Origin of the sequence: Streptomyces sp. NPDC088194, from assembly GCF_040702025.1 — a bacterium.
GTDB lineage: Bacteria > Actinomycetota > Actinomycetes > Streptomycetales > Streptomycetaceae > Actinacidiphila.
Genome location: NZ_JBFBIV010000042.1, coordinates 1 through 56988, shown reverse-complemented (window position 1 = coordinate 56988; position 56988 = coordinate 1). Strand labels below are relative to the sequence as shown.

General features: G+C 72.9%; 51 protein-coding genes and 1 pseudogene (1 of these 52 only partly in view). 28 read left to right on the top strand and 24 right to left on the bottom strand.

Annotated features, from left to right (window positions below; all coding sequences use genetic code 11):
- On the top strand, positions 1-143 hold the 3' end of the coding sequence (locus AB0399_RS23160; protein WP_366412615.1) for an alpha/beta fold hydrolase. The gene continues 964 nt to the left of window position 1, outside the view; only the last 143 of its 1107 coding nucleotides appear in the window; the start codon falls outside the window, past its left edge; the stop codon is at positions 141-143.
- Here the strand turns inward: AB0399_RS23160 and AB0399_RS23155 are convergent.
- The 6 genes and pseudogenes from AB0399_RS23155 to AB0399_RS23130 all read right to left on the bottom strand — a co-directional run bounded on the left by AB0399_RS23155 (position 92) and on the right by AB0399_RS23130 (position 6025).
- Positions 92-703 carry an SRPBCC family protein gene (locus AB0399_RS23155; RefSeq protein WP_366412614.1) on the bottom strand — a complete coding sequence of 204 codons (612 nt, stop codon included), beginning with the start codon at positions 701-703 and terminating at the stop codon, positions 92-94. The genes AB0399_RS23160 and AB0399_RS23155 overlap by 52 nt on opposite strands.
- Positions 704-921: 218 nt before the next feature.
- Positions 922-1221: pseudogene (locus AB0399_RS23150) on the bottom strand (metalloregulator ArsR/SmtB family transcription factor); the annotation flags it as partial.
- A gap of 158 nt (positions 1222-1379) precedes the next feature.
- A complete protein-coding gene (locus AB0399_RS23145) occupies positions 1380-2645 on the bottom strand; it encodes a hypothetical protein (protein WP_366412613.1) in 1266 nt (421 codons plus the stop codon).
- A gap of 968 nt (positions 2646-3613) precedes the next feature.
- Positions 3614-4642 (bottom strand): helix-turn-helix transcriptional regulator, encoded by a 1029-nt coding sequence (locus AB0399_RS23140; protein ID WP_329366142.1) that lies wholly within the window; start codon positions 4640-4642, stop codon positions 3614-3616.
- 18 nt (positions 4643-4660) lie between these two features.
- Positions 4661-5116 (bottom strand): TerB family tellurite resistance protein, encoded by a 456-nt coding sequence (locus AB0399_RS23135; RefSeq protein WP_328467618.1) that lies wholly within the window; start codon positions 5114-5116, stop codon positions 4661-4663.
- 333 nt (positions 5117-5449) lie between these two features.
- The gene (locus tag AB0399_RS23130) at positions 5450-6025 is read right to left on the bottom strand and encodes a TerD family protein (RefSeq protein WP_328467620.1); all 576 of its coding nucleotides are present in this window, start codon (positions 6023-6025) and stop codon (positions 5450-5452) included.
- Between the two features lie 141 nt (positions 6026-6166).
- Between AB0399_RS23130 and arfB the strand changes: the two genes are divergently transcribed.
- The gene (arfB, locus tag AB0399_RS23125; protein WP_328467622.1) at positions 6167-6592 is read left to right on the top strand and encodes an alternative ribosome rescue aminoacyl-tRNA hydrolase ArfB; all 426 of its coding nucleotides are present in this window, start codon (positions 6167-6169) and stop codon (positions 6590-6592) included.
- A 163-nt stretch (positions 6593-6755) separates the two neighbouring features.
- On the opposite strand, the gene AB0399_RS23120 is transcribed toward arfB, so the two are convergent.
- Positions 6756-7268, bottom strand: a complete 513-nt coding sequence (locus tag AB0399_RS23120; RefSeq protein ID WP_328467624.1) for a flavin reductase family protein — start codon at positions 7266-7268, stop codon at positions 6756-6758.
- Between the two features lie 336 nt (positions 7269-7604).
- Here AB0399_RS23120 and cdgB point away from each other — a divergent pair, with 336 nt between their 5' ends.
- The 4 genes from cdgB (at position 7605) to AB0399_RS23100 (ending at position 12788) form a co-directional block, all read left to right on the top strand.
- Positions 7605-9263: a diguanylate cyclase CdgB gene (gene cdgB / locus AB0399_RS23115; RefSeq protein ID WP_329366137.1), complete on the top strand. Its 1659-nt coding sequence runs from the start codon at positions 7605-7607 to the stop codon at positions 9261-9263.
- A 271-nt stretch (positions 9264-9534) separates the two neighbouring features.
- Positions 9535-10737 (top strand): sensor histidine kinase, encoded by a 1203-nt coding sequence (locus AB0399_RS23110; RefSeq protein WP_366412612.1) that lies wholly within the window; start codon positions 9535-9537, stop codon positions 10735-10737.
- A 159-nt stretch (positions 10738-10896) separates the two neighbouring features.
- Positions 10897-11625, top strand: coding sequence for a response regulator transcription factor (locus AB0399_RS23105; protein ID WP_329366135.1), 729 nt, complete (start codon positions 10897-10899; stop codon positions 11623-11625).
- Between the two features lie 185 nt (positions 11626-11810).
- Positions 11811-12788: a zinc-binding dehydrogenase gene (locus AB0399_RS23100; protein WP_329366133.1), complete on the top strand. Its 978-nt coding sequence runs from the start codon at positions 11811-11813 to the stop codon at positions 12786-12788.
- Between the two features lie 139 nt (positions 12789-12927).
- Here the strand turns inward: AB0399_RS23100 and AB0399_RS23095 are convergent, their stop codons facing one another.
- On the bottom strand, positions 12928-14067 hold the full coding sequence (locus AB0399_RS23095; protein ID WP_366412611.1) for a beta-eliminating lyase-related protein: 1140 nt from the start codon (positions 14065-14067) through the stop codon (positions 12928-12930).
- A gap of 163 nt (positions 14068-14230) precedes the next feature.
- Between AB0399_RS23095 and AB0399_RS23090 the strand changes: the two genes are divergently transcribed.
- The 10 genes from AB0399_RS23090 (at position 14231) to AB0399_RS23045 (ending at position 22428) form a co-directional block, all read left to right on the top strand.
- Positions 14231-15130 (top strand): DUF2520 domain-containing protein, encoded by a 900-nt coding sequence (locus AB0399_RS23090; protein WP_366412625.1) that lies wholly within the window; start codon positions 14231-14233, stop codon positions 15128-15130.
- The gene (panC, locus tag AB0399_RS23085) at positions 15127-15999 is read left to right on the top strand and encodes a pantoate--beta-alanine ligase (protein ID WP_366412610.1); all 873 of its coding nucleotides are present in this window, start codon (positions 15127-15129) and stop codon (positions 15997-15999) included. Before AB0399_RS23090 ends, panC begins: the two co-directional genes overlap by 4 nt.
- Positions 15996-17909 carry an L-aspartate oxidase gene (locus AB0399_RS23080; protein WP_366412609.1) on the top strand — a complete coding sequence of 638 codons (1914 nt, stop codon included), beginning with the start codon at positions 15996-15998 and terminating at the stop codon, positions 17907-17909. Before panC ends, AB0399_RS23080 begins: the two co-directional genes overlap by 4 nt.
- 175 nt (positions 17910-18084) lie before the next feature.
- Positions 18085-19077: a carboxylating nicotinate-nucleotide diphosphorylase gene (gene nadC, locus AB0399_RS23075; RefSeq protein ID WP_366412624.1), complete on the top strand. Its 993-nt coding sequence runs from the start codon at positions 18085-18087 to the stop codon at positions 19075-19077.
- 6 nt (positions 19078-19083) lie between these two features.
- Positions 19084-19881: a type III pantothenate kinase gene (locus tag AB0399_RS23070; protein WP_328467641.1), complete on the top strand. Its 798-nt coding sequence runs from the start codon at positions 19084-19086 to the stop codon at positions 19879-19881.
- A 166-nt stretch (positions 19882-20047) separates the two neighbouring features.
- Complete coding sequence (locus AB0399_RS23065) at positions 20048-20707, top strand: hypothetical protein (RefSeq protein ID WP_366412608.1); 660 nt, start codon at positions 20048-20050, stop codon at positions 20705-20707.
- A 29-nt stretch (positions 20708-20736) separates the two neighbouring features.
- A complete protein-coding gene (locus AB0399_RS23060; protein WP_328467645.1) occupies positions 20737-20922 on the top strand; it encodes a hypothetical protein in 186 nt (61 codons plus the stop codon).
- Between the two features lie 123 nt (positions 20923-21045).
- Entirely contained in the window at positions 21046-21441 is a 396-nt protein-coding gene (locus AB0399_RS23055) for a BlaI/MecI/CopY family transcriptional regulator (protein ID WP_328467647.1), read from the top strand.
- 9 nt (positions 21442-21450) lie between these two features.
- Positions 21451-21969, top strand: coding sequence for an amino-acid N-acetyltransferase (locus tag AB0399_RS23050; protein WP_328467649.1), 519 nt, complete (start codon positions 21451-21453; stop codon positions 21967-21969).
- A 120-nt stretch (positions 21970-22089) separates the two neighbouring features.
- Positions 22090-22428 (top strand): Lsr2 family protein, encoded by a 339-nt coding sequence (locus tag AB0399_RS23045; RefSeq protein WP_328467651.1) that lies wholly within the window; start codon positions 22090-22092, stop codon positions 22426-22428.
- Here AB0399_RS23045 and AB0399_RS23040 read toward each other — a convergent pair.
- Positions 22359-22943 carry an SCO3374 family protein gene (locus tag AB0399_RS23040; protein WP_329366119.1) on the bottom strand — a complete coding sequence of 195 codons (585 nt, stop codon included), beginning with the start codon at positions 22941-22943 and terminating at the stop codon, positions 22359-22361. The two genes, AB0399_RS23045 and AB0399_RS23040, sit on opposite strands and share 70 nt — an antisense overlap.
- A gap of 487 nt (positions 22944-23430) precedes the next feature.
- On the opposite strand from AB0399_RS23040, the gene AB0399_RS23035 reads away from it, so the two are divergent.
- Positions 23431-25950 carry an ATP-dependent Clp protease ATP-binding subunit gene (locus AB0399_RS23035; RefSeq protein ID WP_328467655.1) on the top strand — a complete coding sequence of 840 codons (2520 nt, stop codon included), beginning with the start codon at positions 23431-23433 and terminating at the stop codon, positions 25948-25950.
- Positions 25951-26060: 110 nt separating this feature from the next.
- On the opposite strand, the gene AB0399_RS23030 is transcribed toward AB0399_RS23035, so the two are convergent.
- Together AB0399_RS23030 and AB0399_RS23025 are read right to left on the bottom strand one after the other, a co-directional pair.
- Complete coding sequence (locus AB0399_RS23030; RefSeq protein ID WP_366412607.1) at positions 26061-29432, bottom strand: NACHT domain-containing protein; 3372 nt, start codon at positions 29430-29432, stop codon at positions 26061-26063.
- 7 nt (positions 29433-29439) lie between these two features.
- Positions 29440-29802, bottom strand: a complete 363-nt coding sequence (locus AB0399_RS23025; protein ID WP_366412606.1) for a trypco2 family protein — start codon at positions 29800-29802, stop codon at positions 29440-29442.
- 343 nt (positions 29803-30145) lie between these two features.
- Between AB0399_RS23025 and AB0399_RS23020 the strand changes: the two genes are divergently transcribed.
- Entirely contained in the window at positions 30146-30886 is a 741-nt protein-coding gene (locus AB0399_RS23020; protein WP_366412605.1) for a M23 family metallopeptidase, read from the top strand.
- Positions 30887-31038: 152 nt separating this feature from the next.
- Here the strand turns inward: AB0399_RS23020 and AB0399_RS23015 are convergent, their stop codons facing one another.
- A complete protein-coding gene (locus AB0399_RS23015; protein WP_329366110.1) occupies positions 31039-31623 on the bottom strand; it encodes a helix-turn-helix domain-containing protein in 585 nt (194 codons plus the stop codon).
- A 210-nt stretch (positions 31624-31833) separates the two neighbouring features.
- Here AB0399_RS23015 and AB0399_RS23010 point away from each other — a divergent pair, with 210 nt between their 5' ends.
- A complete protein-coding gene (locus AB0399_RS23010) occupies positions 31834-33426 on the top strand; it encodes an MDR family MFS transporter (protein WP_329366109.1) in 1593 nt (530 codons plus the stop codon).
- A 168-nt stretch (positions 33427-33594) separates the two neighbouring features.
- On the opposite strand, the gene AB0399_RS23005 is transcribed toward AB0399_RS23010, so the two are convergent.
- From AB0399_RS23005 to AB0399_RS22985, 5 genes are all read right to left on the bottom strand, one after another.
- Positions 33595-34845 carry a HAMP domain-containing sensor histidine kinase gene (locus AB0399_RS23005; protein WP_329374054.1) on the bottom strand — a complete coding sequence of 417 codons (1251 nt, stop codon included), beginning with the start codon at positions 34843-34845 and terminating at the stop codon, positions 33595-33597.
- A 433-nt stretch (positions 34846-35278) separates the two neighbouring features.
- Complete coding sequence (gene cseB, locus AB0399_RS23000) at positions 35279-35962, bottom strand: two-component system response regulator CseB (RefSeq protein WP_366412604.1); 684 nt, start codon at positions 35960-35962, stop codon at positions 35279-35281.
- A 4-nt stretch (positions 35963-35966) separates the two neighbouring features.
- Positions 35967-36770, bottom strand: a complete 804-nt coding sequence (locus tag AB0399_RS22995) for a hypothetical protein (RefSeq protein WP_366412603.1) — start codon at positions 36768-36770, stop codon at positions 35967-35969.
- Positions 36758-37288: a SigE family RNA polymerase sigma factor gene (locus tag AB0399_RS22990; protein WP_328467668.1), complete on the bottom strand. Its 531-nt coding sequence runs from the start codon at positions 37286-37288 to the stop codon at positions 36758-36760. Before AB0399_RS22990 ends, AB0399_RS22995 begins: the two co-directional genes overlap by 13 nt.
- 528 nt (positions 37289-37816) lie before the next feature.
- Positions 37817-38782, bottom strand: coding sequence for an A/G-specific adenine glycosylase (locus AB0399_RS22985; protein WP_366412623.1), 966 nt, complete (start codon positions 38780-38782; stop codon positions 37817-37819).
- A gap of 394 nt (positions 38783-39176) precedes the next feature.
- On the opposite strand from AB0399_RS22985, the gene AB0399_RS22980 reads away from it, so the two are divergent.
- Positions 39177-39968 carry a hypothetical protein gene (locus AB0399_RS22980; RefSeq protein ID WP_366412602.1) on the top strand — a complete coding sequence of 264 codons (792 nt, stop codon included), beginning with the start codon at positions 39177-39179 and terminating at the stop codon, positions 39966-39968.
- Between the two features lie 79 nt (positions 39969-40047).
- On the opposite strand, the gene disA is transcribed toward AB0399_RS22980, so the two are convergent.
- Both disA and radA read right to left on the bottom strand, forming a co-directional pair.
- Complete coding sequence (disA, locus tag AB0399_RS22975; RefSeq protein ID WP_328474368.1) at positions 40048-41106, bottom strand: DNA integrity scanning diadenylate cyclase DisA; 1059 nt, start codon at positions 41104-41106, stop codon at positions 40048-40050.
- 435 nt (positions 41107-41541) lie between these two features.
- Positions 41542-42918: a DNA repair protein RadA gene (gene radA, locus AB0399_RS22970; RefSeq protein ID WP_328467672.1), complete on the bottom strand. Its 1377-nt coding sequence runs from the start codon at positions 42916-42918 to the stop codon at positions 41542-41544.
- 152 nt (positions 42919-43070) lie between these two features.
- On the opposite strand from radA, the gene AB0399_RS22965 reads away from it, so the two are divergent.
- Positions 43071-44762 carry a hypothetical protein gene (locus AB0399_RS22965; protein ID WP_329366094.1) on the top strand — a complete coding sequence of 564 codons (1692 nt, stop codon included), beginning with the start codon at positions 43071-43073 and terminating at the stop codon, positions 44760-44762.
- A 66-nt stretch (positions 44763-44828) separates the two neighbouring features.
- On the opposite strand, the gene AB0399_RS22960 is transcribed toward AB0399_RS22965, so the two are convergent.
- Complete coding sequence (locus AB0399_RS22960) at positions 44829-45596, bottom strand: hypothetical protein (RefSeq protein WP_366412622.1); 768 nt, start codon at positions 45594-45596, stop codon at positions 44829-44831.
- Positions 45597-45841: 245 nt separating this feature from the next.
- Between AB0399_RS22960 and AB0399_RS22955 the strand changes: the two genes are divergently transcribed.
- From AB0399_RS22955 to ilvD, 3 genes are all read left to right on the top strand, one after another.
- Positions 45842-46876, top strand: a complete 1035-nt coding sequence (locus AB0399_RS22955) for a Ppx/GppA phosphatase family protein (protein WP_329366092.1) — start codon at positions 45842-45844, stop codon at positions 46874-46876.
- A 269-nt stretch (positions 46877-47145) separates the two neighbouring features.
- Positions 47146-47958, top strand: a complete 813-nt coding sequence (locus AB0399_RS22950; protein WP_366412601.1) for a sugar phosphate isomerase/epimerase — start codon at positions 47146-47148, stop codon at positions 47956-47958.
- Between the two features lie 197 nt (positions 47959-48155).
- Positions 48156-50009: a dihydroxy-acid dehydratase gene (gene ilvD, locus AB0399_RS22945; protein WP_329366089.1), complete on the top strand. Its 1854-nt coding sequence runs from the start codon at positions 48156-48158 to the stop codon at positions 50007-50009.
- A gap of 47 nt (positions 50010-50056) precedes the next feature.
- On the opposite strand, the gene AB0399_RS22940 is transcribed toward ilvD, so the two are convergent.
- Positions 50057-50932: a glycosyltransferase gene (locus tag AB0399_RS22940; RefSeq protein WP_329366087.1), complete on the bottom strand. Its 876-nt coding sequence runs from the start codon at positions 50930-50932 to the stop codon at positions 50057-50059.
- A 186-nt stretch (positions 50933-51118) separates the two neighbouring features.
- On the opposite strand from AB0399_RS22940, the gene AB0399_RS22935 reads away from it, so the two are divergent.
- A complete protein-coding gene (locus AB0399_RS22935) occupies positions 51119-51664 on the top strand; it encodes a hypothetical protein (RefSeq protein ID WP_366412600.1) in 546 nt (181 codons plus the stop codon).
- A gap of 99 nt (positions 51665-51763) precedes the next feature.
- On the opposite strand, the gene AB0399_RS22930 is transcribed toward AB0399_RS22935, so the two are convergent.
- Positions 51764-52450: an SDR family oxidoreductase gene (locus AB0399_RS22930; RefSeq protein ID WP_366412599.1), complete on the bottom strand. Its 687-nt coding sequence runs from the start codon at positions 52448-52450 to the stop codon at positions 51764-51766.
- 81 nt (positions 52451-52531) lie between these two features.
- Here AB0399_RS22930 and AB0399_RS22925 point away from each other — a divergent pair, with 81 nt between their 5' ends.
- Complete coding sequence (locus AB0399_RS22925) at positions 52532-53104, top strand: TetR/AcrR family transcriptional regulator (protein WP_366412598.1); 573 nt, start codon at positions 52532-52534, stop codon at positions 53102-53104.
- Positions 53105-53256: 152 nt separating this feature from the next.
- Here AB0399_RS22925 and AB0399_RS22920 read toward each other — a convergent pair whose 3' ends face one another.
- The gene (locus AB0399_RS22920; RefSeq protein ID WP_329366078.1) at positions 53257-53667 is read right to left on the bottom strand and encodes a hypothetical protein; all 411 of its coding nucleotides are present in this window, start codon (positions 53665-53667) and stop codon (positions 53257-53259) included.
- A 183-nt stretch (positions 53668-53850) separates the two neighbouring features.
- On the opposite strand from AB0399_RS22920, the gene AB0399_RS22915 reads away from it, so the two are divergent.
- Entirely contained in the window at positions 53851-54336 is a 486-nt protein-coding gene (locus AB0399_RS22915; RefSeq protein WP_366412597.1) for a tetratricopeptide repeat protein, read from the top strand.
- 121 nt (positions 54337-54457) lie between these two features.
- Positions 54458-55264 carry a pyrroline-5-carboxylate reductase gene (gene proC / locus AB0399_RS22910; protein ID WP_329374048.1) on the top strand — a complete coding sequence of 269 codons (807 nt, stop codon included), beginning with the start codon at positions 54458-54460 and terminating at the stop codon, positions 55262-55264.
- Between the two features lie 106 nt (positions 55265-55370).
- On the opposite strand, the gene trpS is transcribed toward proC, so the two are convergent.
- Positions 55371-56450 (bottom strand): tryptophan--tRNA ligase, encoded by a 1080-nt coding sequence (gene trpS / locus AB0399_RS22905; protein WP_329366074.1) that lies wholly within the window; start codon positions 56448-56450, stop codon positions 55371-55373.
- Between the last annotated feature and the right edge of the window lie 538 nt (positions 56451-56988).

Below are 56988 nucleotides of genomic sequence, written 5' to 3'. Positions count from 1 at the left end.
AACTCGGCGACCTGATTGCGCGGTTCTGCACCGACCGGGCGATCGACCCGCTGCCCTACTGCCACCCGGCGACGTTCGTACCCGCGGCGGGTCAGGAACTGCCGGGGAACGGGGCGCCGTTGGGCATGCCCGCCGCGACGTAGGCGTCGTAGCGCCGCTGCCAGGTGGGCGGCGGGCCGCTGGGCCGCTGCCGCGCGGGCCGCTCGCCGGATCGTCGGTTCGCCGCCGCGCCGGCCGCTTCACCTGCTGCTTCGCCCGCTACCGAACCCCCGGTCTCGCTCGCCGCTCGGGCGTCGAGGGCGGCCAGGCACAGGTCCCAGCCGGCCGCGTTGCGCGCCGCCGCGTCCGGGCTCTCCAGGAAGTCGGTGAGGGTGAGGCGGGTACGGGCGCCGTCCAGCCGGGTCAGTTCGAACCGCAACTCGTCGCCGCCCCAGGTGAAGGCGAACAGGTGCGGCGGGTCGACCGCGGTGACCTCGCCGGTCAGCACCATGTCCGGCATGTTGGGGTCGCCGGCGAAGGTGATCTCGCCGCCCACCGCCAGGTCGACGGTGATCCGGGGGAACGGGAACCAGTGCGCCAGTTCGGTCGGTTCGCTCACCAGCACCCACACCCGGTCGATCGGGTGGTCGTAGACCCGCTCGAAGCGGACCGCGGACCGTCCGCCGTCCAGTTCGAGGTAGCTGCCGGGATCGATGACGTTCATGGCTGCTTCCTGTCTCTCGGTTGCCTCGGTTGCCTCGGTTGCCTCGGTTGCCTCGGCGGTGTCGGGCGTGCCGGTCGCGTCGGTGGCGCGAGCGGAGCCCGCTCCTCGGGATCGGCCGCAGCCAACGCAGCCAACGCAGCCGGCTCGGCTGACGTGGCCGACGCGGCTTGCTCGGACGGCTCGGCCGGCGCGGACCGCTCGACGGAACCCGCGTGCGCCTCGTCCAAGCGGCGGCCGAGCGCGTCCAGGCTCCGGTTCCACAGCCGCCGGTACGGTGCCAGCCACGCGTCCAGCTCCGCCATCGGCGCGGGTTCCAGGGCGTACACCCGGCGCTGCGCGTCGACCTGCACGCGGACCAGTCCCGCCTCGCGCAGCACCCGCAGGTGCTTGGACATGCTGGGCTGGCTCAGCCCGCACCGTTCGGCCAGTTCGCCGACGGGCTGCGGGCCGGTCAGCAGCCGGCCGAGTATCGCCCGCCGGTTCTCGTCGGCGAGCGCGCCCCACACCGCGGTGTCCATACGACCTAATATTCCCCATCGGGAATATAACCGTCAAGGCATACGCGCACCTGGGCGCGCCGCCCGACCGCTGGATCGCCTGACCGCTGGATCACCCGTCCGCGCGCCTGACCGCCCGCCCGGCCAGCCGTCCGCCCGACCGCCCGCCCGGCAGGGCGTTACGGCGCCGCGCAGTCCCTGGTGTCGGTGCCGCCGTTCTTCCCCGGCGTGACCGCCATCGCGGCCAGGTAGGTCCCCTTCTTCGGCAACTGGCCCTTGGGAACCTTGAGCACGTGGCCGTGCCCTGACCAGTGCCGTCCGGCCAGCGGGTCGACCAGGGTGACGGTGGTGGCGGTCGTGGGACCGACCACCGTCAGCCCGCCCGCATCGGTGACGCAGCCGATGGAGACCGCGGGGGCGTAGCGACCGGAAGTGTCGTAGTTCGAGCCGAGGTCGGTGTAGACCGACGCCTTGTCGATGCCGACCTCCAGCAGTCCACTGCGGGAGTCCTCGCCGTAGTCACCGCCGGAGGGATACGAGACCTTCTGCTGGACCACTGCCACCTCACCGTCGGGGGAGGTGGTGCCGTGCCACTCCTGGGTCCACTCGACCTCCGAGGCCGGGGGGTCTCCCTCGTCCATGCCGGACGTCCCGCACAGCAGATCTCCGGCCATCCGCCGGATGTAGGGCTGGTCGAGCGGCGCCGGCCCGGCGGGTCCGGGCAGATCGGCGTTGGACGGCGCGTATGTGAGGCTGACCGCGTACGGCCAGCCCGGGGCGTAGACGAAGGTGACCTTGCGGGGCTTGCCCAACGACGTGTCATCGGCCTGGATCAGCGCACCGATCCCGCAGTCGCTGTGCATGTCGACGATGTGCTGGCCCCCGACGGTGGTCGACCGGTAGCCGAACGGGGGGACAGGGGCGCTGAGTCCGTCGGTGACCTTCAGGGGCCGCCAGCCGAGATCCTTGCCGTCGAAGCCCTCGACCTGGACGTGGGTCAGCCACGGCGGTATGGCCAGCGGGGAAGGCGCGCCCGACTGGTGTTCCCAGTTGAGCGCGAGCGGTGGACTGAACAAGGGAGTGTCGTCCCAGGGCGCGGGCGCGCGGTAGACGATCTTCTCCGACCCTGCTCCGGGGCCGCTTTCGTACTGCAGCAGTTCGCCGCCCGTCGACACCAGGGTCACGTGGGGGAGATGCGGCACCGTGCCGGAGAACAGGATCTCGCCGCTCGGGTGGTGGTTGTCGTAGACGAGGGGAGTCTGGGAATCGGGCCTGAAGTCGGGGTAGTTGACCCAGGAGTGCGGGCCGAAGCCGTTGGAGAGCAGGATCTCCATGGCCGCGTGCCCCGGGCCGCGGTCGTTCGGCCGGTTGCCGAGCGTCGGCCAGGAGGACACGCCCTGGTGGGCCTGTGCGGCGGTCACCGTGACCGGCTGCGAGGCCGCCACCTGTGGTGTGTACGTGTGGTCCGGCGGCGCGGCGAACCATCCGCCGGTGAACGCCCCGGCCACCACGGCCGCCACCGCGGTCCAGCGCGGGTGCCGGCGCCACCACGTGGAGCCTGAGTCGGGGTCGGGATCAGAGTCGGGGCCCTCCGCGCCGGAATTGTCCGGGCGGGAATCCCCTGAGCCCGAATCGTCTGAGCCCGAATCCCCTGGCCCGGAATCGCCCGGGCTGGAATCGCCTGGGCCGGAATCCCCGGAACCCGATTCCTCGGCTGTCTCCGCAGCCGTCTCCTCGGCCGTCTCCGCAGCCTTGTCCGCCGACTCTTCCATCCGCTTCATCTCCCCCACGACCGCGGTGCCACCGCGCTCTCCGACGATGAGTGACGGCGGGACAGCGCCTGGTGGTTCCCTTCCCCCGCCAAGTCTCCACCGGAGTCCCGGCTGCCGCATCGTCGTCACAGACGCGGGTTCGGGTGTCCATATTGGTACGTGTCGCTTTTTGGACAAGGCTGCCCGTCGAAGGACGAAATCCCTGGTCGTGGTGGGGTTGGAGACGTGCGTCCGGGATGGAGGAGGGGAAACGCAGCTAGGCATCCCCTGGCTTGTTCGGATATCAATTCAGTACGGCACCTCGCGGCGTGACTCCCCGCCTCCCGAAGGTGCCGAGGCGCCTTGGCGCCGCCGGCCGCGGTTTCCCCGTATTGCTGTGGCCGGGTGCCGCCGAGGGCACGACCGGTCTGCTCGCCCGGTCGCCCGGGGGGGAGTCCTCGGCGGACGTCATGGGGGCCGACCGGCCCAACGGCCCCCAGTGCCGCTCGTTCCCGCGCGTCCACCGCACGGGAACGAGCGGCCGGACAGCCGGCCCACCAGGCGACTCGCCCGCCAAAGTCGCCACAGCCACAGCCACAGCCACCGCCGCAGCCACAGCCACAGCCACCGCCGCAGCGGCAGCCGCCCCCGACTCGGCCGACTCAGCCGACGGCCACGCCGGACCCGCTCCGGCTCGGCGGCAGCACCCGTGCCAAGCCCTTGTCCTGCCCGAGCTTCAGGCCCGCCTCGAAGCGGCTTCCGGCGTGCAGCCGGTCCATCAGCTTCGCCACCGCCCGCTGCACGGTGCGACGGTGCACGCCCATCTTGCGGGCGATCTGGTCGTCGCTCAGACCGGTGGCCATCAGCCGGATCACCACCCGCTCCTGCGGGGTGAAGACCGACGTGTCGGTGCCGGAGGAGGCCGCGTCCGCCAGCGGGACGGCGCGCAGCCAGTAGTCCTCGAAGATCACCTGGAGGGGCCACACCAGTTTGGTGCTGCGGACCAGCAGCATCGGCGAACCACCGGGGTGATCGGGATTCGCCGGCAGGCAGGCCACCTCCCGGTCCTGGAGCAGGATGTCGAACGGCGCGTGGTCGAGCAGCCGGACCGCCACGCCGAGGCCGGACAACCGCTCCAGGTACCGGAGGTGCTTGGACGACTGGAGAACGGCCTCCGGGTATATCGCGCGCAGCCGCACACCCCGCTTGAGCATCTGGGTGTCCTGCTCGATGGACAGCTCCAGCAGCTCCATCGGCGGCATGGGACCCGGGTGCAACGAGTCGGCGCTGGTCTGGGCGATCGCGTTCATCGCGGCGACCATCCGCACCTTCGCCCGGGGGTCCGTGATGGACTCGATCTCCACCTTGTTCGACACGCGCTCGACGGCGGGCCGGTAGACGTAGAGGAGGGCCTGGGTGGCCCGGTACAAGGACTCGGCTCGGCTCGCGTGGTCCTCGGCGGCCCGGTGGTACACGTCCATGGCGCGCACCAGCGCGGTGTCGGGCTCCACGGGCTCCAGTTGGCCGTCGGGGCGCCCGTGGACCAGGCCGAGTTCGGTCAGCCGCCCCAGTGCCGCGGTGGCCCGCTCCTGGTCGAGGTCGGTCGCGCGGCCCATCTCGCCCGGCAGTGCGCTGCCCAGTTGGCGCAGCGCTTCGTACACCGCCAGCGCCTGTTCCTCGTCATCCGGCATCCACCGGCCCTCCCCGCGTCAGAGGTCGAACTCCGCGGGGTTGAGGCCCACCGCGAAGCACGCCTCGCGTACCACTCCCTGCTCGGACTTGTCGAACACGCCGTCCGCGCCGCCGATGACGATACCGATCTGGATGACCGCCCGTGCCTCGGTAGGCTTCTTCTGCACCTTGGCGATCTCCTGGAGCACGGCCACCTTGCCGAAGTCGAAGTCCGCGGCCAGCCGGTCGAGGTAGTCGTCGAAACGGCGCTGGAGGTCGGCGGCCGGGAAGTTCTGCAGGACGTCGTTGCTCGCGATGAGCGAGGCCACCCGGCGCCGCTCCTCGGGCGCGACGCTGCCGTCGGCCGCGGCCACCAGCGCGCAGATCGCCATGCTGGCGTCGCGGAAGGCGCCGCTCTTGAGGTCGTTCTTCTTCGCGTTGAGCTGTGTCTGCATGCCCTGGGCGGATTCCTTGAAGCGGTCCCACAGTGCCATGGCGTCTCTCCTGAGCGTGTGTCGGTACGGGGCCGCGCTGCGGTCGTACGGTTCGTCGCTGTTCCCTACCGAGAACTCATCGGAAGCGTAAAGGAGTTCCCAAGGACGGCAGGTCGATCATGCGACCGATCGGTCCGATCGGCCGACGGCTCCGCCGAACCGCGCCGCCGGCCCCCCATGTTCGCTGAGGGCGAACACGCGGACGGCTCCCGTCGCACCGGAGATGCCGGGCGGGGGAGCCGTCCGCGGGTCCGCCGAACCGCTGAGCGCGGCCAGGGGTCGAGCGGTCAGAGGTCGAGCGGTCCAGACGTCGAGCGGGCGGACGTCGAGTGGTCAGAGGTTGACGCCGAAGTCGCTCGCGATGCCGACCAGGCCGGAGGCGTACCCCTGGCCGATGGCGCGGAACTTCCACTCCGCCCCGTTCCGGTACAGCTCGCCGAAGACCATGGCGGTCTCGGTGGCGGCGTCCTCGCTCAGGTCGTAGCGCGCGATCTCGGCGCCGCCGGCCTGGTTGAGGACGCGGATGTAGGCGTTGCGGACCTGGCCGAAGTTCTGGCTGCGGGTCTCGGCGTCGTAGATCGAGACCGGGAAGACGACCTTGTCGATGTCGGCCGGCAGCGCGGCGAGGTTGACGTTGATCTGCTCGTCGTCGCCGTCGCCCTCGCCGGTGACGTTGTCACCGGTGTGCACGATGGACTGGTCGGGGCTCTGCTTGTTGTTGAAGAAGACGAAGAAGCCGTCCGAGTAGACCTTGCCGGTCGCGTTCACCGCGATCGCGCTGGCGTCGAGGTCGAAGTCCGTGCCGGTGGTGGTCCGGACGTCCCAGCCGAGGCCGACGGTGACGGCGGTCAGACCGGGCGCCTCCTTCGTCAGTGAGACGTTGCCGCCCTTGGTCAGGCTTACCGCCATGGGAAGTCCCCTTTGTGTGGTCGTAGGTGTTCCGGACGAAACTACCGTCACCCGTCTGAACGCCAAGGGGGGTTCGTACGGTTCCGATCCGGCGGGGAAATCCCCGTGACGCGGAGGGGGTGGTGGCGGGATCATGGAGTCATGCCCGGGCCACTGATCATTCGCGGCTCGGTCTCCGTTCCGGAGGCCGAGCTGATGTGGCGTTTCTCCCGCTCCTCCGGGCCCGGCGGCCAGCATGTGAACACCAGCGACAGCCAGGTCGAGTTGCGGTTCGACCTCGCGGCCAACGAGTCGCTGCCGCCGGTGTGGCGGGCGCGGGCGCTGGAGCGGCTGTCGGGCCGTCTGGTGGGCGGGGTGCTCACGGTGCGGGCGTCGGAGCACCGCTCGCAGTGGCGCAACCGCGAGACGGCCGCGGCCCGGATGGCCGCGATCCTCGCGCAGGCGACCGCCCCGCCGCCCAAGACGCGCCGCCCCACCCGCATCCCCCGGGGGATCAACGAGAAGCGGTTGCGCGAGAAGAAGCAGCGCAGCCAGACGAAGAAGGGCCGCGGCGGCGCCTGGGACTGAGCGGTTCTGGACCGAATCGTCCGGCGACCCGGCCGTCCGGCGACCCGGCCGTCCGGCGACCCGGCCGTCCGGCGACCCGGCCGTCCGGGACCCGGCTATCCAGGACCGGCCGTCCGGGACCCGGATGGCCAGGACCCGGCCCCGCCCGCCGCCAGGTGAGCAATCAGGAGAGGAAGCGGTAGCGGCCGCGGAAGTAGGTGAGCGGGCCGCCCTCGGCGCTCGGCGTGCGGGCGGTCAGCACCCGGCCGATGACGAGCACATGGTCGCCCGCGAGCACATGCTGCTCGGTCTCGCACTCGAGTATCGCCAGGGCGCCGCCGAGGATGGGGGCGCCGGACGCCTCGCCGCGGTAGTAGGACACGTCCTCGAACAGCAGCCGGTCGCTGATCCGCCCGCGCATCGCGAACCGCCCGGCGATGTGCCGCTGGCTCTCGCTGAGCACGGACACCGCCCACCGGGGCTGCCGGTCGAGCAGCTCCTCCATCCGCGACCCGACCCGCACGCTGGCCAGTACCAGCGGCGGTTCGAGCGACACGGACATGAACGCGGTCGCGGTCATGCCGACGTCCTCGCCGCGCGGCCCGTCCTCCGGGTCGTGCGCGGTGATGAGGACGACGCCCGCGGACAGGCGTGTCATGGCGGCGCGGAAGTCGTCGGTGCTGACGGTCTGACCCATGGTGGTCCCAGGATGCCGTCCAGGCGGAGTGTGAAGCACGTTTCCTTACGTTACGGGCCGGTAGGAAGCCGTCGCATCGGGCTGCGGTCCCATCCCGCGCGGGTATCGGGTCCTAGGACCGGTGCTCTACGTTCTGTACTCAACTGCCTACCTGTGGGTGTGACTTGAGTCACAAGCGGCAGGAATTGTTGACCCTGTGTACCGACTGGACAGCTCGCTGTGATTCAGTGGCGTTGTAATTGGAAGACTGTGAATTACGACGCGGTCGCTACGGCGACCGGGGCATGGGAAACCTCGCTGGAGTTGCCGCCGGACCCGTGGGGAGGGCACTAGGGCATGGACACCGAGTCGGAGCCGTATGTCCGTCTCGCGACCCTGCGTCAGCTCCATCAGGTCGTGGCGGACCTCAACACCGCGCGCAGCCTCGCGGACGCGCTCCAGGCGGTCGCCGACGGAGTGGTCCGCGGCCTGGGGTACGAACTGGCCGCCGTGAACCTGGTCCGGCCCGACGGCGACCTCGTGGTGGCCGCGTTCGCCGGGAGCGCGGCGGGCGAGGCGCTGCTGTCCGGGCGGGTCGGCTCGCGCGCGTCCTGGGACCGCCGGCTGGCCATGGGCGAGCAGTGGGGCACCCTGCGCTTCATCCCGCACACCGAGGGCTGGGTGCTGATCGACGACGACGTGCCGCAGTGGCACACCGAGGGCCCGCTGCCCCGCTTCCCCGACGAGTGGCACCCCGGCGACCGCCTCTACGCGCCCATGTACGCCTCCCAGACGGTCGGCAGCGAGCTGATCGGGGTGATATCCGTCGACCGGCCCACCAGCGGCCGCCACCCCGGTCCCTGGGGCTGTGAGGCCCTCCAGATGTACGCCTTCCAGTCCGGCATCGCGATCAGCAACGCCCGGCTGCGGGCGAACATGCAGCGCGCCCTGGTCCGGCTGGAGCGCGACCAGCAGGCGCTGCGGGCGAGCGAGGAGAGCTTCCGGCAGGCGTTCGAGTACGCCCCGAGCGGCATGGCCATCGCCGAGATGGGCGGCGACCAGCACGGCAAGCTGCTGCGCGCCAACGACGCGCTCTGCCGCCTGCTGGGCCGTTCCGCCTCCGTGATGCGGCGCTACTCCTTCTCCGACCTGGTGCACCCCGAGGACGTCGGGCTGCTGCTGCGCACATCCGCCGAGGGCGGCCGGGCCGAGCTGCGGCTCGCGCGGCGCGACGGCAGCTACGTATGGGTAAGCCTGCGCAACTCGGTGGTCGCCGACACGACCGACGGGCCGCGGTTCCTGCTCACCCACGTCGAGGACATCGAGGAGCGCAAGAGCCGCGAGCTCCAGCTCGCCCACCGCGCCAGCCACGACTCCCTGACCGGGCTGCCCAACAGCGCGGAACTGCGGTCCCGGCTGTCCGCACGGCTGTGCTCGCACCCGCAGGAGCGCGGCCCCGCCGACCCCTCGGGGCTGCCCGCCGAGCCCGAGGGCGGCGACGGCTTCGCCTTCAGTTACGGCTACGGGCCCGACGAACTGGCCGCGCCGCTCTCCTTCGACTCCCACGTCCACACGGTCGCGCCCGACGAGGGCGACGAGGAAGCGGCCGGCAAGGGGCTCGCCGTGCTCTTCTGCGACCTCGACGGCTTCAAGTCCATCAACGACCGGTTCGGGCACCACACCGGCGACGCCGTCCTCATCGAGGTCGCCCGCCGCCTCACCGGGGCCGTCCGCGACGGCGACACCGTCGCCAGGCTCGGCGGCGACGAGTTCGTGGTCCTCGCCGACGGGCTCGCCCCGGCGGACGCGACCGACCTCACGGTGCGGCTGCGCAACGCGATCATCCCGCCCATCCGCGTGGACGGCCGCGCGGTCCGGGTCGGCGCCTCCTTCGGCATCGGCTGGGCCGGCTGCGGCATGACCGCGGAGGAGGTCCTGCACTCCGCCGACCAACGCATGTACGTCGAGAAGCGCGCGCGCTCCACCTCCCGCCCCAACCACCGCCGCGCGGGCTGAGGGCGCCCCCTCCCCGGGGCAGGGGTGCCCAGGCGGGCGGACGGCCACCGTCCAGGGGCGCGGGGAACTCCTCCCGAGGAGGTGCCCCCAGCGCCCCTGGTGGGGCACCGCCGCTCCGGGAGCGGGGCACCCTCGCCTCGGGAAGAGGGCACCGCCGCCCGCGGGGGCGCCCCGGAAGCGGCCGACCCGACCGGAGGTCCACCTTGGGGAGTAGCGCGGATCGCTCTGGGGGCTGACCCCGCGACGGGTTGCCATGCCTACGCTGGGTTATGTGCAGCGCGTCTACGACTTTTTCCGCCGACACCCGACGTGGGTCGACAGCTTCTGGGCCGTCGTCCTGCTGGTGTCGTGCGCGCTGTGGGTCGTCGTGGACAGCACCCCTTCGAGGCCGGCCCGCCTCGCCGCGATCCCCTTGTCGTTCGCGCTGGCCGCCGTCGTCGCACTGCGCCGCAAGGCCCCGGAGCGGCTGCTGCTGCTCGCGGTGGCCGTCGGTCTGCTGCAACTCGTCCTGGACGTGCACGCCAACCCGGGCAACTTCGCCTTCCTGGTGATCATCTACACCTGCGCGTCGAACGGCGCGCGCTGGTCCTCCCGGCTCGCCCTGATCGGCGGCCTGGCCGCCGCGCCGGTGTCGATGCTCCGCTGGCCGCCGCACACCGAGTACTCCACGATCTGGACCACGCTGCTCCAGACCTTCTTCCTGACCGTGATCTTCGCGCTGTCCTGGGTGGTCGGCGACCGCCTGCGCACACGGAAGGCGTACTACGCCGAGCTGGAGGAGCGGGCCGCGCGGCTGCACCGGGAGCGCGAGGCCCAGTCGAAGGCGGCGGTGGCCGCCGAGCGGGCCCGTATCGCCCGGGAACTGCACGACGTGGTGGCGCACAACGTGTCGGTGATGGTGGTCCAGGCCGACGGCGCCGCGTACGTGCTGGACGCCGCGCCGGACCAGGCCAAGCAGGCCCTCTCCACGATCTCGACCACCGGACGGCAGGCGCTCGCCGAGATGCGGCGGCTGCTCGGACTGCTGCGCGCCGGGGACGACGCGGGCGGCGAGTACGTCCCGCAGCCCGGCGTCGACCAACTCGCGGACCTCATCGACCAGGTGCGCGGCGCCGGCCTGCCGGTGCGTTTCGAGGTGGCCGGGCAGGCCCGCCCGCTGTCCAGCGGCGTCGAGCTGACCGCGTACCGCATCGTGCAGGAGGCGCTGACCAACGTGCGCAAGCACGGCGGCGACGGCGCCAGCGCCAGCGTGCTGCTCGGCTTCGGGGACGCCTCGCTCGACCTGCTGATCGAGGACGACGGCCGGGGCGCGCGGCGCGAGCTGTACGCGCAGGGCGGCCGGGACGGCATGGGCCAGGGGCTGATCGGCATGCGGGAGCGGATCGGCATGGTCGGCGGCACTCTCACGGCGGGGCCGCGCCCCGGCGGCGGTTTCCGGATCAGCGCGGTGCTGCCGCTGCGCGGCGCCGGATGACGCTCCCGGCCGCTGCCGCCCCGTCGCGCCCCTGCTGCCCGCCGGACCCCGCCGCCGCCCCCGCGCGCCCCGGGCACCGGCGGCGGCCCCTGACGGTCCCCTGACCGCCGCCGCGGCACCTCGCGACCCCACCACCCGACCACGAAAGGACCCCGACCGATGGCGATCCGCGTCATGCTCGTTGACGACCAGGTGCTGCTGCGCACCGGCTTCCGGATGGTGCTCGCCGCCCAGCCGGACATGGAGGTCGTGGCCGAGGCGGGCGACGGCGCCGAGGCGCTGGAGGTGCTCCGGCACACCCGGGTCGACGTGGTGCTGATGGATGTGCGGATGCCCCGGATGGACGGCGTGGAGGCCACCCGCCGGATCTGCGGCGGCGACCGCCACACGGACCGCGGCGCGGCCCAGGACGCGGCCCGCGCCGGGTCGCCCGCCGTGCCCCGGGTGCTGATCCTGACCACCTTCGACCTCGACGAGTACGCCTTCACCGCGCTCAAGGCGGGCGCCAGCGGGTTCATGCTCAAGGACGTGCCGCCGGACGAACTGCTGACCGCGATCCGCGCGGTGCACAGCGGCGACGCGGTGGTCGCCCCGAGCACCACCCGCCGGCTGCTGGACCGTTTCACCCCGATGCTGCCCAACGCGGCGGAGCCCGCCGGCCACCCCGGGATCGACCGGCTCACCGAGCGCGAGCGCGAGGTGCTGCTGCTGGTCGCCCAGGGCATGTCCAACGGCGAGATCGCCAGGAAGCTGGTGCTGTCCGAGGCGACGGTCAAGACCCATGTCGGCCGCATCCTCACCAAGCTCGAACTGCGCGACCGGGTACAGGCGGTGGTGCTCGCCTACGAGTCCGGCCTGGTGCGCGCGGGAGGCGGCGGCGCGCAGTGAGCCTCCGGTGCGGTGATCTTCCGGTGAAGGTCGGGAACAAGCAGGCGGCACAGGGGAGTTCCCAGGGAAGAATGCACTCAGTTCACACCGGCACAGCGGCAACACCCGACCAGGTACGGACCGACCGTAGGCGCCGCGCCCGCAGCACCTCGGCGCGGTGGCCGACCAGCTAGGGGGAGCACCACATGCGCGCCATCGTCATCGAGGAGTTCGGCGGACCCGAGGTACTCACCCTCGTCGACGTGCCCGAACCACGCCCGGGGCCAGGCCAGGTGACCATCGACATCGCCTACGCCGGGGTCAACTTCGCCGACATACTGGCCCGTTCCATCGGCTACCGGGTGGCGGAACTGCCCTTCCGCCCGGGCCTCGAGGTCTCCGGCCTGGTCCGCGAAGTCGGCGACGGTGTCAGCGAGTTCACCCCCGGCCAGGAGGTCGCCGCATTCCTCGACGGTGGCGGTTACGCCGACGTGGTGGTCGCCCCCGCCTCCGCCGTCTTCGTCCTCCCCGGCGGCATCGACCTGCGCACCGCCGCCACCCTGCCCAGCGTGCTGCCGACCGCGTACGGCCTGCTGCACGAGGTGGCCAGGCTCCGCGAGGGCGACACCGTCCTGGTGCAGAGCGCGGCCGGCGGGGTCGGCACCGTCGCGGGCCAGCTCGCCCGGGCCGGCGGCGCCAGCGCGGTCTACGGGGTCGTCTCCAGCCTGGAGAAGGCCGAGCACGCCCTCAAGTCCGGTTACGACCAGGTCTTCACGATCGACACCTTCGACCAGGAGGTGCTGGCCGCGACCGGCGGCCGCGGTGTGGACATCGCCCTCGACCCGGTCGGCGGCGAGACCTTCCGCCGTACGAAGGCGGTGGTCGCGCGGTTCGGCCGGCTGATCTCCTTCGGCAACGCCGGGGGCGCCGAGCCGTGGCGGATCGGCGCCGAGGACGTCATGCCGACGGCCCTCACGGTGGGCGGCTTCTCCCTTCTCGGGCTGGCCGCCGCCGATCCGGCGCTGCTGCGCGTGATGGCCGACCGGGCGTTCCACACCGTCACCGAGGGCGGGGTGGAGCTGCCGGTCAGCGCGGAGTTCGGTCTGGCGGACGCCGCGCAGGCGCATGTGCTGGTCGAGTCGCGGACCAGCACCGGCAAGCTGCTGATCCGGGTGGCGGACTGATCCGGCCCGGTGGGCGGGGCCGACGACGAGGCCGGCCGACGAGGCCGAGCGGCCTGGGGCGCCACCGGGCCGGACCGTATGGACATGGGGGTCATACGGTCCGGGAGCCCGGGTTCGCCCGGCCGTTCCGAACGGCCGGTCAGCCCAGCCGTTCGGCGAACGCCGCCGCGGCCGCGCGGATGTCGGCGTCCGTCCAGTCGAGGGCGGACCCGGCCACGGAGACCTCGGTCATCGACAGCCCGGGCGGCCCGGGTTCCATGAAGCGCCGCAGGCCGAAGAGGCTGATCCCGGTCTCCTCGGCCATCCGCAGCCCGGCGTCGTCCAGCGCCTCGGCCGGGTACGGCAGCCACAGCTGGAACTCGTGGGTGTGCGGCTCGGCCGGGTGCACCCGCGGCAGCGTGACGCCCGCGTCCGCCAGACCCTCGCGCAGCGCCCGCGCCACGGTCTTCGCGTGCGCGACGTACTCCGGCAGCCGCGGCAACTCCCGCTCCAGGCCGGCCAGCGCGGACAGCACCGCCGGGAACTGGTGCGCGAGCCGGCCGCCGTAGCGGTGCTGCCACGCCTTCGCCTCCGCCACGAAGTCGGCCGAGCCGGCGAGCGCGGCGCCCGAAAGCCCCCCGAGCGACTTGTAGAAGCTCACGTACACGCTGTCGGCGAGCCCGGCGATCTCCGGCAGCGTGTGGCCGAAGTGCGGTGCGCACTCCCACAGTCGGGCGCCGTCGAAGTGCACGACCGCGTCGCGCTCGCGGGCGGCGGCCACGGTCGCGCCCAGCTCCTCCCAGGTCGGCAGCACGAACCCCGCGTCGCGCAGCGGGAGTTCCAGCATCAGCGTGCCGAACGGCTCCTCGAAGTCGCGTACTTCGGTCGCGTCCGGCAGCCGCGGGGCCCTCGTCGGGTGCACCGTGCGCAGCCCGCTCACCGTGCGCAGCGCGTCCCGCTCGTACATCTCCGGGTGCGCGAGCGGGTGCAGGGCGACCGTGGGGTTCCCGGTCCGGCCCGCCCACGCCCGCAGGGCCACCTGCTGGGCCATCGTGCCGGTCGGGAAGAACGCGGCGGACTCCATGCCGAGCAGGGTGGCGACCCTCGCTTCCAGTTCCTCCACCACGCCGTTCCCGTACAGGTCCGCGGGAGCGTCCAGGTCCACCCCCGCGGTGGTGGCGTCCTCGCTGAGCCGCGCGGTCCACTCCCGCAGCGTGCGGTCGTGGCCGAAGGCCAGCACCCGCGAACACGCTTCCACGGCAGCGCGCCGCCGGGCCCGTAGTTGTTCCGTCGTATCCATCCCCCGATTCTGCTCTGCCGTGACCGGACCCCCCGGGTGCCCCCGTCCTGCCGGCCGGGGGACCGGCCGCCCACCGCGGGGCCCTGTGACGAAGGGGACGGGGGCGCCCGGGGGTCAGGGGCACCCTGTTCGCGTAAGGTTGACGAGAAGGGGGTCGCCGAGGCTGGGAGGCGTGGTGGAGGAGAAGCCGGCGAGGCTCACCGTGGGCGTGGTGGGTGCGGGGCGAGTCGGCCCCGTACTGGCCGCCGCGCTGAAGCTTGCGGGGCACCACCCCGTGGCCGCCAGCGGAGTGTCGGAGGCGTCCCGCCGCCGCGCGGAAGCGCTGCTGCCGGGCGTGCCGCTGGTGGAGCCCGCCGAGGTGCTGGCCCGGGCTGACCTGGTGCTGCTGACCGTCCCGGATGACGCGCTGCCCGCGCTGGTGCGCGGCCTGGCCGAGACCGGCGCCGTACGACCGGGCCAGCTCCTGGTGCACGCGTCGGGGCGGTACGGCACCTCCGTACTGGAGCCCGCGCTGCGTGCCGGGGCGCTGCCGCTCGCGCTGCACCCGGCGATGACGTTCACGGGCACGCCCGTCGACGTGCAGCGCCTGGCCGGCTGCTGCTTCGGCGTCACCGCGCCGGGTGAGCTGCGTACGGCCGCGTTGGCGCTGGTCATCGAGATGGGCGGCGAGCCCGAGTGGATCGAGGAGGCCGCCCGCCCGCTGTACCACGCGGCCCTCGCGATCGGCGCGAACCACCTGGTCACGCTGGTCGCCCAGGCGATGGACCTGCTGCGGCAGGCCGGCGTGCAGGAGCCGGGCCGCATGCTCGGCCCGCTGCTGGGCGCCGCGCTCGACAACGCGCTGCGCTCGGGCGACGCCGCCCTCACCGGCCCGGTGGCCCGCGGCGACGCCGGCACGGTCACCGCCCACCTGACCGAACTGCGCACCCACGCACCGGAGACCGTCGCGTCGTACGTGGCGATGGCTCGCGCCACCGCGGACCGCGCGCTCGCCAACGGAATGCTCAAGGCCGAATACGCGGAGGCGCTGCTGGGCGCCCTCGCCGACGGGGGGACCCGATGACCCGACTCGTCCACCACGCCCGCGACCTGGCCCCCGCCGCGGCCGTGGTCATGACGATGGGCGCGCTCCACGACGGCCACGCCGCCCTGATCCGTGCCGCCCGCGCGCACGCCGGCAGCGGCGTCGTCACGGTCACGGTCTTCGTCAACCCGCTCCAGTTCGGGCCGCACGAGGACCTGGACCGCTACCCGCGCACCCTGGAGGCCGACGTGAAGCTCGCCGAGGCGGCGGGCGCCGACTTCGTCTTCGCGCCGGACACCGAGGATGTGTACCCGGGCGGCCCGCCGCAGGTGCGGATCACGGCCGGCCCGATGGGGGAGCGGTTCGAGGGCGCGTCCCGGCCCGGCCACTTCGACGGCATGCTCACGGTCGTCGCGAAGCTGCTGCACCTGACGAACCCGCTTCCGCCGGGGCCCGGGGTGACGCCGACCGCCGCGTTCTTCGGGCAGAAGGACGCCCAGCAGCTCGCGCTGGTCCGCCGGATGGCCACCGACCTGAACTTCCCGGTCGACATCGTCGCCGTGCCGACCGTCCGGGAGGGCGACGGCGTGGCGCGCTCCAGCCGCAACCGCTACCTGTCCGAGGCCGAGCGGATCTCGGCCCGCGAGCTGTCCCGGGCGCTGTTCACCGGCCGTGAGGCCGCCCCGCGCGGCCCGCAGGCGACGGTGCGCGCCGCCCGCGCGGTCCTGGACGCCGCCGCTTCGGCCGAACCTCCGGTCGAGCTGGACTACGTCGCGCTGATCGACCCCGCCACCTTCACCGAGGCCGCGCCGGACCACACCGGCCCCGCCGTGCTGGCCGTCGCCGCCAAGGTCGGCGGCACCCGTCTGATCGACAACCTCCCCCTGGAGTTCGGAGCCCCCGAATGACCACCTCCTCCGCCGGTTCCGCCGGCCCCGGCGACGCCACCGGCATACGCCTGCACGCCCCCGCCCCCGGCTGGTCGCTCGACTCCGACGTGGTCGTGGTCGGCTCGGGTGTGGCGGGGCTGACGGTGGCGCTGCGCTGCGCCGCGGCCGGCGCGAAGGTCATCGTGGTGACCAAGGCGCATCTGGACGACGGCTCCACCCGCTGGGCGCAGGGCGGCATCGCCGCCGCGCTCGGCGACGGCGACACCCCGGCCCAGCACCTGGACGACACCCTGGTGGCGGGCGCGGGCCTGTGCGACGAGGACGCGGTGCGGGTCCTGGTCACCGAGGGCCCGGACGCGGTCCGCCGGCTGATCGCGACCGGCGCCCACTTCGACACCGACGCGGCCGGCACGATCCTGCTCACCCGCGAGGGTGGCCACCACCGCCGCCGCATCGCCCACGCGGGCGGTGACGCGACCGGCGCTGAGGTGTCCCGCGCGCTGATCGCCGCGGTGGTGGACGCCGGGGCGTCCCACCCTCAGGACCCGGCCGCCGACACGGCACCGGTCGCTGCCGCCGCCGGCACGGATACCGCAGCCGCAGCCGCAGCCGCTGACGATGCCGATGCCTCTGCCGAGGGGAGCATCGAGTTCGTCGAGAACGCCCTCGTGCTCGACCTGCTCACCGACGCCCAGGGCCGTACCGCCGGCGTCTCCCTGCACGTGATGGGCGCGGGCGCCCGGGACGGCGTGGGGGCGGTGCGCGCGGGCGCGGTCGTGCTGGCCACCGGCGGGATGGGGCAGGTCTTCTCCGCGACCACCAACCCCGCGGTGTCCACCGGCGACGGTGTGGCGCTGGCGCTGCGGGCCGGGGCCGAGGTGAGCGACCTGGAGTTCGTGCAGTTCCACCCGACCGTGCTGTGGCTGGGCGCGGACGCCGAGGGCCAGCAGCCGCTGGTGTCCGAGGCGGTCCGCGGCGAGGGCGCGCACCTGATCGACGCCGAGGGCGTGCGCTTCATGGTCGGGCAGCACGAACTGGCCGAGCTGGCGCCGCGCGACATCGTCGCCAAGGGCATCATGCGCCGGATGCAGGAGACCGGTGCCGAGCACATGTACCTCGACGCCCGGCACTTCGGCGCGCGGATGTGGGCCGAGCGGTTCCCGACCATCCTGGCCGCGTGCCGCGCGCACGGCATCGACCCGGTCACCGAGCCGATCCCGGTCGCGCCCGCCGCGCACTACGCGTCCGGCGGGGTGCGCACTGACCTGCGCGGGCGGACCACCGTGCCGGGCCTGTACGCCTGCGGCGAGGTCGCCTGCACCGGCGTGCACGGCGCGAACCGGCTTGCCTCCAACTCCCTGCTCGAAGGGCTGGTCTTCGCCGAGCGGATCGCCGCCGACGTGATGGCGGGCACCCGGCCCGCGCCGGGCGAGCCGGTGCCGCCGGCCCCCGCCGACGCCCCACTGCTGGCCTCCGAGGCGCGCTACGAGGTGCAGCGGATCATGACCGCGGGCGCCGGCGTGCTGCGCAGCGCGGACAGCCTCGCGACGGCCGCGGGCGCCCTGGAGCGGCTGCACACCGCGGCGGTGGAGGCGTACGACCGGGACGGCAAGACCGCGGAGCCGTGCGTGGAGACGTGGGAGGCGACCAACCTGGGCCTGGTGGCCCGGGTGCTGGTGGCCGCCGCCCGGCGCCGCGAGGAGACCCGCGGCTGCCACTGGCGCGAGGACCGGCCCGACCGCGACGACCGCGACTGGCGCCGCCACCTGGTGGTCCGGCTCACCCCGCACGGCACGTTGGACGTCCGCGCCACCGACGGCCCGGCCCTGCCGGCCACCCGTCCCGGCCCGCTTCCGGCGGCGGTCACCCCGGCCGCCGGGATCGGGGATGATGGGGCCGCCCCCACCCTCCGGCGGACCCGGCCGTGAGAAGCGGACGAAGCCGTGGGACGCGGTGGCACGAAGCGGCCGTGGGACGCGGCAGCACGCACGAGCAGTGGACGAAGCAACGCCCGCAGCAACGCACGCAGCACACGAAGGAGCTTCCGTGACACCCCCCGCTGGCCCCGTGGGCCCCGATCGGCCTCAGCCCGTCGCCCTCCCGCTGCCGACGCTCGGCCCGCCCCCCGCCGACTCCGCGGGCGGCGGCTGCGGTGACGGCTGCGGCTGCGGCGACGCCCACGACCCGTACGACCTGGACCCGCTGGAGTGCGGCCTCGACCCGGACCTCGCCGCGCTGATCATCGACGCGGGCCTGGACCCCGTACAGGTCGAGGACATCGCGCACATGGCGATCGAGGAGGACCTCGACCAGGGCGTGGACGTCACCACGGTGGCGACCGTGCCCGAGGACGCGTTCTCCACCGGGGACTTCACCGCGCGGGAGGACGGCACCGTGGCGGGGCTGCGGGTCGCCGAGGCCGTGCTGTCGGTGGTGTGCACCGACGAGTTCGAGGTGGAGCGGCACGTCGAGGACGGCGACCGGGTCACCGCCGGGCAGAAGCTGCTGACCGTACGCACCCGCACCCGCGACCTGCTCACCGCCGAGCGCAGCGCGCTGAACCTGCTGTGCCGGCTGTCCGGCATCGCCACCGCCACCCGCGCCTGGGCCGACGCCCTGGCCGGCACCCAGGCGCAGGTGCGCGACACCCGCAAGACCACGCCGGGCCTGCGCGCGCTGGAGAAGTACGCGGTGCGCTGCGGCGGCGGCGCCAACCACCGGATGTCGCTGTCGGACGCGGCCCTGGTCAAGGACAACCACGTGGTCGCCGCAGGAGGTGTCTCGGCGGCCTTCAAGCTGGTCCGCGAGGAGTTCCCGGACGTGCCGATCGAGGTCGAGGTGGACACCCTGCACCAGGTCCGCGAGGTGCTGGAGGCCGGCGCCGACCTGATCCTGCTGGACAACTTCACGCCCGCCGAGACCGCCGAGGCGGTCGCCATCGTCGGCGGCCGGGCGCTGCTGGAGTCCTCCGGCCGGCTCACCCTGGACACCGCCCGCGCCTACGCCGACACCGGGGTGCACTTCCTGGCGGTCGGCGCGCTGACCCACTCGTCCCCGATCCTCGACATCGGCCTCGACCTGCGAGCGGAAGCGTAGAGGCGGATGCTGCTCACCATCGACGTCGGCAACACCCACACCGTGCTCGGGCTCTTCGACGGCGAGGAGATCGTGGAGCACTGGCGGATCTCCACCGATCCACGGCGCACCGCCGACGAGTTGGCGGTCCTGCTGCAGGGCCTGATGGGCATGCATCCGCTGCTCGGTGACCTCGGCGACGGCATCGACGGCATCGCGATCTGCTCCACGGTGCCGTCGGTGCTGCACGAACTGCGCGAGGTGACCCGGCGGTACTACGGCGACGTGCCGGCGATCCTCGTCGAGCCCGGCGTGAAGACCGGCGTGCCGATCCTGGTCGACCACCCCAAGGAGGTCGGCTCCGACCGGATCATCAACTCGCTCGCCGCGGTGCACCTCTACGGCGGCCCGTGCATCGTGGTGGACTTCGGCACCGCCACCACCTTCGACGCGGTCTCCTCGCGCGGCGAGTACGTGGGCGGCGCGATCGCCCCCGGCATCGAGATCTCCGTCGACGCGCTCGGCATGCGCGGCGCCCAGCTCCGCAAGATCGAGCTGGCCCGGCCGCGCAGCGTCATCGGCAAGAACACCATCGAGGCCATGCAGTCCGGCATCCTCTACGGCTTCGCGGGACAGGCCGACGGGATCGCCGAGCGGATGGCCCGCGAGCTGGCCGACGACCCCGACGACGTCACCGTCATCGCCACCGGCGGCCTCGCGCCCCTGGTGCTGGGCGAGGCGTCCCTCATCGACGCGCACGAGCCCTGGCTCACCCTCATCGGCCTGCGGCTGGTCTACGCCCGCAACGCCCCGCCGACCGCGTAGCCCCGCCGACAGCCCTGCCGACCGCGCAGCCGCGCGGACAGCCCCTCCGACCGGGTAGCCGCGCGGACGGCGCGGCTTCCCGGCGAGCCGCGCGGCGATACGTGAGGTTTGTCCGCTTAACGATTAATGTCCATGCATGCCAACGCCACATGGAAACCGAGGGGGAATGGCGTTCAGCGCGGACGAGGTGCGCGTGCTGCGGCGCGCGCTCGCGGAGGTGCTGGGCCCGCACAGAAGGGCGGGGGTGCCCACTTTGGTGGTCGCGCCCCGCCCCGCGGAGTACGTGCAGGACTGCCTGCGGCTCGCGGACGGCCTGGAGGACGCCGTACGGGAGGCGGGCCGGATGCGCGCCTTCCAGCAGGCCGAGCTGCACCGCTACCGGCTGGCACTGCCCGGTGCGGTGAGCGGCTATCTGGACCGCCTCGCCACCGCCCTCGCCGGCGGCTACCTGCCCGGTCCTGACGACCTCGCCGCACTGCGCCGGCTGCGCGCACTGCCCAGCGGAACCCCGGAGCACCACCGCCGCACCGCCCTGCTGCGCCGCTGCGAAACCCTCGCGGAGAACGACGTACGCCAGCGTCTGGAGGCCCACATGCCCGCCCCGCGCCGCCTGCTGACCCTGCCCCTGCCGGCCGCCGCCACCGCGGCCGGAGCCGCCGACGATCCGAAGCCGCGGCCGGCCCCGACCCCGGGTGCCAAGCCGAAACCGGCCACCCCGCCGCCCGCCGCCGAACCCCGCGACCCGGGCCGTCGCACCCCCACCCCGGCCGAGATCTGGCCGCCGAACCGGCGGGACCGCAAACCGGACGAGGCCCGCTCCGCCTAGCGCGAACGGGGGTGGCTACGCTGGGCGGCATGGACTACATCTCGGCCATCGTGCCGCCGCTGGTGATGGCGGTGCTTTTCACCGCCCTGATCGTCACCATCGTCAAGAACCAGGGCGGCGCCAACAAGGCCAAGGAGGACGCGGCCGTGGACGCCGCGCTCGCCGCGGCCGAGGCCGCCCGGGCCGCCCGGGTCGCCACCCCCGAAGAGCGCTGACCGGCCCAGGTGCGCCGCCACCCGGCGCACCGGCCCGCCGCTCGACCGCCTCGCCACTGCCCCGAAAGTCGCGAAGAGCGGTAATTACGACATTCGTCGCGTTCCGCCCGTAGTATTTCCGGTGTGCCCCGACCACTCGGAGAACTCGAAGACGCCGTGATGACCCGGGTGTGGGAGTGGAACCGCGCGGTCACGGTTCGTGAGGTACTCGAAGACCTCTCACGGGACCGTTCCATCGCCTACACAACGGTGATGACCGTAATGGACAACCTCCGGCAGAAGGGGTGGCTGCGCCGTGAGGCGGAAGGCCGCGCATATCGCTATGAGGCGGTATCGACGCGCGCGGCGTACTCGGCCGCACTGATGAACGAAGCCTGGGCGGCGAGCGACAACCCCGCCGAGGCCCTCGTGCACTTCTTCGGCATGATGTCGCCGGAACAGCGCGAAGCCGTGCGGGACGCATTGCGCATCATCCAGTCCGTGGACCCTGGCGGACCGGAGGAACCCGAAGGGCGATAGCGTCCGCCCATGCCCCTGATGTCGAATGACGTGACCATCCGCCGGGCCCGAACCGGCGATGTCCCCGCTCTGCGGCGGCTGCTGGACTCCTATGCCAGGGACGGCATCCTGCTGGACAAGGCCACGGTGACCCTTTATGAGGACATCCAGGAGTTCTGGGTCGCCGAACGCGACGAGGACGCGGATGTGGTCGCCTGTGGCGCGCTGCACGTGATGTGGGAGGACCTGGCCGAGGTCAGGACGCTCGCCGTGCACCGCTCGCTGCGCGGGGCCGGTGTCGGGCACCAGTTGCTGGCGAAGTTGCTGCACACTGCCGGCTGGCTCGGCGTCAGACGTATTTTCTGCCTCACCTTCGAAGTCGACTTCTTCGCCCGGCACGGCTTCGTGGAGATCGGTGAGACCCCGGTGGACGGCGATGTCTTCGGCGAGCTGCTGCGTTCCAATGACGAGGGTGTCGCCGAGTTCCTCGACCTGGAGCGAGTGAAACCCAACACCTTGGGTAACAGCCGGATGCTGCTGCAACTCTGAGACCGGTATGTCCGGATCGCGCTGGCGCACGGGGGAGCCACTTCGCGCAAGGGGTTTGTGTTTTTCGGTGAAAGGCGCTTTGCTTTTACCGTTAATCCGTTTTCGATGAAAGGGAAGCCGGTGGCACAGAAGGTTCAGGTCCTTCTTGTGGACGACCTCGACGGTGGCGAGGCCGACGAGACCGTGACGTTCGCGCTCGACGGCGTGACGTACGAGATCGACCTCACTACGGAGAATGCCGACAAGCTGCGCGGGCTGCTCAACCCGTACACGGACAGTGGTCGCCGCACCGGCGGTCGTGCCGGACGCGGGCGCACCAAGGCCGTGCGCGGTGGCAGCAGCTCGGGTCAGGACACCGCGAAGATCCGCGCGTGGGCCAAGGAGAAGGGCTACGAGGTCAACGACCGCGGCCGCGTCCCCGCGACCATCCGTGAGGCGTACGAGAAGGCCCACGGCTGATCGGGGCAGCGGGCCCGCAGCGTGACGCGGTGGCAGGCGGTCGCCAATGCGGCCACCAGCGTGCCGAGCCCGACGGGAACCCCCGTTTCGTCGGCCTCGGGAGCGACACGCAGCGCGGGCACGGTCGACTCCACGTCGAACCCAGGCCGAGGAGGCCGCAGCCACACCGGTGCGGATCGGTCGTACGCGGCCTCCCTGCGGCCCCACTCGGGGTGCGCGGGGGCCCGCAGGCTCTGCCCGGCGCCCAGGGCCGCGAGGTCCAGCTCGATGCCCCCCCACTCAAGCCACTCCAGCAGCCCGGGCAGCTCCTCGGCCGTTCCGGCGGCGACCAGCAGCCGCACCCGGTGGCCGTCCAGCGCGACCGGCCCGAGCAGACCCGGGCGGGAGAACCGGCTCAGCATCGCGAAACCCGCCTCCGCCGGCACGTCGAGCGCGTCGAACCGCACCCCCGTGACCAGCGCCGGGGGCGGGCCCCCGACCAGCGGCCACCCCAGCTCGTGCTCGTACCAGCCCATGCCGTGTCAACTGCCGCTCCAGCGCGCTGGTTACGTGCCGTCCGGATTCGAACACACCTGGTGATGCGGGTGGCGGCGGAGCTTCCGGCCGGGGTGACGGCAGGGGTGACGGCGGGGGAGACGGCAGGTTGGTCGCAGATGGCCGGAAAGCGGCGCGGGTTGTTCGCCCGTAGCGCAGAGCCGAGTGCCCTCGCGGTGTGGATTGTCGGCCACCGAGGGTAAGAAGTACCTAGTGGGACGGGCTGGTGTTCGGGCAGGCGGGGCGGGCGTTCGCCACGGGCGTACTGATTAAGGGGGCATTCGCCTGGCCTGCGGGAACATCGTCTCGCACCATCGAGGTTGTGGGAGTGACGTCAGCCGGTTGCGCGGCTTTCCTCGCGAGAGCGGGGGTGATTCGTGAGCGGCGCCGCTGTGCGGGACTAGCATGCGGAAGGACAGGGAGGGGACCGACCCCTCACTGCCCGACCGCTCTGAGGAGCGATTAACGATGTTCGAGAGGTTCACCGACCGCGCGCGGCGGGTTGTCGTCCTGGCTCAGGAAGAAGCCCGGATGCTCAACCACAACTACATCGGCACCGAGCACATCCTCCTGGGCCTGATCCATGAGGGTGAGGGTGTCGCCGCTAAGGCCCTGGAGAGCCTCGGGATTTCTCTTGAGGCGGTCCGCCAGCAGGTGGAGGAGATCATCGGGCAGGGGCAGCAGGCCCCGTCCGGCCACATCCCCTTCACTCCCCGTGCCAAGAAGGTGCTGGAGCTGTCGCTCCGCGAAGCCCTTCAGCTCGGCCACAACTACATCGGCACCGAGCACATCCTGCTCGGCCTGATTCGCGAGGGCGAGGGCGTCGCCGCCCAGGTCCTGGTGAAGCTGGGCGCCGATCTGAACCGAGTCAGGCAGCAGGTCATCCAGCTGCTGTCCGGTTACTCCGGCGGGAAGGAGTCGGCCACGGCCGGCGGGCCGGCCGAGGGCACTCCCTCGACCTCGCTCGTCCTGGACCAGTTCGGCCGCAACCTCACCCAGGCCGCTCGTGAGTCCAAGCTCGACCCGGTGATCGGGCGCGAGAAGGAGATCGAGCGGGTCATGCAGGTGCTGTCCCGCCGGACGAAGAACAACCCGGTGCTCATCGGCGAGCCCGGCGTCGGCAAGACCGCCGTCGTGGAGGGTCTGGCCCAGGCGATCGTCAAGGGCGAGGTGCCCGAGACGCTGAAGGACAAGCAGCTCTACACGCTTGACCTCGGCGCCCTGGTGGCCGGCTCGCGGTACCGCGGTGACTTCGAGGAGCGCCTGAAGAAGGTGCTCAAGGAGATCCGCACCCGCGGCGACATCATCCTGTTCATCGACGAGCTGCACACCCTGGTGGGCGCCGGCGCGGCCGAGGGCGCGATCGACGCGGCCTCGATCCTGAAGCCGATGCTGGCCCGCGGTGAGCTGCAGACCATCGGTGCCACCACGCTCGACGAGTACCGCAAGTACCTGGAGAAGGACGCCGCGCTCGAGCGCCGCTTCCAGCCGATCCAGGTCGCGGAGCCGTCGCTGCCGCACACCATCGAGATCCTCAAGGGCCTGCGGGACCGGTACGAAGCACACCACCGCGTCTCCATCACCGACGAGGCCCTGGTGCAGGCGGCCACGCTCGCCGACCGCTACATCTCGGACCGGTTCCTGCCGGACAAGGCGATCGACCTGATCGACGAGGCGGGCTCGCGGATGCGCATCCGCCGGATGACCGCGCCGCCGGACCTGCGCGAGTTCGACGAGAAGATCGCCGAGGTGCGCCGGGAGAAGGAGTCCGCGATCGACTCGCAGGACTTCGAGAAGGCCGCCTCCCTGCGGGACAACGAGAAGCAGCTCCTCGCCGCGAAGTCCAAGCGCGAGAAGGAGTGGAAGGCCGGCGACATGGACGTCGTCGCCGAGGTCGACGGCGAGCTGATCGCCGAGGTCCTGGCGACCGCCACCGGCATCCCGGTCTTCAAGCTGACCGAGGAGGAGTCCACCCGGCTGCTGCACATGGAGGACGAGCTCCACAAGCGCATCATCGGGCAGGTCGACGCGGTCAAGGCGCTCTCCAAGGCGATCCGCCGCACCCGTGCCGGCCTGAAGGACCCCAAGCGTCCCGGCGGCTCGTTCATCTTCGCCGGCCCGTCCGGCGTCGGTAAGACCGAGCTGTCCAAGGCGCTCGCGGAGTTCCTCTTCGGCGACGAGGACGCGCTGATCTCGCTCGACATGTCCGAGTTCAGCGAGAAGCACACCGTCTCGCGGCTCTTCGGCTCCCCGCCCGGATACGTGGGATACGAAGAGGGCGGCCAGCTCACCGAGAAGGTCCGCCGCAAGCCGTTCTCGGTCGTGCTCTTCGACGAGGTCGAGAAGGCCCACCCCGACATCTTCAACAGCCTGTTGCAGATCCTGGAGGACGGTCGGCTGACCGACTCCCAGGGCCGGGTGGTGGACTTCAAGAACACCGTCATCATCATGACCACGAACCTCGGCACCCGGGACATCTCCAAGGGCTTCAACCTGGGCTTCGCCGCCCAGGGCGACACCAAGTCCGGGTACGAGCGGATGAAGAACAAGGTCAGCGACGAGCTGAAGCAGCACTTCCGCCCCGAGTTCCTCAACCGTGTGGATGACGTCATCGTCTTCCCGCAGCTCAGCCAGGAGGACATCCTCCAGATCGTCGACCTGATGATCGGTGCGGTGGACGAGCGGCTGCGCGACCGCGACATGGGCATCGAGCTGAGCATGGAGGCGAAGGAACTCCTCTCCAAGCACGGCTACGACCCGGTGATGGGCGCCCGGCCGCTGCGCCGGACGATCCAGCGCGAGATCGAGGACACGCTCTCCGAGAAGATCCTCTTCGGCGAGCTGCGCCCCGGCCACATCGTGGTCGTGGACGTCGAGGGCGAAGGCGAGAGTGCGACCTTCACCTTCCGCGGCGAGGAGAAGGTCACCGTGGCCGACGCCCCGCCCGTGGAGACGGCCGGCGGCGCGCCGAACCTCTCCAAGGAGTGACGCCGCGCTCGGCGTGAGCCGAGCGAGCGTGTGCGCCTACCAGGGCCCGGCCCCGGCACCCCGCGAGGGGAGCCGGGGCCGGGCCTTTTGGGTTCGGCGCGGGTGCCTGGTCAGAGCGTGACGGTGACGTGCGCGGGGAGGGCGTCGGCGTTCAGGATCGCTGCCGGGTCGATGCCGTGCAGGGTGATCCGGCCGAGCCGGGGCAGCGCCGCGAAGGGCGCCAGGTCGATGGGCGGCCGGCTCGCACTGCCGTAACGCTCCAGGGGGCGGATCGACAGTTCCTCCACGCCCGGGAAGTGCCGTAGCACGTCGACCGGCAGTCCGTCCCGCACCGCCGTCACGGACAGCACGCGGATGTTCGGCAGCGGTGGGAAGTCCTCTTCGAGCAACGCGGTGATGCCGTTGCTGAGGGACAGGGAGGTCAGCTCGGGCAGCGATGCGAGCCGGTCCCAGTCGGCGCGGGCGAACCGGTCCGGCAGCGGCGAGTGGCAGCCGAAATGCACGAGCCCGGTCAGCCGCTCGATGCCTTCGAGCCCTCGGGTCCCGTATCCCGTGTACAGGTGGGTGAGGGGCAGCCCGTCGGGGAGCGCGACCGTGCCCGGCCAGGTGGGGTCGTCGCTGCTGATCGCGAGGGACGTGAGCCGCGGGAGACCGGCGAGCAGGCTGAGGTCGAGGTCGTTCGGCAGTCCGTTCAGACGGAGTTCGGTCAGGGGCAGGTCTGCCAACGCTGACAAATCGGTGAGGTCGCCGCACTCGATACCCAGATCATCCAGCTTCGGCAGGTCGGACAGCCGTGCCAGCATCTCGTCGGTGACGGGGTCCGCCCACTGGAGGGCGATCAGCCCACGGGCGCTGAGGAGGTCGTCGAATCCGCCGCCAAGTGTTGCGAAGGCGTACAGGATTTCGATTCCGCCGAGCGTGAGCACTGCCCGCAGATCGTCGATGGAGCCGACGAGATATTGCGTGTCGGCTCGCGGCAGCCGGTCCATGACTTTTGCCGCGTAGTGCAGTCGGTCGACACCGAGGGGGAACTGGGCCAACCGCTCGCGCACGCTGTCCACGGGGTGATCCGTGAAGCGTGCCAGTACGGGGACCGCCGCGTCGCCGCCGATCAGCCACGCGGTCTCCGCCACGGCCTCCGCCTGATCGTCGTCCAGCCCCTCCGGTCCCGGCAGGAGCTCCAGCACCATGGGGCCGACCTCGGCCAGCTTCTTCGCCTCGCCGAAAGAGCGTGGCGGGATCAGCGCGGCCCCCCGCTTCTCGACCTCCGACCGGACCGCCGGGTCCAGCTCCGTGGCGTGTTCGAGACAGGCGAGCGCGAGGAGGTGGAGGCGGCTGCGGTGGGTCTTCGTGCGGTCGCCGCGGGTGAGGAGCTTCTTGAGCAGGCGGGCGCGCTCGTCGGGGCGGGCGTGGGCGACGGCCATCCGGATCACGTCGGCCCACTGGTCGTGGTGGGCGTTGCGGACCATGAGGTCGAAGTCGCGCTCCTCGATCGCGGCCTTCGCGGCGAGGTAGTCCTGGAAGGTGCGGTGGACGAAGTCCACGGTGGTGCCGGCGACCGGCTCGCGGATCAGGCCGCTGCGGTCGAGCAGGTGGCGGTAGACGTCGGGGGCGGAGCCGAGCGCGGCCTCGACCGCGGGCATCGCGGGCAGCGAGGCGGCCACCAGCTCGACCGCGTCGGCCCGGTCCATCTCCGCCTGGCCGTTCTTCACCAGCCAGTACGCCAGCCGTTGCAGCAGCTGGATCTGCGGGGCCTCGGTGAGCTGGGGTTCGAGGTCGCGCTCGCGGTCGCGGCGGTTGAGCAGCATCGACAGGGCGGCGTCGTACAGCTCCTTGCGGCCGGTGGGGAGGTAGCCGTTCCGGTCGCGGTGCAGGGCGCAGATGAGGCTGCACATGAGGGGGTTGGTGGCGAGCCGGGCGAGGTCCTGCTTGGTGTGCAGGGCGTCGTGCAGGGAGCGCTCGTACGCGTCGAGGCGGGCCAGCTCCTCGGGGTCGCCGGGCACCGTGGCGCGGGCCGCGTCGTGCCAGCGGGCGGTGAACGCGCGGATGTCGGCGCGGCTCATCGGGGCGAGGGTCAGCTCGGTGAAGCCCATGTCGGCGAGCCAGGAGTCCTCGACGGCGGAGGGGCGGGAGGTGACCAGCCAGCGGTTGCCCGGGTAGGTGTCGAGCAGCAGGCGCAGCCACTCGCCGACCCGGGTCCGGGTGCGCTCGTCGACCTCGTCCAGGCCGTCGACCAGCACCAGCGCGCGCCGGTCGGTGAGCACCTGCTCGGTCCAGCCCGGGGGAGCGGTGAGCGGGGTGCCCACCGAGGTCAGGAATTCCGCGGGCATCGGCAGCCGCTCCTGGCGGGCGATGGTCCGCAGCGGGAGGACGTACGGCACCAGGCCGTGCAGGTGGCGCAGGTGCTCGCCGAGGTCCTGGCGGGCGGTGCCGACCGCGAGCCACTGCACCAGCGTGCTCTTGCCGGAGCCGGCCACCCCGCGCAGCAGCACCCGGTCCTGCCCGGCAAGTGCCCGCTCGGCGGGGAGCGGCCCGGTACGGACGGCGGCGCCGCCGGTGGCGCCGCCCGCGATGTCGGTCGCGGACCGGCCGGGCGCCCAGCCGTCGGCGCCGGTGCCGCGGTCGGCGGTGACCTCCAGGCCGTAGTACGCGCTGTCCAGCGGCCAGGTGACGCGGGATCGGGCGGTGAAGTCGATGCCGAAGATCCGCAGGGTGCCGTGGTGCCGGGCGAGGTGGTCGGCGTAGCGGGTCTCGAAGTCCGGGGGGCGGCGGGGCGGGCTGACCAGGCGCGGGACGCGGTATCCGTGGGCGGTCAGGGCGTCGACGAAGGTCTCGTCGCCGAGCAGGCGGGCGAGCGGGGTGAAGGCGATCCGGCTCTGCTGCCAGCCGTTCTGCTGGGCGACGACCACGCCGAGCAGGGCGCCGCCGGTGAGGACCGCGGCACCGGACAGGCCCGCCCACGGCGAGGTGCCGTCGGCGGCGGTCGTGGGTGGGGCGCCGTCCACGACGAGTACGCCGTACTCGCTGAAGAGGTTCGAGCCGGGCTTGTAGGTGCCGATGACCTGCTCGGTGTCCAGCCGGCCCCCGTCGAAGCGCTGCACGTGCGGGAAGCCGATCGCCTCGCAGCCGGCGACCGGGTCGAGGGACGCGGTGTCGGCCCAGCACTCGGCGGGGACGGCGTGGCCGGGGGGAGCGTCGGGGAAGGCGTCGTCGTCGGCGAGCCGCTGCTCGCCGGCGACCAGCGCCACGTCGATGCCGCGCCCCGGGTCGTACCAGGTGCCCACGCGCCGGCCCTCGGCGCGGATCGGGCCGCCGGGCGTGGTGAGCCGTACGGGGGCGTCGCCGGCGACGACGTGGGCGGCGGTCAGCACCAGGGTCGGGGTCAGCAGGTAGCCGCTGCCCTGGACGTGGCCGGACTGGAGGACGGCGAGGCGGCGGGGCGCGACGTGTGGTGCGACGCGGGGTGCCGGGTGGGCGGGCACGGGGCGGTCAGCCCTCGTACTGCACGCTCGACGGGTTCGCGTCGTCCGGGGCCTTGATCTCGAGGAAGCCGCCGGTGGCGGACTTCGGGTGCAGGGTCAGGGAGACGGTGTGGGTGGCGCCGGAGGTGCGGGCGGCCTCCGCGCCGGCCTCGACGATCCACGCCTTGACGCCGCCGCGGCCGGTCCTGGTCCGCTGCAGCTCCACCGTGAACTCCATGTGGATCTCGCCGACCTCGAACCGTACGTTCGCGCCGGCGCCGCGCACCGCGCCCTCCATCAGCCCGGCCCGTACCGCCTCGACGGCGTCGGCCAGCTCCATGCCGGTCAGCGCGGGCCCGGCCGCGTCCTGGGTCTGGTCCTGTGCGGTCATGGTTCTTCCGCCCCCCCTCTCGGCCCGGACCCGCCGGTCCGGGAACGCTCGGAATCCTCCGCCGGAGCCGCGCCCGATGCTCCACGGAAAGCCGTTCCCACCGTAGTGCCGGTGAGGTGTCCCACGTGACGCGGACCACTTACTAACGGAAATAGTGCGTGGGGCGGGGGCGTGTACCTACAAGGAACCTGCATCGGGCAATTCGGACATCAAGCATCTTTTCGGCTACGAATGTCCGTAGTAAGGGGGGTCCTTGCCAGTGCCCGGAATGTCGGGTTACCAAGGATTCGCGACGGACCGCTGCCGGATTCGCCGCTCCCCCATCCAGTGAGGTCATTTCTTCATGCGCAAGAACTCAACGACGCAGAACCGCTCCCCGAAGACCGTCACCCGCGGCCGGGTCGCCGTAGTGGGCGGCGGCCTGGTGGTGGCGCTCGCGCTGGGCTCTACGGCGGCGTTCGCCGCCACGTCGCACTCCTCCTCCCAGGACGCCGCGGCCTCCCAGAGCGCCTCGGGCTTCATGTCGGCCGAAACGGTCGCCAGCATCTCCGACGCCGTGCACGCCCAGGCGGTCAGCCAGAAGACCGCCGCGGACCAGACCGCGGCCAAGGCGAAGGCCGACGCCAAGGCGAAGGCGGACGCGAAGGTGAAGGCCGCCGCGAAGGCCAAGAAGCTCCAGGCGTCGTGGGTCACCCCGACCACCGGCTACAAGCTGGGCGCGGGCTACGCGCAGGCGGGTCCGCACTGGATTCACACCCACTCCGGCCAGGACTTCGTCGTCAACAGCGGCACCACCGTCCGCGCCGCGCACGAGGGCACCGTGGTGACGGCCGGCTGGGGCGGCGCCTACGGCAACAACATCGTGATCAAGCACGGGTCGCACCTGTACACGCAGTACGGCCACCTGTCGAAGATAGGCGTGCACGTGGGCGAGCACGTGAACACCGCGGAGAAGATCGGCCTGTCCGGCTCCACCGGCAACTCGACCGGCCCGCACCTGCACTTCGAGGTCCGGACCACTCCGTACTACGGCTCCTCGGTCGAGCCGCTGCACTTCCTGCGCGCGCACGGCGTCAACCCGTAAGGCGGGCGCGACCCTCGAAATGGGGACTCGGGCATCGGTGATGCCCGGGTCCCCTTCGCGTGTTCCGCCGCCGTGCCCGCCCTGGTGCGGTGGTGCCGGAGTCCGTAGCCCCGCGCTCCGCGGCCCCACGCCCGTATGCCCGGCGTCCGGCCTCAGCCGGTGACGAGGTCGGCGTCCGCCTGGGCGACCAGGTCGAGGGCGACCGCGAGGACGGCCGCGCGCTTCTCCTCGGCGCCGCCCGCGATGTTCTGCATGGCGAACATCCCCGCGTGCATCGCGAAGAGCGCGGTCAGCGAGCGCACCTGCGCGGTCATCGGCGAGTCCGGCTCCTTGAGCAGCTCGCTGAGCGCGGTGATCCGGCTCTTGAAGGACTCGCCGATGGCCAGGTCGCGAACGGTGGCCTGGTTCTCCTGGAAGAACCGGAAGAGGTCGGTGGCGCCCCACAGCGCGTCGCCGTAGCGGCGCAGCAGCTCCTGCTTGGTGTCCAGCGTGCGCGGCTGGCCCTGGGCCCAGGCGATCAGCTCGTCGATCGGGGCCGTGAGGTCCTCCGAGACGCTGATCAGGATGTCTTCCTTGGTCTTGAAGTGGTAGTACAGCGCGGCCTTGGTGACATCCAGTCGCTCGGCGATCTCTCGCAGCGACGTCTTCTCGTACCCCTGCTCGGCGAAGAGCTTCAGGGCGACGTCCTGGATGCGGCGGCGCGTATCGCTGCGCCGAGCGTGGTGCGGTGTAGCCATGGCGGTCGCTCTCCTGCTGCACTACGCGTGACCTCGGACGGTCACGGCGTGACGGGCCCACTCACGGTACGGCCCCACCACGACCTTACGCACTTACTTGACGCCCGGCTAGTTAGGGTCCTACCTTGCTGCTGGACGAGATAACTAGCCGGGCGGCAAGTAAGTTCAGTGAACGACTCCGCCCTCCTCCCGGAGGAAGGGACGCCGGTCATGACCCAGACCGACACGCCTCGCAGTGACACACCGCCCGCTGCCGCCGAACCGCGCCAGCGCAGCGTGCGGGTGGTGATGGGGGGTCTGCTGATCGCCATGCTGCTCGCGATGCTCGACAACATGATCGTGGGCACCGCGATGCCCACCATCGTCGGCGAGCTGGGTGGCCTCAACCACCTGTCGTGGGTGGTCACCGCCTACACCCTGGCCACCGCCGCCTCCACCCCGATCTGGGGCAAGCTCGGCGACATGTACGGCCGCAAGGGGATCTTCCTCACCTCGATCGTGCTGTTCCTGGTCGGCTCGGCGCTGTCCGGGATGTCCCAGTCGATGGACCAGCTCATCGCCTTCCGGGCGATCCAGGGGCTGGGCGCCGGCGGCCTGATGGTCGGCGTGATGGCGATCATGGGCGACCTGATCCCGCCCCGCGAGCGCGGCAAGTACCAGGGCATGATGGCCGGCGTGATGGCCGTGGCGATGATCGGCGGCCCGCTGGTCGGCGGCTCCATCACCGACAACTGGGGCTGGCGCTGGAGCTTCTACATCAACCTGCCGATCGGCGCGGTCGCGCTGACCGTGATCACCATCGTGCTGCACCTGCCGAAGAAGAAGCCCGGCGGCGCGGTCCGGATCGACTACCTCGGCGCCGGCCTGCTCACCGTCGCGATCACCTCGCTGGTGCTGCTCACCACCTGGGGCGGCACGCAGTACGCCTGGGGCTCCGCGCAGATCCTCGGCCTGCTGGTGCTCGGCCTGGTCGCGCTGGCCGGCTTCCTCTTCGTCGAGACCCGTGCCGCCGAGCCGGTGCTGCCGCTGCGCATCTTCCGCAGCCGCAACTTCTCGCTGATCTCGGTGGTCGGCTTCCTCGTCGGCTTCACGATGTTCGGCGCGATGACCTTCCTGCCGCTCTACCAGCAGACCGTGCAGGGCGCCTCCGCCACCAACTCCGGCCTGCTCCTGCTGCCGATGCTGCTCGCGATGATGCTGGTGTCCATGGTCGCCGGGCGGCTCACCTCCAGCACCGGCCGGTACAAGGTCTTCCCGATCGTCGGCGGCGTGCTGATCACCGTCGGGCTCTACCTGCTGTCGACGATGGGCGTCGACACCTCCCGCACCACCTCCGGCATCTACATGGCCGTGCTCGGCGCCGGTATGGGCTGCATCATGCAGATCACCCTGCTGGTGGCGCAGAACAGCGTGGAGATGCGGGACATGGGTGTCGGCTCCTCCTCGGCGACGCTCTTCCGCACCATCGGGGGCTCCTTCGGCGTCTCGCTGTTCGGCGCGCTCTTCTCGCACCGGGTGCAGGACGTCATGACCGCGCGCCTGGGCGACAAGGGCTCGGCCGCGCTCGGCGGCGGCGCCCAGCTCGACCCCAAGGCGGTCGCGCGCCTGTCGTCCACGGTGAAGGACGGGTACTTCCACGCGGTGTCCTCCGGCACCCACCAGGTCTTCCTGTGGGGCGCGATGGTCAGCGTGCTCGGCTTCATCGCCGCGCTGTTCGTCATCGAGACGCCGCTGCGCGGGTCCGGCCCCAAGGCCGCGGACCCGGCGGACGGCGGGGCGCCGGTGCCGGTCGACGCGATCTGAGAGCGCGGGCCCGGGAGTACGGCGCCGGGCGTACGGGGCCGGGATACAGGCCCGGGCCTGGGAGTACGGCGCCGGGCCGGGGTGGATGGGGCCGGGGGCCGGCCCCGGCCCCGCTGGGCTGACGTGCCCGGCTGAGCCTCCTGGCCGCGCCGAGCCGACCGGCCCGGATCAGGCGCGGGGGAGCAGGAGCTGGGCGATGGCGCCGCCGCCCTCCGAGGCGGGGGCGTTGCGGAAGGTGAGGCGGGCGCCGAGCACCCGGGTCTGGCCGACCGCGATGGTCAGCCCCAGGCCGTGGCCGCCGCCGGCGCGGTCGGTGCGGCCGGTACGGAAGCGGCTCGGCCCCTCGCGCAGCAGGTCGGCCGGGAACCCGGGGCCGTGGTCGCGGACCCGGACGAACGCACCGTCGACCAGGACCTCGATCCGGGGCGCGCCGTGCCGCAGCGCGTTGGCCAGGAGGTTGCCGAGCACCCGCTCCAGGCGGCGCGGGTCGGTCTGCACGACGGCGTCCTCGGCGACCACCACCTCGGCGTCGGGCGCGAGCACGGGCACGCGGCGGCGAACGAACTCGCCGAGCGCGATCTCCTGGAGTTCGGGGTGCTCGGCGGCGCCGTCCAGCCGGGCCACTTCGAGGACGTCCTCCACGAGGGTGCGCAGCGCGTGCACCCGGTCCCGGACGAGCTCCGACGGGCGGCCGGGCGGGAGCAGTTCCGCGGCGGTGAGCAGGCCGGTGACGGGGGTGCGCAGCTCGTGCGCGATGTCGGCGGTGACCCGGCGCTCGGCCTCCAGCCGCAGCTGGAGCGCGTCGGCCATGCCGTCGACCGCGCGGGCCAGTTCGTCGGTCTCGTCGCGGACCCGGCGGCCCCCGATCGCCTCGCGCACCCGCACCTGGGTGTCGCCGTCGGCGACCTTGCGGGCCGCGGTGGCGGCCTTGCGCAGCCGGCGCGACATCCGGCCACCGATCAGCACGCCGATCGCGGTGCCGCCGACCACCACCGTGATGGAGCCGACGATGAGCGCCTGGTCGAGGTCGACCAGTACGGAGTAGCGGTCGCTGAAGGCGCTCTTGAGCGACAGCACGTGGTGGCCGCCGGCCGGGGTCTCGGCCCATACGGTCGGGGCGCCGTGGCGGCCGGCGGCGACGTAGGTGGCGCGCTGGCCCTTGGCGGCGTAGCTCTTGAGCGCCGGGGGCAGGTCGGGGTCGTCGAGCCGGGCGTAGAAGACCAGCCGTCCGGTGGCCTCGTAGATCCGCAGCGCGGACTGGACGCGTTCGTCCTGGACGTCCCGGGTGGAGTTGATCATGCTGACCCGGGCGGCGTTGTGCACGACCAGGCTGAGGGTGAGGACGACCAGGGCGGAGACCGCGGCGATGGCCGCGCTGATCTTCCAGCGCAGGCCGCGGCGCAGGAGCAGGCGGCGCAGCAGCGGGTGGCGCCGCAGGACGCGGCGGGCCCTGCGGGTCAGGCGGGCGCAGAGCCGGCCGAGGCGGCCGAGCCGGGCGGACAGGGACGGGCGGGTGCCGCGGGGGGCCGGGCGGTCCGAGGGGCGCCGGCGGCGACGGGACGAGGGGCCCGGGTCGTCCGGGTCGGTGAGGTCGGAAGGGTCGGACCGGTCATCGCCGGGGGCGCCGGGGAACGCGTGGAACGGCTCGCCGTCGAGGAGTTCGCGATCGAGCGGGCCCGGTACGTCCGGTGAACTCGGTGAACCCGGTGCGGGCGGCGCGGCCGGCGGATCGGGCGGCGCGGGGAAGCGCTCGCGGGCCGGGCGCGGTATCGCGGCCGGCGCCGGAACGGTGGCGGCCGGATCGCGGGCGGGCCCGGGAACCGGCGAACGCGGCGGCTCGTACGCGGCCACCTCAGGCCCTCAGCTTGTAGCCGAAGCCGCGTACGGTCTCCAGCCGGTCCTGGCCGATCTTCGTCCGCAGCCGCTGCACGTGGACGTCGACCACGCGGGTGTCGCCGCCCCAGGCGTAGTCCCAGACCCGGGCCAGCAGGCGGTCGCGGGACAGCACGGTGCCGGGGGCGCCGGCGAACTCCAGCAGCAGCCGCATCTCGGTGGGGGTCAGCGCCAGCCGGCGGCCGGCCCGGGTGACCTCCATGCCCTCCGGGTCGATCTCGATGTCCCCGAAGGACAGCACGGCGCCCTCGTCGACCTCCTCGCTGGGGGAGGCGGCGCGGAAACGGCGCAGCACCGCGCGGATGCGGGCGACCAGCACCGCGCCGTCGAACGGCTTGGTGACGTAGTCGTCGGCGCCGGCCTCCAGGCCGAGCACCACGTCGATCGCGTCGGCCCGCGCCGAGACCATGATCACCGGGACCATGGACTCGTCGCGGATGCGGCGGCACAGGCTCACCCCGTCGATGCCCGGCACCATCACGTCGAGCAGGGCGAGGTCGGGCTGCCGTGCCCGGAACGACTCCAGCCCGGCGACGCCGTCGGGGGCCGCGGTGACCTGGAAGCCGTCGCGTTCCAGGGCGAGCGTGGTCGCCTCGCGGATGACGTCGTCGTCCTCGACGAACAACACGTGGGTGGCGGCCATGTCCCTATCGTCCCCCACTCGCGCTGCCGACCCGCGCGGCGCCGGCCGAGGACCTGGGTTCCGCGGTGGCGGAGGGCGTCCGGGAGGGCGACGTGGTCGGGTCGGTGTCCAACGGCAGTCCCGGGTCCAGCGGTTCGGAGCTGGGCAGCGGCGCGGGCTCGGTGGAGGTCGGCTCGGGCTTCGCGGAGGGCGTCTTCGCGCCGAAGTCGAAGTAGGAGCGGGAGACCTGGAGGAAGTGGGTGCCGTGCCAGGCGTAGGTGACCGTTTCCTCACCGGTCGGGTACGCCACCGCGTCGTCGGTCCGGTAGACCTCGTGGACGACCTGGAGCCGGCCGTTGATCACGCTGCCGTAGACGGGGGAGCGCTCGTCGGCGAACACGCAGCGGTACTTCGTGCCGGTCATCCGGTACACGTAGGCGGCGATGCCGAGGCCGTCGCCGCAGGTGGTGACGTTGACCACCAGGTCCGGGCCGTCGCCCGAGGTGAGGTCGCCGGAGTCGGTGTCCAGCGGGTAGGTGGCGTCGGACGCGTCGGACGGGCTGGTGCCGTCGGAGTCGTCGTCGGCGTCGCCGGCCGTGCACGGCTCCAGGTCCTCCCGCACGTCGGCGCTCACGCTGGAGTCGCGCCGCACCATCCCGGCCAGCGCGGCGGGGTCGGCGGCGAGCGCGGGCGCGCCGGTGTCCGGCGTCTTCATCGTCGCGGTGGGCGCCGGGCCCTCCTGCCGCGCACCGGTCACCGTCGTACCGCAGCCCGCGGCCGTGACGCAGGCGAAGGCACCCACGGCGGCGGTCAGCGCTATGCGGCGCACTGGCTCTCCCTCCGCGTGTACCCGTACCTGCCGTGCTCCAGCTCGTGCCGCAGCCGGGCCAGCGCCCGGTGCAGCGTGCTCTTCACGGTACCCGCCGACATCCCCAACGCACGGGCCGTCTCCTCGGTGCTGAGCTGGCCGTAGTGCCGCATGATCACCACCTGCCGCTGCTGCGGCGCCAGCACCCGCATCACGTCGCGCAGCATCTCCCGGTCGGCGCGCTGCTCGGCACCGTCGTCGACGCTCGACTCGGGCAGGTCGCCGGTCGGCACCTCCTCCAGCCGCCGGCTGCGCCACCACTCGGTCCTGGTGTTGATCATCACCCGGCGCATGTACGCGTCCGCGAGCCGCTTGTCGGCGATGCCGTCCCAGCGCGGGTAGGTACGCACCAGCGCGGTCTGCACCAGGTCCTGGGCGTCCACCGGGTCCGGCACCAGTCGCCGGGCACTGCGCAACAGGGCGTCCTGCCGGGTCCGTACGTACTCCTCGAACTCCAGAACCCCGCTGTTCGCCGCCATCTGTGCCGCCTCCACCCCGCCGATAACGCTCTACCGTTCACGGGCCGACGAGAACGCCTCCCACGGCCGCTATCGACGCTACGAACCGGATGTTGGGCTTTGGCGACCAGCACCGCACGACGACCGCACAGCAACCCATCGGTTGTGTAACAGCGCCTGGGGGAGGCGGCGGAGAGGGGCGCGGCACCGATATGCGGGCGGGCGTCCCGGCGGTCGAGCGGCGGGGGAGCGGACGGCGGTGGAGCGGACCGCGGTGGAGCGGGACGCCGGCGGCGGAAAGAACGGTCGCCGCCGGGGCCGGACGGTGGCGTGAGCGTGCGGGTGGTGACACCAGGGTGCGGGCTGTGGCAGAGCGGCCCCTTGCGCCGCCCGGGCGGAGGTACCCCCGCCCGGGCGGTCGCGGGGGAGCGGCGGGATCTGCCGTGACACCCTCCGGGGGTTCGCATCCCTCCGGCCCGCACCGGCACCCGCACCCGCACCTGCACCTGCACCCGCACCCGCACTGCGCACGGGAGCCGGCCGGCTCGGTCAGACCGGCAGGCGGAAGTGGTCGTCGGGCAGTTGCTCCACGAGACCGTCCGCGATCAGGCCGTCGAGCGCGCGGGCACGCTGTACGGGCTCGCTCCAGGCGGTGTCCAGCAGGGCGCGCGGCACCGGGTTGCGGCTCGCCCGCAGGATCGCCAGCAGCCGGCCGCGCACCTGCCGGTCGGTGCCCGCGTACGTCTGGCCGCGCCGCGGCGGGCCCTCGTGCGCGGGGGAGCCGGCCAACCGCCAGGCGCAGCGGGCCGCCAGGGGACAGCTGCCGCACCGCGGGGAGCGCGCCGCGCACACCAGCGCGCCCAACTCCATGGTGGCCGCGGCCCATCGCGCCGCGGTGCTGTCGTCCTCGGGCAGCAGGGCGGCCGCGATCTTGCGCTCCGCAGCCGTCGTGGCGTTCGGCGGGTACTCCACACCGGTGACGACCCGTGCGAAGACCCGTCGCACGTTCGTGTCGAGAACGATGTGCCGCCGGCCGTACGCGAACGATGCCACGGCTGCCGCGGTGTACTCCCCGATGCCCGGCAGGGCCAGCAACTCGCTGTGCTCGCGGGGTACTTCGCCGTCGTGCTGATGTGCTATGGCCGTCGCGGCGGCGTGCAGCCGCAGGGCGCGCCGGGGGTAGCCGAGCCGGCCCCAGGCCCGGACCGCCTCGCCCGGCGACTCCGCGGCGAGGTCGGCCGGGCGCGGCCAGCGCTCCAGCCACTCCGCGTGCACCGGCAGCACCCGGTTCACCGGGGTCTGCTGCAGCATGAACTCGCTCACCATCACCGACCAGGCGCCCGCGTCGGGCCGCCGCCAGGGCAGGTCCCGCGCGTGTTCGTCGAACCAGTCGATCACGGTGCCGTGCAGGGCCCCGGCGGCGGGCAGCACGACGGGAACGGGCGCCGGGGAGTCGGATGAGGGAGTGGGCGCGGGTTCGGGTTCGGGTGCGGGCGTGGAGGAAGGGGTGGTCACCGGCGCGGGGCGGGCGGAGCCGCCGGGGGCGCCGGCCGCGGCGTCGTCCGTCGAGAGGGGCGACGCCGGAAGCTGGGTGGAGGAGAGGTCGTTGCTCATCGCGGGTCGATCCTCGCACATGCCAGGGACAATGGACACGGACAGCTACCGATGATCACGTCAGAGTGACGACGGGGTCGGGGGTGCCGCGGATGGCGCCGGGCGGCGGCGAGTTGGGGTGCCGAGAGGGGCAACTTCGGGGCGATGTAAACGTGATGATCGGCAAAGAGCGGACGTATGGCGGCGGGTGGTGCGACACCACGGTACTGATCTCCCCTAGAGTGCGTCTGTGGGCTCTGTGCGCAATCCCGTCGGACCTCTGCCATCGTCTATCTACTGGCGGCGGCGGGCTGTTTTGCTGTGCCTGCTCGCGCTGGCGGCGGCGATCGCGGTATGGGTGGTCAACTTCCGTGGTGGCGGCGGAGGCCACGGGGCGAGCGCCCCCGCCGACTCGCACACCCCGGCGGCCACGATCACCCCGGGTCCGACGCCGTCCGGCCCGCACAACGGCGGGGAGCCCGGCGGCCGCGACACCGCGCCGAGCGACTCGTCCGGCGGCTCGTCCGGCGGCGGCGACAACGGCGGTACCAACGGCGGTGCGGGCGACGGCTCTTCGAGCGGCGCGGGTGACGGCGGCGCGGGTGACGGCGGCTCCGCGGCAGGCGCGGGCACGGCCGGCTCCGGCAGCGGCGGCACCGGCGGCACGGTGCCGGCGCCCGGCCAGGAAGTGCCGGCCGGTTCCTCGCTGCCGACCTGCGCACCGGGCACCGTCACGCTCTCGCTCAGCAGCGTGCGCAACTCCTACCAGCCCGGCCAGAACCCGGAGTTCCGGCTGGTGGCGACGAACTCCGGCGCGGCCGGCTGCAAGATCGACGTCGGGCCGAAGAGTGCGGTGTTCACGGTCACCGGCGCGCCGGGCGCCAGCCACGTCTGGGCGTCGGACGACTGCCCGACCACCGGCTCCCACCTGCTCCAGGTCCCCGCGCACTCCTCGATGTCCTACACGCTGAGCTGGAACGGCAAGACCAGCTCGCCGCAGTGCGCGAAGCCGAAGGGTGCGCAGGCCAAGCCCGGCACCTACCTGGTGCAGTTGCAGAAGCCCGGGTACGGCAGCAAGCAGGCGTCCTTCCAGCTCACGGACGACTGAACCGGCCGGACGCCGACTGAACCGGCCGGACGCCGACTGAACCGGCCGGACGCCGGCCGGACCGGCTGAACGGCCGGACTTACACGTACCGTTCGAGGATCGAGGACTCGGCCAGCCGGGACAGGCCCTCGCGGACCGACCGGGCGCGGGCCTCGCCGACGCCCTCGACGGTCTGGAGGTCGTCCACGCTGGCGGCGAGCAGCTTCTGCAGGCCGCCGAAGTGCTCGACCAGCCGCTCGATGATGGTGTTCGGCAGCCGCGGCACCTTGGCCAGCAGCCGGTAACCGCGCGGCGAGACCGCGGAGTCCAACGACTCCGGCGATCCGGTGTAGCCCAACGCGCGTGCCACCGTGGTGAGTTCGATCAACTCGTTCTGCGGCAGCGCGTCCAGTTCGGCCATCGCCTCCACGACGGTACGGCTGCGCTTGGCGGTCGGCTCGGGGACGTAGTCGCGCGCGACGAGCTCGCGTTCGGGCTCCACGCCGGCGATCAACTCGTCGAGCTGGAGCGCGAGCAGGCGCCCGTCGGAGCCCAACTCCACGACGTACTCGGCGATTTCGGTGGCGATTCGGCGGACCATCTCCAACCGCTGGGCGACGGCGGTGACATCGCGCACCGTCACCAGGTCCTCGATCTCCAGCGCGGACAGGGTGCCGGCCACTTCGTCGAGCCGGAGCTTGTACCGCTCCAGGGTGGCCAGGGCCTGGTTGGCGCGGGACAGGATCGCCGCGGAGTCCTCCAGGACGCGGCGCTGCCCGTCGACGTACAGCGCGATCAGCCGCATCGACTGGCTGACCGACACCACCGGGAAGTTGACCTGGCGGCTGACCCGGTCCGCGGTGCGGTGCCGGGTGCCGGTCTCCTCGGTGGGGATGGTCGGGTCCGGCACGAGTTGCACGCCGGCCCGCAGGATCTTGGTGATGTCCTTGTCGAGGATCAGGGCGCCGTCGAGCTTGCACAGCTCGCGCAGCCGGGTCGCGGTGAACTCCACGTCCAGGACGAAGCCGCCGGTGCAGAGCGATTCGACGGTCTTGTCCATGCCGAGGACGATCAGGCCGCCGGTGTTGCCGCGGACGATCCGTTCCAGGCCGTCCCGCAGGCCGGTGCCCGGGGCGACCGCGCTCAGTGAGGCGCGCATCAGGCCGCCGTCGCTGCCCAGCCCGCTGCCGGCGCGCCCGGAGGAGTCGCCCGCTGCCCTACGAGCCGGGGCGGCGCCCCCTGCCCGGTCGTTGGCTGCCACTCTGCTCCTCACGGTCGCTGCGTTTGGGCAAAGTTTACGACTCCCTGCGGGGGGCTTGGGCGGACCCGCCCGGGGTGGGGGGTGCTGTCGGTTGAGGGACCACCTGTTTGTGGGGGGTACGAAGGGGTCTCGCCGCTACGGTTTCCCGCCGTTGCCGGGTGCTCCTGGTGGCCTGCTGGGCGCGCAGTTCCCCGCGCCCCTGAGGGGGTGGCCCTTGCGGTCGTGCGTTCACACCGGTTCGTTGTGGGTTGCGCGCGCAGTTCCCCGCGCCCCTGGGTATGCCCGGGTCCCTTCGGGGTGAGCACGGGGGAGCCGCGCTTGCACCCCGGGGGGTCAGGCGCGGCGGGGGAGGGTGCGGAGGGCGTCGGAGATGTCGGCTACTTCGGTGACGCGCATGCCCGCAGGGATCTTGCCGGGGTCGGGGGGAACGAGGGCGTGGGTGAAGCCGAGGCGGTGGGCCTCGGAGAGGCGGCGCTGGACGCCGGTGACGCGCCGCACCTCGCCGGCGAGGCCGACCTCGCCGACGGCGACGAGGTTCTTCGGCAGAGGCGTGTCGATCGCGGCACTGGCCAGCGCCAGCGCCACCGCCAGGTCGGCCGCGGGCTCGGTGAGCTTCACCCCGCCGACGGTGGCGGTGTAGATGTCCTGCTTGCCGATGGACTTGATCCGGCCGCGCTGTTCGAGGACGGCCAGCATCATGGACACCCGGGAGTTCTCCAGGCCGGAGGTGGTGCGGCGCGGGGAGGGGATCTGGGTGTCCACGGTGAGCGCCTGCACCTCGGCGACCAGGGGCCGGCGCCCTTCGAGGGTGACGGTCAGGCAGGTGCCGGGCACGGGTTCGTCGCGGCGGGTGAGGAAGAGCCCGGAGGGGTCGGCGAGCCCGGTGATGCCCTCGTCGTGGAGCTCGAAGCAGCCGACCTCCTCGGTGGCGCCGTAGCGGTTCTTCACCCCGCGGATCAGCCGGAGCCGGGCGTGCCGGTCGCCTTCGAAGCTGAGCACGACGTCGACCAGGTGCTCCAGCAGCCGGGGCCCGGCGATCGCGCCGTCCTTGGTGACGTGGCCGACCAGCAGCGTGGACATGCCGCGTTCCTTGGATGCCCGGATCAGGGCGCCGGCGACCTCGCGGACCTGGGCCATGCCGCCGGGCGCGCCGTCGATCTCGGGCGAGGCGACGGTCTGCACGGAGTCCAGGACGAGCAGGGCCGGCTTGACGTCGTCGAGGTGGCCGAGGACCGCGGACAGGTCGGTCTCGGCGGCGAGGTAGAGGTGGTCGGCGAGGGCGCCGATCCGGTCGGCGCGCAGCCGCACCTGGGAGGCGGACTCCTCGCCGGTGACGTAGAGCGTCGGGTGCTGCGGCCCGGACGCCTTCGCGGCCACGTCGAGCAGCAGCGTGGACTTGCCGACCCCGGGCTCGCCGGCCAGCAGGACGACGGCGCCGGGCACCAGGCCGCCGCCGAGCACCCGGTCCAACTCGGGTACGCCGGTGGAGCGGGCGGTGGCCTGGGTGCCGTCGACCTGGGCGATCGGGCGGGCGGCTGATGTCACCCGGCCGGGGGCGGTGGTGCGGACCGCGGGCGCGCCGCCGAACTCCTCGACGGTGCCCCAGGCCTGGCACTCGCCGCAGCGGCCGAGCCACTTCACCGTGGTCCAGCCGCACTCGGTGCAGCGATAGGAGGGGCGGTCCTTGGACGCGGGTTTGCGGGTGGCCATGCGGTTCACCGTAGCGGGCGGGGCGGACAACCGCGTTCACTCGTACGTGTGGCCGTCCTGTCCCCTTTTTGTGGTGGATCATTACCCATATGGGTTAAACAAGGCCGGGAGTGCTGAACCGAGGGCGTTCGCGGGCCTACCGTCGCCCGGTGATGAGCAGGCAGGAAAGCCCCAACCCGACGCAGAGCACCGGAGCCCACCGCAAACACCGCGCTCCGGCCGGACGGCCGTGTGCCGACGCGGAGCCCGAGCGGGCCGGCCGGGTGCACGGCGGCCGCCGTGAGGGCCGTGCCCGGCGGCCGCAGGGCACGCTGCCCATGCAGCCTCCGGCGCACTACGAGCCGTATCTCGACGGCCTGTTCACGTACTGCCTGTCCATCCTGTGCGAGCACGACGCGGCGTCCGGCGCGCTCGGCGAGGTGCTGGCGCTGGCCGAGCGGCAGCGGGTCAGGCTGCGCGACCCCGGGCTGCGCAGGCCGTGGCTGTACGCGCTGGCCCGGTGGGTGTGCCTGCGCCGGCTCGCGGCGGGCAAGCCGGTCGCGCCGCACACCTCGGAGTCGGTGGCCGAGCAGCGGCGGGCCCAACTCGCCTCGCTGGCTTGGCCGGAGTCGGCCGGCACCAGTCCGGAGCAGCGTGAGGCGCTGGAGCTGGCGGTACGCCACCAGCTCGCGCCGCGCGAAGTCGCGCATGTGGTCGGGCTCGACGCGGAAGCGGCCAGGACCCGGCTGGCCCGGGCCGCCTGCGAGGTGGAGCGGACCCGTACGGCGATGGCCGTCGTGGACACCGGCAGCTGCCCGGAGGTGGCGCAACTGGCCGGGGACACGCAGGTGCTCCTCGGTACCGCGCTGCGCACCGAACTGGTCCGGCACGTGGACGACTGCCCGGTGTGCCGGCGCACCGCCGAGCGGGTCGTCGCCGACGGGCCGTGGCCGGGCGCGGCCGACGCCGCGGCGGTGCTGCCGCTGGTGGAGGCGCCGCGCTCGGCGGCGTACGCGGCGCTGCTGCACGCCATGGACACCGGGTTCGGGCGGGCCCGGGAGTCCACGCCGCGCTTCGACCGGCGCGGCTTCCCCACCGACCTCGGCGACAAGGCGGCCCGGCGGGCGGTGCTGCGGCACCGGGCGGTGACCACCACGGTGGTCGCTGCGGTCGTCGCCGCACCCGTGCTCGCGGTGTGGGCGGCCTACCGGGCCACCCCGCTGGGCGAGAACTCGCACGACGGGCGCAGCGCGTCCGCGCCGGACGGGATCGACGGGGTGCCGTACGAGAAGGCGGGGAACGCCGGGCCGTCACCGAGCGCGCCCGCCGCGCCGGAGGGCTCGGGGGCGCCGTCGTCCGCGGGGGCGCCGCAGGACGCGACCGTGGCGGTCAGCGGGGGCACCGCGCCGCCGGCCTCCTCGGTGCCCAAGGGCGCGGGGTGGCTGGAGGTCTCGGCGCGGCCTGGCTACGGGCGTACGTACGTCACGCTCACCGCGGGGGGCGCCGCGCCGGTGAGGTGGGTGGCGGCCACGTCCGCGTACTGGCTGGAGTTCTCGGCGCGTTCGGGCACCTTGAAGCCAGGGGAAACGGTCACTCTGGAGGTCCGGGTGGACCGCTCCCTGGAGCCGTCCGGGTCGTGGTCGGCGCAGATCCGGTTCACGCCGGGCGACGCGACGGTCACCTTGCAGGGGTCCTCCCGGCGGTCGGTGCCACCGGTCTCCGCGCCGCCGACCGGGGGGAGCACCGAGAGCAGCTCCCCGCCGCCGAGTTCGTCCTCTCCGCCGCCGAGCAGCACCCCTCCGACGCAGTCGGCCACTCCCACGGACAGCTCCACGCCGTCCGCATCGGCGACCCCCTCCGGGTGAGCGGGCGGGGAACCCTCGAACACAGGTAACCCTCGGACGCAGGGAACCCCGGGACGCAGCCCGCGGCTACTCCCGGGGGGTCGCCGGGTCCGCCGGGTGCGGCGCCACCAGGGGCAGCGCGGACGCCAGCCGCGCCTCGCACAGCGCCGCCAGTTCCGCGTACCCGGCCGCCCCCATCAGCTCCGTGAGCTCGGGCCGGTAGGAGACGTAGACCGGCTCCCCCGCGCCGTGCGCGGAGGTCGCCGAGGTGCACCACCAGTGCAGGTCGTGGCCCCCGGGGCCCCACCCGCGCCGGTCGTACTCCCCGATCGACACGACCAGCACCCGGCTGTCGTCGGGCCGGTCCACCCAGTCGAAGGTGCGGCGGATCGGCAGCTGCCAGCACACGTCGGGCTTGGTCTCCAGCGGTTCGCGGCCCTCGCGCAGCGCGAGCGCGTGCAGCGCGCAGCCCTGCCCGCCGGCGAACCCGGGCCGGTTGGAGAAGACGCAGGCGCCGTCCACCACGCGGGTCTGCCGCTCGCCGTCCTCGTTCTCCTCGGCCCAGAACCCGTCCGCGCCGGTGCCGATGTCGTGGAACTGCCAGTCGTCCGCAGTGAGTCGGGCCACGTGCCCGGCGACCCGCTTCTCGTCGTCGTCGTCCGAGAAGTGCGCGCCGAGCGAGCAGCAGCCGTCCTCCGCCCGGCCGGCCACGATGCCCTGGCAGCCGCTGCCGAAGACGCACGTCCAGCGCGAGGTGAGCCAGGTCAGGTCGCACCGGAAGACCTGTTCCTCGTCGGCGGGGTCGACGAACTCCACCCAGGCCCGGGCGAAGTCCAGCCCGGCCTCGTCGGGCACGCCTGCCTTGCTCGCCGCGGTCGTCCCGGCGCTCTTCTTCGTGCCCTTGCGGGTCTTCACCTTCGCCACGCGCCCAAGCGTAAGACCGTAATGCGCCGAATGCGGTCACGCGGGTCCGGGGCGCCGGACCGGAGCGGGCCGGCTGGTGCGAAGAAGGCCGCCGAACGCGGGTGCCGGACCCGGCGCCGAATACGGGCGGCGCCGGCCGGCGCCACCCGGCAGCACCGCTGGCTACAGTGCTGCCCATGCGACTGGGAGTGCTCGACGTGGGTTCCAACACCGTTCACCTCTTGGTGGTGGACGCGCACCCGGGCGCGCGGCCGCTGCCGGCGTACTCGCACAAGGCCGAGCTGCGGCTGGCCGAACTGCTCGACGTGCGCGGCGCGATCGGCGGGACCGGGGTGGACCGGCTGGTGAGCACCGTCGCGGACGCGATGCGGGTGGCGGAGGACAAGGGCGTCGAGGACGTCCTGGCGTTCGCCACCTCCGCGATCCGCGAGGCCGCCAACGGCGAGGAGGTGCTGGACCGGGTCGAGCGCGAGACCGGTGTACGGCTGACGGTGCTGTCCGGCGCCGACGAGGCCCGGCTGACCTTCCTCGCGGTACGCCGCTGGTTCGGCTGGTCCGCGGGCCGGCTGCTGGTGCTGGACATCGGTGGCGGCTCGCTGGAGGTCGCCTTCGGCATGGACGAGTACCCGGACGCGGCTGTCTCCCTGCCGCTCGGCGCCGGCCGGCTGACCGGCAGCTGGCTGCCCGGCGACCCGCCCGCCACCGCCGACGTGCGCGCCCTGCGCAAGCACGCCCGGGCCGAGATAGCGCGTGCCGTGCCGGAGTTCGCCCGGCTGGGCCGCCCCGACCACGCCGTCGGTACCTCCAAGACGTTCCGCCAGCTCGCCCGGATCGGCGGCGCCGCCCGCAGCGCGGACGGCCTGTACGTGCAGCGCACGCTGCGGCGCGAGGTGCTGGAGGAGTGGGTGCCGCGGCTGGCCGCGATGAGCGCCGCCCGCCGCTCCGCGCTGCCCGGCGTCTCCGAGGGCCGCGCCCGGCAACTGCTGGCGGGCGCGCTGGTCGCCGAGGGCGCGATGGACCTCTTCGACGTCGACGAGCTGGAGATCTGCCCGTGGGCGCTGCGCGAAGGGGTGATCCTGCGCAAGCTCGACGTGATGGTGGGCGAGGTGGCCTCGGCCGCGCGGGACCGGGCCGCGGGTCCCGGCCCGGCCGCCTCCTCGGTGGCCCCGGAGGACCTGCCCGCCTCCTCGGTGGCCCGCCGCCCCGCCTGAGCCGGCGCCGCCGCGGGCGGCCGTACGAGCGGTCGCCCGCGGGCGTACGAGCGGCCGCGCGGCCGTCCACGTGGCGCGTGTCATACGAGGGCGGTCCGGCGGCTCCACGAGCGGCCGGGCGGCGGTCGGCCGGGCGCCGTCCCACCGGCGGCGGTGCCGTTCGTCCGGCCGGTCGCCGTACGCTGGCTTGCGTGCCAGAAGCAGCGGACCGACCCGAGGCGCGCGACGCCCGCCGAGGCCGCGTCGCCGCCGTGTCCGGTATTTCGGGAATGCGCGATTCGTCCGGCAGGAAGGACGTGAAGGTCGCGCTGTCCACCGCCTCGGTCTACCCCGAGTCCACCGCGACCGCGTTCGAGATCGCCGCGCGGCTCGGCTACGACGGCGTCGAGGTCATGGTGTGGACCGACCCGGTCAGCCAGGACGTCGAGGCGCTGCGCCGGCTGTCGGACTACCACCAGGTGCCGATCCTCGCGGTGCACGCGCCGTGCCTGCTGATCACCCAGCGGGTGTGGTCCACCGACCCGTGGACCAAGCTCCTGCGGGCCCGCGCCGCCGCCCAGCGGCTGGGCGCCTCCACCGTCGTGGTGCACCCGCCCTTCCGCTGGCAGCGCGGGTACGCCCGCGACTTCGTGCGCGGGGTGTGGCGGATGGCCGACGAGACGGACATCCGGTTCGCCGTGGAGAACATGTACCCCTGGCGCTACCGCGACCGCGAGATGCTCGCGTACGCCCCCGACTGGGACGTGACCAAGGAGGACTACCGGCACTTCACGGTCGACCTCTCGCACGCGGCCACCTCGCGCAGCGGGGCGCTTCAGATGGCCGCGCGGATGGGCGACCGGCTGGCCCATGTGCACATGGCCGACGGCAACGGCTCGGCGAAGGACGAGCACCTGGTGCCCGGGCGCGGTTCGCAGCCCTGCGCGGAACTGCTGGGCGCGCTGGCCTCCGGCGGTTTCGGCGGGCACGTGGTGATCGAGGTGAACACCCGGCGGGCGATGTCCGCGGCCGAACGCGAGGAGGACCTCGCGGAGGCCCTGGCCTTCACCCGGCTGCACCTCGCTGCCGTCCGGGTGCCCTGACCCTCCCCGCCGGCCCGACCTCCTCTCCGGGCCCGACCCTCCCTCCGGCCCGGGGCCACCATGCGGACGGGACGTCCGAATCCTGGGCCGCGGGCGTAGGCTCGTCGTCCAGGCAGTCGCGAGTCCCGGCAGCGCAGACTCGTACGAGCGAAGTGGACCCGAGGGGCGAAACCCGGGTCCAAGAAGGAGGGGAAACCGTGCCCGAGCTGAGGTCACGTACGGTCACCCACGGCCGCAACATGGCCGGCGCCCGCGCGTTGATGCGCGCGTCCGGCGTCGCCAACTCCGACATCGGCAAGCCGATCGTCGCGGTCGCCAACAGCTTCACCGAGTTCGTACCGGGTCACACGCACCTCCAGCCGGTCGGCCGGATCGTCTCCGAGGCGATCCTCGCGGCGGGCGCGGTGCCGCGCGAGTTCAACACGATCGCCGTGGACGACGGCATCGCGATGGGCCACGGCGGCATGCTCTACTCGCTGCCCTCCCGCGACCTGATCGCCGACTCCGTGGAGTACATGGTCCAGGCGCACTGCGCGGACGCCTTGATCTGCATCTCCAACTGCGACAAGATCACCCCGGGCATGCTGATGGCCGCGCTGCGCCTCAACATCCCGACGGTCTTCGTCTCCGGCGGGCCCATGGAGGCCGGCCGCGCCACCCTCGTCGACGGCACCGTCCGCAAGCTCGACCTGATCAACGCGATCTCCGACGCCGTCAACGACGACGTCTCCGACGAGGACATCCTCCGCATCGAGGAGAACGCCTGCCCGACCTGCGGCTCGTGTTCCGGCATGTTCACCGCCAACTCGATGAACTGCCTCACCGAGGCGATCGGCCTGGCCCTGCCCGGCAACGGCTCGGTGCTCGCCACCCACACCGCCCGCCGCGCGCTGTACGAGAAGGCCGGCGCCACCGTCGTGGACCTGGCCAAGCGGTACTACGAGCAGGACGACGCGTCGGTGCTGCCGCGTGCCATCGCCACCCCGGCCGCCTTCGAGAACGCGATGGCGCTGGACATCTCGATGGGCGGCTCCACCAACACGATCCTGCACCTGCTGGCCGCGGCCCAGGAGGCCGAGGTCACCTACGGCCTCAGCGAGATGGACGAGGTCTCGCGCCGCGTGCCGTGCCTGGCCAAGGTCGCGCCCAACGTGGCACCCGGCGGCACGTACTACATGGAGGACGTGCACCGGGCCGGCGGCATCCCCGCCATCCTCGGCGAGCTCTACCGCGGCGGGCTGCTCAACGAGGACGTGCACACCGTGCACTCGCCCTCGATCAAGCAGTGGCTCGACACCTGGGACGTGCGCGGCGGCTCCCCGTCGCCGGAAGCCGTCGAGCTGTGGCACGCCGCCCCCGGCTGCGTCCGCTCCGCCGAGGCGTTCTCCCAGTCCGAGCGGTGGGACACCCTCGACACCGACGCGGCCGGCGGCTGCATCCGCGACGTCGAGCACGCCTACTCCAAGGACGGCGGCCTCGCGGTGCTGCGCGGCAACCTCGCCGTGGACGGCGCCGTGGTGAAGACCGCGGGCGTCGACGAGTCGATCTGGACCTTCGAGGGCCCGGCCGTCGTCTGCGAGTCGCAGGAGGAGGCCGTCGAGAAGATCCTCGCCAAGCAGGTCACCCCCGGCGACGTGGTGGTCATCCGCTACGAGGGTCCGCGCGGCGGCCCGGGCATGCAGGAGATGCTCTACCCGACGTCCTTCCTCAAGGGCCGCGGCCTGGGCAAGGTCTGCGCGCTGGTCACCGACGGCCGCTTCTCCGGCGGCACTTCGGGCCTGTCCATCGGCCACGCCTCGCCCGAGGCGGCCTCCGGCGGCACCATCGCGCTGGTCGAGGACGGTGACCGGATCAGGATCGACATCCCGAACCGCACCATGGAACTGCTCGTCTCCGACGAGGAGTTGGCCACCCGCCGGGAGGCCCTGAACGGCGTGTACGCGCCCCGCGACCGCACCCGCCACGTCTCCACCGCGCTGCGCGCGTACGCGGCGATGGCGACCAGCGCGGACAAGGGCGCCGTGCGCGACGTCACCCTGCTGGAGCGCTGAAGCCCTGAACCCGGCCTCGCCGAGCCCCCGTTGATCGATCGGCGCGATCAGATCAGCGGGGGCCGGCCGAGCCGGGTCATCCGCCACGCGGTGGACCACCGCATCGGGCGGCGCGGCGGGCACGGCGTACGCACGCCCTCGACGAACCCCGCGCACCACGCCTTGAGCCCGGCCCCCGACCGGGTGCGCGCCACGGTCAGCGCCGTCCACACCCCCAGGTACGCGGGCACCAGCAGCACCGGGAGGTGGCGCTTGGCCAGCCAGACCCGGTTCCTCGCGAGGTTGCGGTAGTAGACCGCGTGCCGGGTCGGCGACGTCCACGGGTGCTGGAGCACCAGCTCCGGCGCGTACCGGACGTTCCAGCGCGCGTCCAGCGCGCGCCAGGCGAGGTCGGTCTCCTCGTGCGCGTAGAAGAACGGGTCCGGCCAGCCGCCGATCTCGTCGAGCATCCGCATCGACAGGCCGTGCCCGCCGCCCAGGAACGTGGTCACCAGCCCGCCGCGCATCGGATCGGACGCCCGCAGCCGCGGCACGTGCCGGCGGGCGGTGCGCCCCCGCTCGTCCGCGATCCGGAAACCCACCACGCCCAGCCGGTCGTCGGCCTCGTACAGCGCGCACAGCCGGGTGAAGACGTCGGTGCCCAGCAGCAGCCCGTCGTCGTCCAGGTCGACCACGACGTCCACGTCGCCGAACTCCCGCAGGGCCTCGATCGCCACGTTGCGGCCGCCGGGAATCCCGAGGTTCTCGCTCAGCTCGACCGTGGCCACCTCCTTGGGCAGATCCGGCAGCGGCGAGCCGTTCCCCACGACCACCACCCGCGTCGCCGGGGTCTCCTGCGCCGCCACGGACTCCAGCAGCGCGAGGAGTTCCGCGGGCCGGGTGCCCATCGTCAGAATGGCAACACCTACACGAGGGTGGCGCACGGGTGAAGTCTCCGTTCCTCGGGTCCGACCCGCAGATGCTAACGCCACGGCCTACGCAACCCCGGCGCGAATCCACGAGCTTTAACGGCTCTGGGGCTACTCCTGACACGGAACGGCCCGCGCCGCGCCGGTGACCGGGCCGGCGGCCGGACGGGCGCGTCGGGCCGATCCCGCATAATCGATGACGTGAGCGACACCCATGGGCCCGGCGAGGACCGCGACCGTACGGCCGGAGCCCCGCGGCCCGAGCCGATCCGGTTCTTCGGGACGACCTGGGTCGGCCACGATGGCGGCTACGCGCTGCGGCGGGTGGGCGTGGCGGCCGGGTCGCTGGTGAGCGCGGTGATCGGCGCGCTGGTGCTGCTCTTCGGCTTCCAGGGCCTGACGGACGCCGACGTCGGCCTGTTCGTGAACGTCCTGGCCATCGCCGGTTTCGCGGTGTGCAGCGTGCTGATGTTCGCCCGGACGTGGCGCGGCTACGTACGCGGCCGCCCCTCGGCGTCCGGCGCCGACCCGGACACGGGCGGCTCGATGCAGGGCCTGTACGTGATCGGCTTCGTCGGCGCGCTGCTGGCGTACTTCGTCCGGAGCCTGTACGAGGCGCCGGGGGAGCGGCTGCTCCGGGCGGAGTACGAACAGGCGCGGGAGCAGTACGAGCGCCGCCGGGCGCAGCGCACCGGCAACCCGGCCGGCCGCGGCAAGGTCCGCGGCGCCGCCAAGCGCCGCCGGTAGCGCCGCGGCCCGGCCGCATCACCGCATCCGCGCGCCGTAACGGCCTCGCGCCCTCGGTCGCGCCGCCGTTCGCCCGCCGCTCGCCGCCGTGCGCCCTCGTCACGCCACCGTGAACCCGCCGTCCACCGGCAGGATCGAGCCCGTCACGTAGTCCGCGCCGATCACGTAGCGGATCGCGCCCGCGACGTCCTCGGAGGTGCCGACCCGCCCGGACGGGACGGACTCCGCGGTGGCGGCGAACTGGGCCGCGCGCTGCTCCTCGGGCAGGAACGCCCACCAGTCGGTGTCGATGACGCCCGGCGAGACCGCGTTGACCCGGACCGGGGCGAGGTCGGCGGCCAGCGGGGAGACGATCCGCTCGATGGCGCCGTTCACCGCCGCGAGCCCGGCCAGCCCCGGCAGACCGGCACGCGCGGACGCCGCCGAGAGCAGCGTCACCGACCCGGTGACCCGCGCCCGCTGGACGGCGAACAGGTAGGCGAAGAGCTTGCCGTCGAACGCGGCGCGTATGTCGGCGAGTTCGGTGTCCTTGATCGGGCCGACGCCGACATGGCCCGAGCTGAAGGCGAGCACCAGGTGCTCGAAGGCGCCGATCCGCTCGAAGAACGCGGCGACCGCGTCCTCGTCGGTCCCGTCGACGCGCTCGGCGGTCAGCCCCTCGGCGGCGGCCGCCGCCAGCCGCTCCCGGTTCCGCCCGGTCACGACGACCTCGGCGCCGTCCGCCCGCAGCGCCCGGGCCGTCGCGAGCCCGATGCCGGCCGTGCCGCCCATGATCACCACACGCATGTCAGTGCTCCCTCGTTGATTCGATACGCGATGTCTCGTTTCTATATCGAGACGTGCCGTCTTGTAAAGTAAGGTGAGCGCATGACGGGTGACCGGCGGCCGGGGCGGCCACGCAGCGAGGCCGCGCGCCAGGCGATCCTGGGCGCGGCGATCGACGAGTTGAAGGAGCGCGGATACGCCGCGCTGACGGTGGAGGGCATCGCCGCGCGGGCCGGCGTCGGCAAGCAGACGATCTACCGCTGGTGGCCGTCGAAGGCGGACGTCGTGCTGACCGCGCTGCTCGACCTGTCCGAGACCACGATCGCGGTGCCGGACGAGGGCTCGCTGGCGGAGGACCTGAGGGGATTCCTCGCCGAGACCTTCCGGCAGCGCGGGCAGCGGCCGGTGCTGGCCGGCCTGATGGCGCAGGCGCTGCTCGACCCGGTCTTCGCGACGGCGTTCCGGGAGCGCTTCCTGTTCCGGCGGCGCGCGGTGCTCCGGGAGATCCTCGAACGGGCCGCCGCCCGTGGCGAGATCGCGTCCGACCTCTCGCTGGAACTGCTGATCGACGTGGTCTACGGCGTGCTGTGGTACCGGCTGCTGATCGAACACGCGCCCCTGGACGACGAGGCGGGTCGCCGGCTCGCGGACCTGGTGCTGCGGGCGGTGCGTTAGCGGAGCCGGTGGGGATAGGGGAGCCGGTGGGATCGGCGGGTGTGGGGAGCCGGTGGGGCGGGCGCGGGTCGCCGGCGGTCGCCCCCGTACGCGTACCGCCGTCGCCCGCGAACCGTGCCCGCGGTTCGACGCCCGTGGAGGGTGCTCGCGCGTTACGCCCGAGACCTGCTGAACGTGCCCGCGACGCCGACCACCGCCGCCACCACGGCACCGTGCCACAGGCCGGTCCACACCGACCCGAAGAAGCCCTGGCTGGTGAGCACCTGCCGCACCACCACGTCGGTCAGGAACATCATCCCGGCCGGCACGGCGGCCACCTGCCACGGGTGCGAGCGCGCCCAGCGCCTGATGCGGTGGTCCCGGCCGGCGCCCCGCGAGGAGTAGCCGAGCACCGAGCCCGCCCCGCCCACGCAGAAGAACAGCAGCGCGGCCACCGACAGCGCGCTGCTCAGGATGCCGAGCCCGAAGTGCCCGCCCACGAGGTGCAGGACCAGCGACACTCCACCGCCCAGCGCGCCCACGACCGCGGCCGGCCGCCAGGGTCCGAGGGTCACGGAAGCCACGGCCAAGTGCCGCTTCTCCGCGCCCGATACAGAGATTTCACGGGATGAACGACTCATACCGCAACGGTCCACCCCGCCCCGCCCGCACGCCATAGGGGATGACCCTGAGCCGCCCCCTACCGGTCCCTACCGCCCCGGGAGTACCCGCCGTACGGCGTGACCGCGTGCGGCATGATGGCGGCCATGACCTCGTACGACGCGCACGCCGCGGCCGAAGCGACCCGGCTGCGCGAGGCAGGGGACCGCGACGCCCTGCTCGCCCTCGCCGCACGGCACCCGCAGGACCCCGCCGTCGCGTACCAGACCGCCTGGCTGCACGACCGCCTCGGCCTCGAATCCGAAGCCGTCCCGTTCTACGAGACCGCGCTCGCCGTCGGCGGCCTGGACGACGAGGACCGGCTCGGCGCCCACACCGGCCTCGCCAGCACCTACCGGGTACTGGGCCGGTACGACGACGCGCTCGCCGCCTTCGACCGCGCCCTCACCGAGTACCCGGGCGACCCGGCCCTGACCGCATTCCGCGCGATCGCCCTGCACAACCTCGGCCGCTCCGGCGACGCCGTGGCCGACCTGCTCAAACTCCTCACCGCCACCAGCTCCGCACCCGCCGTCGCCCGCTACCGCCGCGCGCTCGACCACTACGCCGACCACCTCGACGAGACGGTCTGACCCCCGGTTCACCTGCCCGAGGAGTGGACGCGGCGACCACCTCGCCCCCGCCCCTGCGAGGATGACCGGACAGGGAGCCCCGTACCGCTTGAGGTGAACCGCCATGACCGCCACCACCGCCCTGACGCAGACCGTCGCCGTGCTCGGCACCGGGAAGATCGGCGAGGCGCTGCTCTCCGGGATGATCAGGGCCGGCTGGGCCCCCGAGAACCTGCTGGTCACCGCCCGCCGCACCGAACGCGCCGAGGAACTGCGGACCCGCTACGGCGTCGAGGCCGTCGGCAACGCGCACGCCGCCAAGACCGCCGACACCCTCATCCTCGCCGTCAAGCCCCAGGACATGGGCGCCCTGCTCGCCGAGCTCGCCCCGCACGTCGGCGCCGACAAGCTCGTGATCAGCGCCGCCGCCGGCATCCCCACCGCCTTCTTCGAGGAACGCCTCACCGAGGGCACGGCGGTCGTCCGGGTCATGCCCAACACCCCCGTGCTCGTGGACGAGGGCATGTCCGTGATCTCCGCGGGACGGCACGCCGACGAGACCCACCTGGCGCGCACCGAGGCGATCTTCCAGCCGGTCGGCAAGACCCTGCGCGTCCCCGAGAAGCAGCAGGACGCCGCCACCGCGCTCTCCGGCTCCGGCCCCGCCTACTTCTACTACCTGGTCGAGGCGATGACGGACGCCGGCATCCTGCTCGGGCTGCCCCGCGCCCAGGCCCACGACCTCATCGTCCAGTCCGCGATCGGCGCCGCCGTCATGCTGCGCGACAGCGGCGAGCACCCGGTGAAGCTCCGCGAGGCGGTCACCTCGCCGGCCGGCACCACCATCAGCGCCATCCGCGAGCTGGAGAACCACGGCGTGCGCGCCGCCCTGATCGCGGCGCTGGAGGCCGCCCGCGACCGCAGCCGCGAACTGGCCACCGGCGTCTAGCCGTTCATACGGCAGCGGCGGGCCGGCCGGCCTTCGGAGCCGCGCGCCGGGTCACCCACGTGGGTGACCCGGCACACCACGTGGGTGACCCGCGGCCCGCCCTTGCTCACGCCGGACGCAGCAGCCCGATCGCGTCGTACGCCGCGTCGACCGTCGGCCGGGCCAGCGCCCGGGCCCGGGCCGCACCCTCGCGCAGCACCCCGTCGACATACGACGGATCGGCGCTGATGGCGGCGTGCCGCGCCCGCAGAGGCCGCAGCAGCTCCACCACCGCCTCGGCCGTGTCCGCCTTCAGCACCCCGATCCCGTCGTACCGCTCCGCCAGCGCATCCGGCTCCTCACCCGTGCACGCCGACAGGATCTCCAGCAGGTTCGCGACCCCCGGCCGTGCCTCGCGGTCGTACGACACCCCCGGCTCGCTGTCCGTCACCGCCCGCCGGACCTTCTTGACCACGGCCTCCGGCTCGTCCAGCAGGTAGACGATCCCGGCCGTCGCCGCGTGCGACTTCCCCATCTTCGCCAGCGGGTCCTGGAGGTCCATCACCCGCGCTGCCACCGCCGGCACCGTGGCCCTCGGCACCACGAAGGTGTGGCCGTAGCGCTGGTTGAACCGCACCGCCAGGTCCCGGGTCAGCTCCACGTGCTGCGTCTGGTCCTCGCCCACCGGCACCTCGGTCGCCCCGTACGCCAGGATGTCCGCCGCCATCAGCGCCGGATACGTCAGCAGCGACAGCCGCACGCTCTGCCCGGAGGTCCGCGCCCGCGCCGACTTCTCCTTGTACTGGATCATCCGGCGCATCTCGCCGTCCGTGGCCACGCACTCCAGGAGGAACATCAGCCGGGTGTGCTCGTCCACGTGGCTCTGCGCGAAGACCGTGCACACCTCCGGGTCCAGCCCGGAGGCCAGCAGCAGTCCCGCCGTCTGCCGGCTCAGCCGGCGCACCCGTGCCGGGTCGTGCTCCACGGTCAGCGCGTGCAGGTCCACCACGCAGAAGAGCGACTCGGCCCGGTGCTGGTCCACCTCGGCCCACCGCCGCATCGCGCCGAGGTAGTTCCCCAGGGTGAGGTGCCCGGTGGGTTTGACCCCGCTGAAGATACGGGCGCTCTGTGGCCGCGCCGGCTGGTCCCTGTTCCCACCCGCGGCAGGCTGTGTCGCCTCTGCGGATTCCTGCGTCGTCGCCGTCATGTCCGTCGTCTCCTGTGTCCTGTGTCCTGTGACAGATCGGAGACCGCCGCCCGGTGTGCGACCGAGGGCACAACGCAAACGGCCGCCGAGGCGGCGGCCGTTGGATGCATACGTCAGTCCCGGGCCGCCCTAGGCGGCCCACCACTGGGTGCTGTACGTACACGAGGTCATGTCCACCACAGTAGCGCGCCAGGTGGTGGCGCGACAGGTAGTGCCGTGACAGGTGTCCGTGGGGTCCCGATCCGGCGGAGGTTGACACGGGCGCGGGGGATGCGTAGTGTCCTCCGGGTTGTCCGACGTGAGCGCCGACCTCGGTTGGTCCCCGGACAACCATTCCGCAGTAACCATTCGAGTCGAACGCGCATTGCCGTGTTCGCCTGTCTGTGCGCTTTTGGAATGCCCGGCGGAACGGGAAGCGGCCGATTTGGATCGGCCGCTGAACATCCGCTAAAGTCTCACTCGTCGGAACGGCCGAAGGGCCGGAAAGACAAACCCCGCTGACTGGGGGTCAGGCACTGGAAAGCGTCTGATAGAGTCG

What these genes read in the sequence shown, in the direction of transcription:
- AB0399_RS22915 (WP_366412597.1), top strand. Translation starts at nt 53,851, where the DNA reads ATGACCTCGTACGACGCGCACGCCGCGGCCGAAGCGACCCGGCTGCGC.
- AB0399_RS23025 (WP_366412606.1), bottom strand. Translation starts at nt 29,802, where the DNA reads ATGACCGCACAGGACCAGACCCAGGACGCGGCCGGGCCCGCGCTGACC.
- AB0399_RS23100 (WP_329366133.1), top strand. Translation starts at nt 11,811, where the DNA reads ATGCGCGCCATCGTCATCGAGGAGTTCGGCGGACCCGAGGTACTCACC.
- radA (WP_328467672.1), bottom strand. Translation starts at nt 42,918, where the DNA reads ATGGCCACCCGCAAACCCGCGTCCAAGGACCGCCCCTCCTATCGCTGC.
- AB0399_RS23155 (WP_366412614.1), bottom strand. Translation starts at nt 703, where the DNA reads ATGAACGTCATCGATCCCGGCAGCTACCTCGAACTGGACGGCGGACGG.
- AB0399_RS23065 (WP_366412608.1), top strand. Translation starts at nt 20,048, where the DNA reads ATGGCGTTCAGCGCGGACGAGGTGCGCGTGCTGCGGCGCGCGCTCGCG.
- AB0399_RS23135 (WP_328467618.1), bottom strand. Translation starts at nt 5,116, where the DNA reads ATGGCACTGTGGGACCGCTTCAAGGAATCCGCCCAGGGCATGCAGACA.
- trpS (WP_329366074.1), bottom strand. Translation starts at nt 56,450, where the DNA reads ATGACGGCGACGACGCAGGAATCCGCAGAGGCGACACAGCCTGCCGCG.
- disA (WP_328474368.1), bottom strand. Translation starts at nt 41,106, where the DNA reads ATGCGCGCCTCACTGAGCGCGGTCGCCCCGGGCACCGGCCTGCGGGAC.
- AB0399_RS23095 (WP_366412611.1), bottom strand. Translation starts at nt 14,067, where the DNA reads ATGGATACGACGGAACAACTACGGGCCCGGCGGCGCGCTGCCGTGGAA.
- AB0399_RS22930 (WP_366412599.1), bottom strand. Translation starts at nt 52,450, where the DNA reads ATGCGTGTGGTGATCATGGGCGGCACGGCCGGCATCGGGCTCGCGACG.
- AB0399_RS23140 (WP_329366142.1), bottom strand. Translation starts at nt 4,642, where the DNA reads ATGCCGGATGACGAGGAACAGGCGCTGGCGGTGTACGAAGCGCTGCGC.
- AB0399_RS23105 (WP_329366135.1), top strand. Translation starts at nt 10,897, where the DNA reads ATGGCGATCCGCGTCATGCTCGTTGACGACCAGGTGCTGCTGCGCACC.
- cseB (WP_366412604.1), bottom strand. Translation starts at nt 35,962, where the DNA reads ATGGCCGCCACCCACGTGTTGTTCGTCGAGGACGACGACGTCATCCGC.
- AB0399_RS23130 (WP_328467620.1), bottom strand. Translation starts at nt 6,025, where the DNA reads ATGGCGGTAAGCCTGACCAAGGGCGGCAACGTCTCACTGACGAAGGAG.
- AB0399_RS23020 (WP_366412605.1), top strand. Translation starts at nt 30,146, where the DNA reads ATGCGCAAGAACTCAACGACGCAGAACCGCTCCCCGAAGACCGTCACC.
- AB0399_RS22955 (WP_329366092.1), top strand. Translation starts at nt 45,842, where the DNA reads ATGCGACTGGGAGTGCTCGACGTGGGTTCCAACACCGTTCACCTCTTG.
- AB0399_RS23070 (WP_328467641.1), top strand. Translation starts at nt 19,084, where the DNA reads ATGCTGCTCACCATCGACGTCGGCAACACCCACACCGTGCTCGGGCTC.
- AB0399_RS22950 (WP_366412601.1), top strand. Translation starts at nt 47,146, where the DNA reads ATGCGCGATTCGTCCGGCAGGAAGGACGTGAAGGTCGCGCTGTCCACC.
- AB0399_RS23080 (WP_366412609.1), top strand. Translation starts at nt 15,996, where the DNA reads ATGACCACCTCCTCCGCCGGTTCCGCCGGCCCCGGCGACGCCACCGGC.
- AB0399_RS22965 (WP_329366094.1), top strand. Translation starts at nt 43,071, where the DNA reads ATGAGCAGGCAGGAAAGCCCCAACCCGACGCAGAGCACCGGAGCCCAC.
- AB0399_RS22990 (WP_328467668.1), bottom strand. Translation starts at nt 37,288, where the DNA reads ATGGCGGCGAACAGCGGGGTTCTGGAGTTCGAGGAGTACGTACGGACC.
- AB0399_RS23060 (WP_328467645.1), top strand. Translation starts at nt 20,737, where the DNA reads ATGGACTACATCTCGGCCATCGTGCCGCCGCTGGTGATGGCGGTGCTT.
- cdgB (WP_329366137.1), top strand. Translation starts at nt 7,605, where the DNA reads ATGGACACCGAGTCGGAGCCGTATGTCCGTCTCGCGACCCTGCGTCAG.
- AB0399_RS23035 (WP_328467655.1), top strand. Translation starts at nt 23,431, where the DNA reads ATGTTCGAGAGGTTCACCGACCGCGCGCGGCGGGTTGTCGTCCTGGCT.
- panC (WP_366412610.1), top strand. Translation starts at nt 15,127, where the DNA reads ATGACCCGACTCGTCCACCACGCCCGCGACCTGGCCCCCGCCGCGGCC.
- AB0399_RS23010 (WP_329366109.1), top strand. Translation starts at nt 31,834, where the DNA reads ATGACCCAGACCGACACGCCTCGCAGTGACACACCGCCCGCTGCCGCC.
- AB0399_RS23120 (WP_328467624.1), bottom strand. Translation starts at nt 7,268, where the DNA reads ATGGGTCAGACCGTCAGCACCGACGACTTCCGCGCCGCCATGACACGC.
- AB0399_RS23040 (WP_329366119.1), bottom strand. Translation starts at nt 22,943, where the DNA reads ATGGGCTGGTACGAGCACGAGCTGGGGTGGCCGCTGGTCGGGGGCCCG.
- AB0399_RS22925 (WP_366412598.1), top strand. Translation starts at nt 52,532, where the DNA reads ATGACGGGTGACCGGCGGCCGGGGCGGCCACGCAGCGAGGCCGCGCGC.
- AB0399_RS23015 (WP_329366110.1), bottom strand. Translation starts at nt 31,623, where the DNA reads ATGGCTACACCGCACCACGCTCGGCGCAGCGATACGCGCCGCCGCATC.
- AB0399_RS23050 (WP_328467649.1), top strand. Translation starts at nt 21,451, where the DNA reads ATGCCCCTGATGTCGAATGACGTGACCATCCGCCGGGCCCGAACCGGC.
- arfB (WP_328467622.1), top strand. Translation starts at nt 6,167, where the DNA reads ATGCCCGGGCCACTGATCATTCGCGGCTCGGTCTCCGTTCCGGAGGCC.